This is a genomic window from Rhodopirellula europaea 6C (genome assembly GCF_000338295.1).
Classification (GTDB): Bacteria; Planctomycetota; Planctomycetia; order Pirellulales; family Pirellulaceae; genus Rhodopirellula; species Rhodopirellula europaea.
This window is the reverse complement of the sequence record NZ_ANMO01000111.1, coordinates 1-57,671: the sequence shown is the minus strand read 5'-3', so window position 1 is coordinate 57,671 and position 57,671 is coordinate 1. Positions and strand designations below refer to the sequence as shown.

Annotated in this window: 42 protein-coding genes and 1 tRNA gene (1 of these 43 running past the window's edge); 23 read left to right on the top strand and 20 right to left on the bottom strand. The window is 55.2% G+C overall.

Annotated features, from left to right (window positions below; translation table 11 throughout):
- The 8 genes from RE6C_RS10745 to RE6C_RS10710 form a co-directional block, all read left to right on the top strand.
- Window positions 1-1,521 carry the 3' portion of a DUF1549 domain-containing protein gene (locus RE6C_RS10745; protein WP_008656500.1) on the top strand. 975 nt of this gene lie to the left of the window's left edge, so 1,521 of the gene's 2,496 nt are visible here — the last part of the coding sequence; its start codon lies off the left edge, out of view; its stop codon occupies window positions 1,519-1,521.
- A gap of 29 nt (window positions 1,522-1,550) precedes the next feature.
- A complete protein-coding gene (locus RE6C_RS10740; protein WP_008656498.1) occupies window positions 1,551-3,602 on the top strand; it encodes a c-type cytochrome domain-containing protein in 2,052 nt (683 codons plus the stop codon).
- Window positions 3,599-4,357 (top strand): biotin--[acetyl-CoA-carboxylase] ligase, encoded by a 759-nt coding sequence (locus RE6C_RS10735; RefSeq protein ID WP_008656496.1) that lies wholly within the window; start codon window positions 3,599-3,601, stop codon window positions 4,355-4,357. The genes RE6C_RS10740 and RE6C_RS10735 overlap by 4 nt, the downstream gene beginning before the upstream one ends.
- Before the next feature lie 178 nt (window positions 4,358-4,535).
- On the top strand, window positions 4,536-4,868 hold the full coding sequence (locus tag RE6C_RS10730) for a prepilin-type N-terminal cleavage/methylation domain-containing protein (RefSeq protein ID WP_008656494.1): 333 nt from the start codon (window positions 4,536-4,538) through the stop codon (window positions 4,866-4,868).
- 145 nt (window positions 4,869-5,013) lie between these two features.
- A complete protein-coding gene (locus tag RE6C_RS10725) occupies window positions 5,014-5,568 on the top strand; it encodes a GspH/FimT family pseudopilin (RefSeq protein ID WP_144054727.1) in 555 nt (184 codons plus the stop codon).
- Window positions 5,565-6,014 carry a hypothetical protein gene (locus RE6C_RS10720; RefSeq protein ID WP_008656489.1) on the top strand — a complete coding sequence of 150 codons (450 nt, stop codon included), beginning with the start codon at window positions 5,565-5,567 and terminating at the stop codon, window positions 6,012-6,014. Before RE6C_RS10725 ends, RE6C_RS10720 begins: the two co-directional genes overlap by 4 nt.
- A complete protein-coding gene (locus RE6C_RS10715) occupies window positions 6,011-6,556 on the top strand; it encodes a hypothetical protein (RefSeq protein ID WP_052034945.1) in 546 nt (181 codons plus the stop codon). The genes RE6C_RS10720 and RE6C_RS10715 overlap by 4 nt, the downstream gene beginning before the upstream one ends.
- An 8-nt stretch (window positions 6,557-6,564) precedes the next feature.
- Window positions 6,565-7,092, top strand: coding sequence for a hypothetical protein (locus RE6C_RS10710; protein WP_039961775.1), 528 nt, complete (start codon window positions 6,565-6,567; stop codon window positions 7,090-7,092).
- Window positions 7,093-7,117: 25 nt separating this feature from the next.
- Here RE6C_RS10710 and RE6C_RS10705 read toward each other — a convergent pair whose 3' ends face one another.
- Window positions 7,118-7,795 carry a metallophosphoesterase family protein gene (locus tag RE6C_RS10705; RefSeq protein WP_008656484.1) on the bottom strand — a complete coding sequence of 226 codons (678 nt, stop codon included), beginning with the start codon at window positions 7,793-7,795 and terminating at the stop codon, window positions 7,118-7,120.
- A gap of 218 nt (window positions 7,796-8,013) precedes the next feature.
- Here RE6C_RS10705 and RE6C_RS10700 point away from each other — a divergent pair, with 218 nt between their 5' ends.
- The 4 genes from RE6C_RS10700 (at window position 8,014) to RE6C_RS10685 (ending at window position 14,247) form a co-directional block, all read left to right on the top strand.
- The gene (locus tag RE6C_RS10700; protein ID WP_008656481.1) at window positions 8,014-10,116 is read left to right on the top strand and encodes a vWA domain-containing protein; all 2,103 of its coding nucleotides are present in this window, start codon (window positions 8,014-8,016) and stop codon (window positions 10,114-10,116) included.
- Window positions 10,117-10,497: 381 nt separating this feature from the next.
- On the top strand, window positions 10,498-11,631 hold the full coding sequence (locus RE6C_RS10695; protein WP_008656479.1) for a thioredoxin fold domain-containing protein: 1,134 nt from the start codon (window positions 10,498-10,500) through the stop codon (window positions 11,629-11,631).
- Between the two features lie 261 nt (window positions 11,632-11,892).
- Window positions 11,893-14,019 (top strand): fused MFS/spermidine synthase, encoded by a 2,127-nt coding sequence (locus tag RE6C_RS10690; RefSeq protein WP_008656475.1) that lies wholly within the window; start codon window positions 11,893-11,895, stop codon window positions 14,017-14,019.
- Between the two features lie 155 nt (window positions 14,020-14,174).
- A tRNA-Ala gene (locus tag RE6C_RS10685) sits at window positions 14,175-14,247 on the top strand.
- A gap of 377 nt (window positions 14,248-14,624) precedes the next feature.
- Here RE6C_RS10685 and RE6C_RS10680 read toward each other — a convergent pair.
- From RE6C_RS10680 to RE6C_RS10665, 4 genes are all read right to left on the bottom strand, one after another.
- Window positions 14,625-15,410: a class I SAM-dependent methyltransferase gene (locus RE6C_RS10680; RefSeq protein WP_008656473.1), complete on the bottom strand. Its 786-nt coding sequence runs from the start codon at window positions 15,408-15,410 to the stop codon at window positions 14,625-14,627.
- Window positions 15,411-15,477: 67 nt separating this feature from the next.
- Window positions 15,478-16,170 carry a phosphonatase-like hydrolase gene (locus tag RE6C_RS10675; protein WP_039961774.1) on the bottom strand — a complete coding sequence of 231 codons (693 nt, stop codon included), beginning with the start codon at window positions 16,168-16,170 and terminating at the stop codon, window positions 15,478-15,480.
- Entirely contained in the window at window positions 16,163-17,344 is a 1,182-nt protein-coding gene (locus RE6C_RS10670) for a TIGR03364 family FAD-dependent oxidoreductase (RefSeq protein WP_008656469.1), read from the bottom strand. The genes RE6C_RS10675 and RE6C_RS10670 overlap by 8 nt, the downstream gene beginning before the upstream one ends.
- 33 nt (window positions 17,345-17,377) lie before the next feature.
- On the bottom strand, window positions 17,378-18,721 hold the full coding sequence (locus RE6C_RS10665) for a DUF5690 family protein (RefSeq protein WP_008656468.1): 1,344 nt from the start codon (window positions 18,719-18,721) through the stop codon (window positions 17,378-17,380).
- Between the two features lie 147 nt (window positions 18,722-18,868).
- Here RE6C_RS10665 and RE6C_RS10660 point away from each other — a divergent pair, with 147 nt between their 5' ends.
- Complete coding sequence (locus RE6C_RS10660) at window positions 18,869-19,438, top strand: helix-turn-helix domain-containing protein (RefSeq protein ID WP_261340115.1); 570 nt, start codon at window positions 18,869-18,871, stop codon at window positions 19,436-19,438.
- Window positions 19,411-20,571, top strand: coding sequence for a zinc-binding dehydrogenase (locus tag RE6C_RS10655; protein WP_039961772.1), 1,161 nt, complete (start codon window positions 19,411-19,413; stop codon window positions 20,569-20,571). The genes RE6C_RS10660 and RE6C_RS10655 overlap by 28 nt, the downstream gene beginning before the upstream one ends.
- 35 nt (window positions 20,572-20,606) lie before the next feature.
- On the opposite strand, the gene RE6C_RS10650 is transcribed toward RE6C_RS10655, so the two are convergent.
- Window positions 20,607-24,401 carry an FHA domain-containing protein gene (locus tag RE6C_RS10650; protein ID WP_008656460.1) on the bottom strand — a complete coding sequence of 1,265 codons (3,795 nt, stop codon included), beginning with the start codon at window positions 24,399-24,401 and terminating at the stop codon, window positions 20,607-20,609.
- Window positions 24,402-24,933: 532 nt separating this feature from the next.
- Between RE6C_RS10650 and RE6C_RS10645 the strand changes: the two genes are divergently transcribed.
- Window positions 24,934-25,356, top strand: coding sequence for a TraR/DksA family transcriptional regulator (locus RE6C_RS10645; protein WP_008656455.1), 423 nt, complete (start codon window positions 24,934-24,936; stop codon window positions 25,354-25,356).
- Between the two features lie 207 nt (window positions 25,357-25,563).
- Window positions 25,564-26,136 (top strand): adenine phosphoribosyltransferase, encoded by a 573-nt coding sequence (locus tag RE6C_RS10640; RefSeq protein WP_008656453.1) that lies wholly within the window; start codon window positions 25,564-25,566, stop codon window positions 26,134-26,136.
- Between the two features lie 60 nt (window positions 26,137-26,196).
- On the opposite strand, the gene RE6C_RS10635 is transcribed toward RE6C_RS10640, so the two are convergent.
- From RE6C_RS10635 to RE6C_RS10620, 4 genes are all read right to left on the bottom strand, one after another.
- Window positions 26,197-27,090 (bottom strand): glycosyltransferase family 2 protein, encoded by an 894-nt coding sequence (locus RE6C_RS10635; protein ID WP_008656452.1) that lies wholly within the window; start codon window positions 27,088-27,090, stop codon window positions 26,197-26,199.
- A gap of 227 nt (window positions 27,091-27,317) precedes the next feature.
- Entirely contained in the window at window positions 27,318-29,330 is a 2,013-nt protein-coding gene (locus tag RE6C_RS10630) for a LamG-like jellyroll fold domain-containing protein (RefSeq protein WP_008656449.1), read from the bottom strand.
- Between the two features lie 515 nt (window positions 29,331-29,845).
- Complete coding sequence (locus RE6C_RS10625) at window positions 29,846-31,405, bottom strand: glycoside hydrolase family protein (RefSeq protein ID WP_008656444.1); 1,560 nt, start codon at window positions 31,403-31,405, stop codon at window positions 29,846-29,848.
- Window positions 31,406-31,619: 214 nt separating this feature from the next.
- The gene (locus RE6C_RS10620; RefSeq protein ID WP_008656440.1) at window positions 31,620-33,005 is read right to left on the bottom strand and encodes a phospholipase D-like domain-containing protein; all 1,386 of its coding nucleotides are present in this window, start codon (window positions 33,003-33,005) and stop codon (window positions 31,620-31,622) included.
- Between the two features lie 309 nt (window positions 33,006-33,314).
- Here RE6C_RS10620 and RE6C_RS10615 point away from each other — a divergent pair, with 309 nt between their 5' ends.
- Together RE6C_RS10615 and RE6C_RS10610 are read left to right on the top strand one after the other, a co-directional pair.
- Window positions 33,315-34,511, top strand: coding sequence for an LptF/LptG family permease (locus RE6C_RS10615; protein ID WP_008656439.1), 1,197 nt, complete (start codon window positions 33,315-33,317; stop codon window positions 34,509-34,511).
- Between the two features lie 112 nt (window positions 34,512-34,623).
- Window positions 34,624-35,490: a dienelactone hydrolase family protein gene (locus RE6C_RS10610; protein WP_039961783.1), complete on the top strand. Its 867-nt coding sequence runs from the start codon at window positions 34,624-34,626 to the stop codon at window positions 35,488-35,490.
- 147 nt (window positions 35,491-35,637) lie between these two features.
- Here the strand turns inward: RE6C_RS10610 and ylqF are convergent, their stop codons facing one another.
- The 6 genes from ylqF to RE6C_RS10580 form a co-directional block, all read right to left on the bottom strand.
- Window positions 35,638-36,618 (bottom strand): ribosome biogenesis GTPase YlqF, encoded by a 981-nt coding sequence (gene ylqF, locus RE6C_RS10605; protein WP_039961782.1) that lies wholly within the window; start codon window positions 36,616-36,618, stop codon window positions 35,638-35,640.
- A 165-nt stretch (window positions 36,619-36,783) separates the two neighbouring features.
- Window positions 36,784-38,109: an L-fucose:H+ symporter permease gene (fucP, locus tag RE6C_RS10600; protein WP_008656431.1), complete on the bottom strand. Its 1,326-nt coding sequence runs from the start codon at window positions 38,107-38,109 to the stop codon at window positions 36,784-36,786.
- Between the two features lie 90 nt (window positions 38,110-38,199).
- Window positions 38,200-39,249: an aldo/keto reductase gene (locus tag RE6C_RS10595; RefSeq protein ID WP_236618098.1), complete on the bottom strand. Its 1,050-nt coding sequence runs from the start codon at window positions 39,247-39,249 to the stop codon at window positions 38,200-38,202.
- A 14-nt stretch (window positions 39,250-39,263) separates the two neighbouring features.
- Complete coding sequence (locus RE6C_RS10590) at window positions 39,264-40,883, bottom strand: alpha-L-fucosidase (protein WP_039961769.1); 1,620 nt, start codon at window positions 40,881-40,883, stop codon at window positions 39,264-39,266.
- 211 nt (window positions 40,884-41,094) lie between these two features.
- Window positions 41,095-42,510, bottom strand: coding sequence for an alkaline phosphatase D family protein (locus tag RE6C_RS10585; protein ID WP_008656426.1), 1,416 nt, complete (start codon window positions 42,508-42,510; stop codon window positions 41,095-41,097).
- Between the two features lie 50 nt (window positions 42,511-42,560).
- Window positions 42,561-43,430, bottom strand: a complete 870-nt coding sequence (locus RE6C_RS10580) for a ThuA domain-containing protein (protein WP_008656425.1) — start codon at window positions 43,428-43,430, stop codon at window positions 42,561-42,563.
- A gap of 121 nt (window positions 43,431-43,551) precedes the next feature.
- Here RE6C_RS10580 and RE6C_RS10575 point away from each other — a divergent pair, with 121 nt between their 5' ends.
- Window positions 43,552-46,908, top strand: a complete 3,357-nt coding sequence (locus RE6C_RS10575; RefSeq protein ID WP_008656423.1) for a PVC-type heme-binding CxxCH protein — start codon at window positions 43,552-43,554, stop codon at window positions 46,906-46,908.
- A gap of 132 nt (window positions 46,909-47,040) precedes the next feature.
- Here RE6C_RS10575 and pnp read toward each other — a convergent pair whose 3' ends face one another.
- The 3 genes from pnp to RE6C_RS10555 all read right to left on the bottom strand — a co-directional run bounded on the left by pnp (window position 47,041) and on the right by RE6C_RS10555 (window position 51,777).
- A complete protein-coding gene (pnp, locus tag RE6C_RS10570) occupies window positions 47,041-49,293 on the bottom strand; it encodes a polyribonucleotide nucleotidyltransferase (RefSeq protein WP_039961781.1) in 2,253 nt (750 codons plus the stop codon).
- A gap of 502 nt (window positions 49,294-49,795) precedes the next feature.
- The gene (gene rpsO / locus RE6C_RS10560; RefSeq protein ID WP_007329975.1) at window positions 49,796-50,065 is read right to left on the bottom strand and encodes a 30S ribosomal protein S15; all 270 of its coding nucleotides are present in this window, start codon (window positions 50,063-50,065) and stop codon (window positions 49,796-49,798) included.
- A gap of 119 nt (window positions 50,066-50,184) precedes the next feature.
- Window positions 50,185-51,777 carry a YML083C domain-containing protein gene (locus RE6C_RS10555; protein ID WP_008656416.1) on the bottom strand — a complete coding sequence of 531 codons (1,593 nt, stop codon included), beginning with the start codon at window positions 51,775-51,777 and terminating at the stop codon, window positions 50,185-50,187.
- Window positions 51,778-52,004: 227 nt separating this feature from the next.
- Between RE6C_RS10555 and RE6C_RS10550 the strand changes: the two genes are divergently transcribed.
- Together RE6C_RS10550 and RE6C_RS10545 are read left to right on the top strand one after the other, a co-directional pair.
- Window positions 52,005-52,712, top strand: a complete 708-nt coding sequence (locus RE6C_RS10550; protein WP_008656414.1) for a PTS sugar transporter subunit IIA — start codon at window positions 52,005-52,007, stop codon at window positions 52,710-52,712.
- A complete protein-coding gene (locus RE6C_RS10545) occupies window positions 52,693-53,538 on the top strand; it encodes a hypothetical protein (RefSeq protein WP_008656411.1) in 846 nt (281 codons plus the stop codon). Before RE6C_RS10550 ends, RE6C_RS10545 begins: the two co-directional genes overlap by 20 nt.
- Before the next feature lie 319 nt (window positions 53,539-53,857).
- Here the strand turns inward: RE6C_RS10545 and RE6C_RS10540 are convergent, their stop codons facing one another.
- Window positions 53,858-55,546 carry a ferredoxin gene (locus RE6C_RS10540; RefSeq protein WP_039961780.1) on the bottom strand — a complete coding sequence of 563 codons (1,689 nt, stop codon included), beginning with the start codon at window positions 55,544-55,546 and terminating at the stop codon, window positions 53,858-53,860.
- A gap of 617 nt (window positions 55,547-56,163) precedes the next feature.
- Between RE6C_RS10540 and RE6C_RS32810 the strand changes: the two genes are divergently transcribed.
- Window positions 56,164-56,679 (top strand): TPR repeat-containing protein, encoded by a 516-nt coding sequence (locus RE6C_RS32810; RefSeq protein ID WP_008656408.1) that lies wholly within the window; start codon window positions 56,164-56,166, stop codon window positions 56,677-56,679.
- The gene (locus tag RE6C_RS32805; RefSeq protein WP_236618103.1) at window positions 56,655-57,548 is read left to right on the top strand and encodes a tetratricopeptide repeat protein; all 894 of its coding nucleotides are present in this window, start codon (window positions 56,655-56,657) and stop codon (window positions 57,546-57,548) included. The genes RE6C_RS32810 and RE6C_RS32805 overlap by 25 nt, the downstream gene beginning before the upstream one ends.
- Window positions 57,549-57,671 lie beyond the last annotated feature (123 nt).

The following is a 57,671-nucleotide window of genomic DNA, read 5'->3' as shown; positions in this document are numbered from 1 at the left end:
ATTCTGACGCTGCCCACTGACCTGCAATACTCCGCACCGGAACCGCAACCTAGCAGTTATGTGGATGAATTGGTCGATAAGAAACTGCAACAGCTTCGTTTGGTACCAAGTGGTCAGTGCACAGACGCAGAATTCATCCGCAGAGCAACGATTGATATCACTGGTCTGTTGCCGACCGAAGAAGAGTTGAATCTCTTCGTCAATGATGTGGCTCCTGACAAACGCGAAGCATTGATCGATCGTCTTCTGGAACGAAAAGAGTTCAGCGAAATCTGGGCGATGAAGTTTGCTCAGCTGTTGATGATCAAAAGCACCAACCAGGTCAGCAAGAAGTCAGCCATGCTGTATGCGAGTTGGTTGACCGATCAGTTTGCTCGCAATGTGCCCGTCAATGAGATGGTGCACGATCTTTTGACCAGCACGGGCGGGACGTTTGGCCAACCAGCGACAAACTTTTACGAGATCGAACGTGACACACTGAAGACGGCGGAAAACGTTGCTCAGGTCTTTATGGGCATTCGCACTCAGTGTGCCCAATGTCACAACCATCCGTTCGATCGTTGGACCATGGACGATTACTACGGGTTCACTGCTTTCTTCAGCCAAGTCGGCCGAAAGCAAGCAGAGGACTACCGTGAAAAGATCGTTTACAACCGGTTCAGCGGTGAAACCAAGCATCCAGTGACAAACCAGAACGTGCCTCCCAAATTCTTGGGTGGTGAAGCACCAGAAACGAAGGGCAAAGACCGCCGGGAGGTGTTGGCGGATTGGTTGGTCGATGGAGAGAACCCGTTCTTTTCGACCAGCATTGCCAACCGGGTGTGGGCGCACTTCATGGGATCCGGTCTGGTCGATCCCGTCGACGACATTCGTGTCAGCAATCCGCCGAGCAACCCAGAGTTGTTTGACGAGCTGGGCGACAAATTAGTCGAGTACAACTACGATTTCCGCAAACTTGTTCGTGACATCTGCACCAGCCGTGCCTACGGACGCAGCACAGCGACCAACGAATCCAACGCCCACGATTCGCGAAACTATGCTCATGCAGCGATTCGTCGGGTCCCAGCGGAAAGCTTGTTGGATTGCATTTGCCAGGTCACCGAAAGTCCTGAGAAATTCAGTGGATTGCCGTTGGGCAGTCGCGCGGTGCAAATCGCCGATGGCGCAACGTCAAACTACTTCTTGACGACGTTTGGTCGTTCACCGCGAGCAACTGTGTGTGATTGCGAAGCAACAACGGATCCGTCGTTGTCACAAGCTTTGCACTTGCTAAACGGAAGTTCCGTGCACAGCAAAATCGTGCGTGGTGGATTGATCAAAAAGTGGTTGAACGATGAGAAGCTCGATCCCGAAGCGGTTCTCGTTCGCATTTATCGACGAGCGCTCAGTCGTGAGCCATCGACCGAGGAACGCGAATCGGTGAAGACATTGCTCGCCGAAGAAGGTGCCGAACCTCAAGCGGTCATGGAAGACGTTTTCTGGGCGGTCCTCAACGGCCGCGAATTCGTTTTCAACCACTGATCCCGTTTCATTCACTGATAGATAAACTCATGATGCTGCCTCTTTCAAAGATGCCGGTGCGTTCAACGCGACTTCGAAACGTTGCGTTGACGCTTGCAAGCGTTTTGATGGTGCAATCGCCTGCGGACGTTTTCGCTGCGGATGCCAAGTCAACCGATGAACCGGCGAAGGTGACCTTTGAGGATGATGTCAAACCCATCCTTCGCCAGCACTGCTTGAACTGCCACAGCCAAAGTGACAAGCGTGGCGGTTTGGCATTGGATTCATACGGCGCGATGATGGAAGGCGGCGGTAGCGGCGAGATTGTCTACGACGATGGCGACGCTGGAACCAGTCGGCTTTGGCAATTGGTCAATCATGACGACACACCGGTCATGCCACCCAACCAGCCCAAGCTTCCCGACGATCAACTTCAAGTGATTCGATCGTGGATCGAAGGCGGCATCCTGGAAAATTCGGGATCCAAAGCAAAAGCGAAAAGGAAGAACGCACTGGCGTTTGTCGCTTCAACAAGCGGACGACCGGAAGGTCCACCGCCGATGCCCGAAGCGTTGCCTCAACGAGTGCCCGTGGTAACGGAGCGTGCCGCGGCGACCACCGCAATCGGTGCCAGTCCTTGGGCACCTTTGGTTGCTCTGGCCGGTCAAAAGCAAATCTCGCTGTATCATACCGAAACCGCTGAGTTGCTCGGAGTGCTTCCTTTCGAAGAAGGCATTCCGCAGTCGCTTCGTTTCAGCCGTGACGGTCAGTACTTGATCGCCGGTGGTGGTGAACACAGCGTTAAAGGCATTGCAGCCGTCTACAGCATCAAGACCGGTGAACGAGTTGCTCAAGTTGGCGACGAGTTGGATACCGTCTTCGATGCGGACGTCAACGACAACATGTCTCGAATCGCTCTGGGTGGTCCTCAACGAATGTTGCGGATCTTCGATGCGACGGACGGCACGCAGTTGTTCGACATTAAGAAACACACGGATTGGATCTATTCAGTCGCCTACAGCCCCGACGGCGTCTTGGTCGCATCAGGTGACCGAAGCGGCGGGTTGTTTGTTTGGGAAGCCGAAACCGGTCGGTTGTACCTTGATCTCGCTGGTCACAAGGGTGCGATTCGGTCGATCGCTTGGCGAGACGATTCGAATGTCTTGGCCAGTGCGAGCGAAGATGGCACGGTGAAGCTATGGGATGTGAATTCCGGCAAGGCAATCCGATCGATCAATGCGGGAAGCGGTGGCGTTACGGCGGTCCAGTTCGACCACAAAGGGCAATTGGTCACTGCTGGCAAAGACCGGAAGGTGCGTCTTTGGGACGCGAACGGAAAGCAACTCACCGAAACTCCGGCTGCATCGGAGGCTGTTTTAGAAGTCGCGATCACGCACGACAGTTCGCAGATGATCTATGGCGACTGGACCGGTTCGGTGCGCATGTCGGCCGTCGCGGATCCGAAGAAGATTCAGGAATTGGCGGCTAATCCTCCTCCTGCAAAAGAACGTATCGGCGCGGTGGAGAAAACTTTGGCATCGATCAAAGTCAAGCTCACTCCGTTGCAAGAGAAACGCGACGCGACGTTGGAAGGTTTGAAGGCCGCGGAAAAAGCGGTTTCCGATATGGACGCCAAGATCAAGCAGCACAACGAAGCGATCGCGAAGAGTCAGACTGAAATCGCAGCGAAGAAGTCACTGCGAGAAAAAACGGTCGCCGCTCTGCCCACGCTCGTATCGAAGTCGCGTGATGCACACGATACGGTCATCGCATCTCGCATTGGATTGGGCGACTCGCCTGATGACGCAGCATTGGTCCAAGCTGCTGACTTGGAAGCTTCGCTGGCGGAGCAATTGTCCAACATCGCACAGCAACGCCGACTGATTGTGCAAACGAAAAAAGACGAAGCGGCTCTGGCTGGGGCATTAAAAGCTCAGCAGGAGACGCTCGTCGCAATGCAGGCACAACGAACCGAGATGGAAAAAACGGTTCAAGCGGCTCGCGTCGCTGCTGACCAAGCGGAACAGTCGTACGCTGCGGTCGCCGGCGAACTTAGCGAAGCGGAGAAGAAGAGACAGTTGTTGGCCGAAGCGATTCAGTGATCGTTTCGACTTTTCGCTTGCCATCGGTGGATTCCACAAACACGTGGGCACTGAATTGGCTGCGATCTGCGACGGAAGAAGAACTGGGGCGTGAACTTCCCAAGATGGTCGTTGCTGATCAGCAGACCGCCGGGCGTGGGCGTCATGGCAAGTCTTGGTTTGCTGCGGAAGATGGTTTGGCATGCACGCTGATTGCGAAGGCGTCGCCCGAGCTGTTGTCGATCGCGGTCGGCGTGGCTTTAGCGGAAACCATCGAAATGGTGGCTGGTCCCACGACCGTCCATTTGAAATGGCCCAACGACGTTTGGATGAATGGCAGCAAGGTTGCCGGCATTCTGATTGAACGTCACGGCGATGCATCATCAGATGGCGAGCCCGTTTTCGCGATTGGCATTGGTTGCAATCTGGGGAAGCATCCCGAGATGGATCAGATTGCTGGCGGCATTCCCCCGACTTCGATTTTGAATGCCACCGGTCGTTTGATTTCCAAAGACCAATTGCTTGATACGCTTGGCCCTCATTTGTTGGAAGTCATTGGCGAAGTCGATGAGCAACCGAAGGACGTGGTGCAACGGTTTGAGAATCGGAATGTTTTGCGAGGGCATACCGTCCGTTGCATGATTGGTGGGCAGGCCATCGAGGGAATCTGCGAGGGTTTACATGGGGACGGGAGCCTGATTCTACGAACCGCCAGCGGGTTGCAATTCTGCAGCAGCGGCGAAGTTCAGCAGGTTCGCACTCGGCCATTGGGGTGAAAGTGCCAACGTTGGGTGTGAATTTGGACCGGAAAAATTTTTCAGTAGATTTCCGTCCACCACCCAATTTCTGACCTACGTTTCAGTAGAGGTGATCGCGATTCTCGGATCATTTCTCGGGTTCTGTCCGAGAGGACGTCCGTCCCACAATTCCTCATTCAGACCAAGTATCTCGAAAATGAAACGTACAAAGAAATCAGGTTTTTCGCTGTTGGAAGTGATCGCTGCTGTCGTGATCCTCGCTGTTGTGGCTGCTGCGACGGTCGCTACCGTCGCTCCAATGCGTGCAAAGAGCGAAGATAAGTTGGCTGAACAAGACATCGCTTCGCTGAACGCGATGGCACAGACCTACTACCTCGAAAAGGGTGCTTATCCTCGTAACATCGCTTACTTGGTTCGCGAAAACTACATCAAAGCGGACGATACCGCATCGCGGACTCGCTACAACAAGTTGCGTCAATATCCTTACGACGCCGCAACTGGAACGTTCAGCAAACCAGTGACCAACTAGTCACCGGTTTTCTACCGGACGACTTGCAGACATGCGTCGACGAACCGTTCCAATCCATTTGGTGAGGAACGGTTCCTCGTATGTGCCTGCGGGTTTCGTCTGTCAATCGACGTCTCCGACGTTCTTGTTCTCATGAGTTTGTGATATGACCCCGCTCGCACCATGCCTCCGCAATACGGCAACGAAGCCTGGCGCTCGTCGTCGCGCTGGCGTGACATTGGTCGAAGCGTTGTTGGTCATCATGATCTTAACCGCTTCAATGGTCGCTGCGCCGAGCGTTGGGCATCTGTTTTCAAGTCGCACGTCCATCCGCCAAGATTCAGATTTGATCGTCCGGTCATTGCGACTCGCACGCGAAACTGCTGTGTCACGAAGCTGCGCTGTGACGGTCCGTTGGAAGAGTGTCAAAGATGACGACGGCGAGTACCGCATGGTCATCGACATGCTTGCGGCACCTGGAATCTACAGCGACGGCACCGATGCATTCGGTGCTCAAGCAAACCCTGGTTCGTCGACCTGGATGGTGGATCCCATTGCTTTGCATCCGGATGTCAACGTGAAGGCGAATGCATCTAGCATTCAGTTCACGCCGACCGGGACTGCTTCGCGAGACCTGCAAATGAAGGTTTCTCGCGACAGTGAGAGCGTCGAGGTTTTTGTTCAGGCATCGTCTGGGAATATCTACAAGGATGCCACATGATGAATTCCGCCCAAAGAATTTGCGGCGCTTGCAAAGCCAGTCGTCGTTCAATCCGGCACGGGGCGACGTTGATTGATGTCGCCGTAGGAGCCGCTCTGTTGTCTTTGGTTTTGATTCCAGCGTTGGGATTGATGGGCCAAACAAGCCAATTGCTGCAGAGGCTTGATGTGCAAGACCAATTGCTCTTTGAAACTGAACGAATCATCGAGCAAGCTAAAATTGACCTCTGTGATCCGGTTCAATTTGCGACCCGCCGTGGAACTTTCGATGCGGTCGTGGTTGGCAATGAAACGACATCCATGCGTTCACGTCTGACGATCGAAGATTCGTTGACCCCCAGTTTGCTGACCATGGACGCGTTGGTATGGGAAGACCGCAACAACAATGGTCAGCCGGACGAAGGTGAGTTGAGTCAACAGTTGCGTACGCAGTGGAGCCAGCTATGAACCGATCACGTACTTTAGCGTCGAAACGCAATGGTGTGAGCCTGATTGAAGCAATCGCCTGTGTCGCGATTGTGGGAACGTTGGCAACCAGCATGGTCGGAATGATGCGAGGTTCGGCTCGCGTGACAGCAATTTCACAGGGCAACGAGGGTGCCGCGGCGGAAGGTCGACAGGCATTGAGATTTCTCTCCGAACAGATCCGGCAGATGACCAGCAGCGGACTTTCAATCGTTTCGATTGGGAATCGCGATATTCAAGTCGACGATGGATTGAATCTGCGTCGGATCCGTTTCGAAATCCGTCGTGCATCCGATGGCGTCGACCGGTCTTTGGTGATGGTGGATCCTTTGCTGGGCGAGACGATTTGCTTGGGCAATTCCGTCCGAGATTTCGACATGAATGAAATCATCGTCGCGGGACGTCGAGTGGGGATCGAAATGACTCTGCAATTGCAAACGACGAGCGACCGTGCCGGTGAGCTTCGTCCTGATCAAGATTCCGCTGAGATGACCACCGTCGTCTGTCTATCGCCTCAACTGTGAACGCCGCTATGAACGCCGCAACCATCGCCGATCGATCCCATCGCAACAGCTTGCCAGCTGGTCGATGCATGGCGTGTACACGACCGATCCACACGGGACATCAAGGCAGATCGCGACGCGTCGGTTCCGCGGTGGTTTTGAGCTTCTTAGCCATGGCCGTGATGTCGTTGGCCGCGATCAGCATTGTTCGATCGCATCGCCGAGCAAACATTCGAGCATCAAACGTTCGGCAACAGGTGGAAGGACGTTTGGTCGCAGAAGGACTGATTCATCGCAACGTGGCACTCGCTCGAACGAACGGTGTTCTGCCGATCGCGAGCTTAGATGCCGAGCTCGGTGATTCGTCATTCCCGAACGCTTGGATGACGACGCCCGTGATCGACACGGTCAATCAAACGGTCTCGCTGCAAGTCTACATGTACCCGGGAGCAACTCAGCCGGCGGCAAGTGTCACGACGGCGATTCCGGCCACACCGCCTACTCCCACACCACCCGCTCCGTCGCCAACCGCACCGGTCGCACCGCCGGCATCTTAAACCGCCGGTTCGGCTTGATAGCCGACTACGAGAGGAGAACGCCGTCCGGGTTGGCCTGCCAAACCTGACGTGTTCGAACATCCATCGCGGTCAAGCAACCACCGCCGTAGCAGTGGGTGTCGAGACAGACCAAATGCCCGACATCGAGAATTTGACCTTCGTGGTTTGCCGTGTGTCCAACGAACGCGGTTTTGCCACTGTGATGTGGTTCGGGAACACCTTGTCGCAATGAGTGCCAGCGAAGCATCTCCACGGTTTGTTCCTCAAGAGGAACCGCCGGATCGTAGGCGGCGTGCGTGAAGAAGTAATCTTCGTAGACAAAGTAGTCGCCGAGAGATTCAAAGAAGACGCGATGCGATTCCGGAAGAAAATCCAAGCCACCGTCGAAGCCGTAGCTGTCAAGTGTTTCGACTCCGCCATATCGCAACCAACTGTGATGAGACTCGCTGCCACGTAGCACGTTGAGCATCATCTCTTCGTGATTGCCTTGCAGAGCCACCAACTGGGTTCTTTGGCCGCACTGCAGGAGGGTGTCCACCGCCCCTTTGGAATCCGGGCCACGGTCAACGACGTCACCGAGAGTCACCACGATATCGTTGGGTTGGGGATCAATTGCCGCCAGAATCGCTTGCAGAGCGACGTTACAGCCGTGGATGTCCCCAATCGCGATCAGGCGTCCAGTTGATTCGTTTGTTTGTTCCATCAAATCGGCCTGATCCTCAAGTCAACGAGGTTTTGAATCGAGCGGTTAAGACTGTGAATCGGACTTTCGATTACAATCAAAGGGTTCAAATCGTCGCAAAAAACGTTTGAGAGAGTGTCCCGGATCAATCTTGGATCGCAAATCTTCGCCCATGATCGCTGGTTTGCAATCCCCACGCCCCGGCTTTGTGAACGTAAATTAGCTGAAAATCGGATTTCATGAGCGACTCATCGTTTCTTTCATCGATCAAGAAAGCATTGACCTCGGGCTCGCCGTCTGAAGACAGCGTGACGCCGGAAGCCAATGCCGTTCATCCGTACGAAAACGGAGAGTCGAGCGAACTGTGGGAAGACGAATCGTTTTGGGATGCCGATGAAACGGTTGCGATGGTCGGCAGCATGATGGTGCACCTGATCGTCATTCTGTCGCTCGCACTGGTGCAGTTGCAGAACCCGGTCGACGACGAAGCCGTGGTGATGATCGCACCGCCGCCTGAATACGAAGAGACCGTGGATCTGATTGAGGAGATCGTTGTTAGCGATCAACCTCAGGTCGAGATCGGTTCCGACGCTTTGGCTGAGTTCGACATGGCGGAAGCTTCCGCTGCGACGTTCGCTGAAATCGCCAACATGGTCAGCCCGGTGGACCTCGAGCCAACCGACCTGGGCGACATCATGGTCAACAAGATGTTCAGCCAACCGGTCGCACCGCAAGACCGATTGGTCGATCAGAAAGGTCGCGTTGGACAAGGAACCGCTGGCGCCTCAGGGGCGGTCGACCAGATCACGTTTGAGGTCATGCAAGCGGCAGAGGAACGTCCGACGTTGATCGTGTGGTTGTTTGACCAAAGCGGTTCGCTGACTCGGCAACGCCAGGATATTCGCGATCGGTTCGATCGCATTTACGAAGAACTGGGGATGCTTCGCGAACAATTGGACTCAAAGACTGCCGGCGAGGATCCAAACGACCCTTCCGAAGCACGAGTGCTGACATCGATCATCGGGTTCGGCGAAAAAGTGCAACTGTTCACCGAAGAGCCCACGGCGGACTTGGATTTGATCAAGCAGACCGTTGCTGACATTCCCGTCGACAACTCCGGTACCGAAAGAGTCTTCACGGCGATTGAATCGGCCGCCAAGCAATACAACTCTTTGCGTCGCAGCAATGGACCTCGAGGTCCAAAACGCAATGTGATGTTCGTCGTCGTGACGGATGAACGCGGTGATGACGCTCACTTGTTGGAATCATCCATCGGATCTTGCCGCAAATGGGGCATTCCGGTTTACGTCGTCGGCGTTCCCGCTCCGTTCGGTCGCGAGCACACGCTGGTCAAGTATGTGGATCCGGACCCTGAATACGATCAAACGCCCCAGTGGGCTCAAGTCGACCAGGGGCCTGAAACGTTCTTGCCTGAACGTGTGCAACTGAGCTTCACTGGAAACTTTGAACAAGAACCCGTGATCGATAGCGGTTTCGGACCGTATGGGCTGACGCGTTTGTGTTACGAAACGGGAGGAATCTATTTCACGGTTCACCCGAACCGCAACGTTTCACGAGAGGTTCGGCGAGGCGAGATCGATGCATTCACCGCCGATTTGCGTGCGTTCTTTGATCCGACTGCGATGGCTCGCTATCGGCCGGATTATCTATCGCCTCAAGACTACGTCAAAGCAGTCAAGCGTAGCCCGCTTCGCCAAGCGTTGATCGCGGCCGCGCAAATTAAAAATGTGAATGGGATCCAACGCCCTCAAACTCGATTCGTGAAACGCAACGAAGCTGGGTTGGCTCAAGCGTTGACCACAGCTCAACAAGATGCCGCGAAATTGGAACCGGTTTTGATCCAGTTGGCGGCTACTTTGGAACAAGGTTTGAAAAATCGCGACGAAGAAGAGAGCCTTCGTTGGTTGGCCGGTTTCGATTTAGCCTACGGCCGTGTGCTGGCTCAGAAGGTTCGTACCGAGACGTACAACGCGATCCTCGCCAAAGCGAAACGCGGGATGCCCTTTGAAAACGAAAAGAACAACACTTGGGTGTTGAAGCCTGCCGACGAGATCACGGTGGGCAGCAAGTGGCAACGTGAAGCCGACACAGCTCGCGAGTTCCTTGAGCGTGTTGTTGCTGAGCACAAAGGCACTCCCTGGGCGATGTTGGCCGAGAAGGAACTGGAAGTTCCAATCGGTTGGGTTTGGACCGAGACCTTCACGGACTTGTCCCCGCCGCAAACCAATCGAGGTAACAACGGAAACAACAACCGTCCTCCGCGTGACGATCAGAAACGGATGATCAAACGAGCTCCCAAGCGTCCTGTGCCAAAGCTGTAAGCTGGCTTTGAGACTCACACGCAAGCTTGCATCGATGCGTGGTGGTTGCTCGATCGCTGAAATGGCTTTTCTGAGATCTCGCTGACGGTTGGCGGATCTTGGTTCGTCTTCGTCATTCATTCACGCTGGCGAACACGTGCGTGTTGCCGGGCTGACGATCTTTGCTGAGATGACTCAGGGTCCGTCGGTTGTATCCGTGAAACTGCCGACAAATCGATTGGTGGGCTCAATCCGAAACACCCTCCATTGGTGTGGCGGCCACAGCCGGAAACTTCGTAGGTTCCGCTCAAGCGTCAAGGTCGACGCTTCCGATACCACCGATACCGGCACACCTGAGCCGATTTTGGCTCCCTATGAGAAAGACAAAAAGGATTTTGTCCGATGCGTTTGTCCTCCAAACCACCGCGAATTGATTCTTCCACTGCGTCCTCGCAATGGTCGCGAGTGATGCCGGCAACGGTCTTGCTCGGTTTGACAACGATTTTCACCAGTGTCGCTCAAGCTGACATTCAGTGGCGAAAAGATCTCACCGCGGCCCAAGCGGAAGCACAGCAGAACGGAAAAGGCTTGCTTTTGCACTTCACCAGTGACAATTGCGTCTGGTGCGATCGCTTGGAAGCCGGTGCTTTCAAAAGTCCCGAAGTGGGATCCGCTGTTGAGCAAAAGTTCGTGCCTGTCAAAGTCCACGCTGGCAAATCGCCCGAGTTGGCCAAGATGTTTGGTGTCACGAAATTTCCAACCGATGTGATGATCACGCCGACCGGGAAACCTTTGGGCACCTCGGTCAGTCCTCAAGATCCAAAGCGATACGTTGCGATGCTGGCAATCGCGGCAAAGAAAATGCCGTCGATGATGACCACACCTGCACCAGGTGCAACGCAAACAATGATGGCATCCAACGGTCAATCGCCGACCGGTCCGCCAGTGACCACTACTGCCGCGACCATGCCACCTCGCACCCAACAAAACCCGCACGTTGCAGGCGGCAACTTGCCTTCGCCTGACAGTCAATTCGCGGGCGGAGCAACCGGTCGTTTGGCTGGAGCCCGCACTGATGGAATGACTCTGGGGATGCCAGCTCAATCCGCACCGAAACCTGAAGCGAAGACTCCGGCCTTTGGCACTGACCAACCGAAACTTGCGATGGAAGGTTTCTGTTCCGTCACTGTGATCAACGAAGATCAATGGGTCGAAGGCAATCCAAAGTTTGGAGTGGTTCACCTCGGTAAGCTGTATCTGTTCCAAAGCGAAGCCAAGATGAAGACGTTTCTGGCTGACCCGACTCCATACACACCTGTGTTGAATGAAATCGACGTGGTTCGTTTCTTCGAAGAGCGTGTGATCGTTCCTGGCAAACGTCAATTCGGAATGAAGGACCCTGTTCATCAACGCATGTTCTTCTTCGCCGATGAAGCTGCGATGGATCACTTTTGGAATGAGTACGAACGCTACACCGACGCCGCGATCGAAGTCATGGACCACGCCGTCCGGGATGCGAATCCAGGGGTGAACTGATCCATCGATCGGCACAAACGCATTTTTGATATTCACACACGCCTCGTTGGTTTGGCCAGCGAGGCGTGTTGCGTTTGTGGGAGCGGTTTGCGTGTTGTTCGGGATGTAGGGAAATTTCGGAGTGAACCGCTCAGGGAATCCTGGAAGGGGGCACCGATTGCGGTCTGGTTAAGGCGCGGTCGCGCACCATGGTGTAACCTTTCGGGCGGAACCACGTCGCGGGGGCGAGGCCGCATTGCGCGTAATTGTTGAGATGAACGCATGCCGTCGTGCACCTCGGATGTTTCCGGTTCCACTGCTACTTCAAACATCGCTACCAAGCAAACCACCTCATGGTTTGTCTTTGCCGGAGCGACGTTGCTGGGGGCCTTCTTGGTGTTCCAAGTTCAGCCCGTAATCAGCAAATGTGTGCTGCCTTGGTTTGGTGGAACGCCAGCGGTTTGGACGACTTGTTTGCTGTTCTTCCAAGTTCTCTTGTTCGCTGGGTATCTCTACGCTCACTGCATCAGGCGTTTCTTGCCACCTGCCTTGCAAGGCATCGTGCACTTGGTGTTGCTGTGTGCGGCAGCTTGGTCATTGCCAATCGCGCCTTCGGACGCATGGAAGCCCGTTGGAACCGAAGATCCAACCTGGGCACTGCTCTGGTTGCTGACCGCGCATGTCGCGTTGCCGTACTTCGTGCTTTCCAGCACCGGACCATTGGTGCAGGCTTGGTTGAGCTACGAAAATCAATCCGAATCAGTCTATCGACTTTATGCACTTTCCAACGTCGGTTCGCTGGTCGCCTTGCTGAGCTATCCATTCGTCGTCGAACCATTGTTGTCGATTGAACAGCAGTCGGTTTTTTGGTCGTTGGCGTTTTATGCTTTTGTCGTCGTGGATGGTTGGCTCGCGATCTGTTTGCTGCGTCGGCGAAAAGGAAACTCGACAACCAACAACGAAGAATCAGCGGAAGGCCAATCCGTTCTGGCCAAGCTGGGGGTGGCGGACTGGAGTGTATGGATCGGTCTGCCTGCCTTGGCTTCGGTCATGTTGTTGGTGGTGACCAGTCATGTCTGCCAAGACATCGCTGTGATGCCGTTTCTTTGGGTGCTGCCGCTCAGCCTGTACTTGCTCAGCTTCATCATCAGCTTTGATTCACCAAATTGGTATCGCCCCAAACTCATCGCTACGTTCACCGGACTGGCGTTCGTCGTCATTCAGTTGAAAGGCTGGTTTCCCGGCAATTGGCAAATGCCGATGGAAGCGTTGTCATATTTGGTCGTTTTGCTCGGCGTGTGTTTGCTGTGTCACGGTGAAACCGCCGCCCGTAAACCAGCGACCCAACGATTGACTTTGTACTACGCACTGATCTCATTTGGTGGTGCGATGGGCGGAATCTTGGTCGCACTGATCTGCCCGCTCGTTTTCCAAGACTATCGCGAACTTCCCATCGCGATGTCGTTGTCGATTGGTGTCGTTGCGATCACGTTCTTGGCTTCTCGATCCTGGATGACAACCACATGTGATTGGAAGCTTTCCAAACGCATCAACGGGTTGATCGTGGCGATCATTGGATTTACCGCGGTCGTTACCACGCTGACCAATCGCACCGACACGATCGATCAGCGTCGGAATTTCTTCGGTGTGCTTCGTGTCGAGAACGATGCGGAGCGAGTGCAGCTGGTGCACGGCAATACGATTCATGGAATTCAGTTGCATGGTCCAGAACGCATGACACCAACGTCTTACTTCGGGCACAGCAGCGGTGTTGGACGATTGATTCACACGATGCAAGCCGAGTCTCCCGAGATGCGGATTGGTGTCATCGGTTTGGGGTGCGGCGTGCTGGCTGCTTATGGACGAGACGGCGACACGATGGACATGTACGAAATCAATCCGGATGTGTTGGCAATCGCGGAAGAGCACTTCACGTTCCTCAGCGATTGTCCGGCCGCGATCGAGCATCACTTGGGTGACGGCCGTTTATTGTTAGAACGTCATACGGACAAAAGATTTGATCTGCTGATCCTGGATGCCTTCAGCAGCGACGCCATTCCAGCTCACCTTTTGACGCTCGAAGCGATGCAGCTCTATCGGGAGCGATTGGGCGACAACGGCGTGTTGGCCGTGCACGTCTCAAACAACCACCTCGATTTGGTTCCGCTCACCCACCGATTGACCCTGGCCATCGGGATGCCCAGCCGGTTGATTCAGAACAACCGCCGCGATCAGGTTTACACCCGTCCATCGCGTTGGGTCATCGCCACGGATCGCGACGACGCATTTTGGGAATCGGAACATTTGAGTGTCGCGCAAAAACCGGATGCGTCTGTTGTCGAGTCCGCACCTCTGTGGACGGACCAGCATCACAATCTGGCGAGCGTACTGATTTGGCCTTCTCTGTAACGCGAATTGCCCGGCAATTTGAGTTTTCCGGCGGCAATCGCCATCGTGCAAACTCGAATTCGCCGCAGCTGCGAAGAAGTGCAAAGAATCGTCGAAACCAGGTTCCGACGGGCTTGACGCACAGCGAATCAAGCCGATAATCTGCCACTTCACCCGGGGGATTAGCTCAGTTGGGAGAGCGACGCGCTGGCAGCGCGTAGGTCATCGGTTCAAGTCCGTTATCCTCCACTCAAAAGGCCGCTTGCATTTTCGCAAGCGGCTTTTTTCGTGCGCCGATCTTGTTCTCCACGAACGATTGATGGCATTTCGCGATTCGAGGCCAAAGGTGGTCGTGGATTGCCATGTTCGATTGGGGGCGTGTAGGTCTTCACGAAAGAAGAGTCCTTGAATCCGAAAACCCTTTCTCCAGGCTGCGGTGATCTCGCACGGAGACCGGGCGGACGTCGCGACCGTTGTCGCGAAATTGCCCTGAATTTTTCGGTTTAGAATTTAGGTCGCTCTTTATGTCATCAAAGAGCGATCTGGATGTACGGTCGAGAGACGAGATGCCATCGCGAAGTCGCTGTTCAGCAATGCCTCGCGTCATTGGCTGAGATGTTGGATGCTTATGGCTTGATTGCACGGGTAGCGATGAAAGTATCCAGGAAGTTCGACAATGGATCCTTCGCGTCCGAAGCGTAGCGATCTTCGTAGAACCCGGAAAGCAAAAAGCCCGCCTTCAATTGGCCGCCCATTTGATCTTCGAGCGTGTGACCAAATTCCAATGCGAATCCGTCCTGGATTGATCGTTGAATGTGCGATTGGTCGAGATGTTCCAGGTCCGAATAGGGGAGACTGTATCGAACCTCGAGATTGCCATTCTCTTTACGTTCATCATCGAAGATGTATCGAAGAGGATTCGTAAAGCCGGCCAGTAGGGTGCCCCCACTGCGAAGCACCCGATAACACTCTCGCCAAACTGGGAGGATGTTGGGCACGAAAACATTCGAGCAAGGATGGAAGACGAGGTTGAAGGTGTCATCGGGAAAGGTCGACAGGTCGGCCATGTCGCCCTCGACGAAATTCATCTTGAGACCGTCTCGCTCCGCGACAAAACGGTCTTGCTTCAATTGCTTCGGGGAATTGTCAAACACCGTGACCTTCGCACCGGCGGCTGCGAGTAACGGAGCTTGTTGACCGCCGGCGGATGCCAGGCACAACGTTTCTGTTCCTTCGAGTGGCGGAAACCAATCGCTGGGGACCGGCTTGGTGGGAGTGAGCACGATGGAGAAGTCACCGGACTTGGCGCATTGGATGGTTTCCTGGTCAACAGGTTTTGTCCAGCGATTGTTTTGTTCGACTTGTTTGTCCCAAGCGTCCTTGTTGAATTCGCGAACATCGGACTCATCCATATTGAAACCTATCGATGGGACATGCGATTCGCGAGTCAACCAATTTACAACTCATCATCGCCAAGTATTAGACCGCCGCGTTACTGGTTTGGTCCACCAGCTGAAGCAAATCCCTGAGGTGATGAATGACAGCGGTCGGATTGGATTGCAGCAATTCGGATTCTGGCTGTGCACCCGTTGTAATGCCAAGAGCCATTCCACAATTTGCGTTTTGGCCCTCTTCGATATCGATTCGGGAATCGCCGATCTTCGCGACCGAAGCTGCGTTGGTGACTTGGGTCAGCGCCATGGCCAAGTAGATCATGTCAGGCGCGGGACGTCCCGTTTCGACATCGCTGGCGGTTACCAACGCATCGACGTCTTCACCGATGGTCCAACCAATCTTGTGGACCAATTTTTCAGCGGTCGGACGATCGTAGCCAGTGTTGAGGACAACCTTGATGCCTCGCGAATGAAGCTCGCGAAAAATGTCGGAGGCACCTGGCTGTTCGACGACATCGAGCGAGTTGTAGGCTACGGCGAGGCGATTGCGAAAATCAGCGAAGATCGCTTGGACTTCATCTTCGGAATGGTCCGCGCCGTCCAACGCGAGAACGTCGCGAATGGCTTGAGATTTTTCTTTGCCAGCCCCGGCGGACTGGACCTGTTCCAGGGTGAAGTTGTACCCAGCGGCGTTGATGGCTTGTCGAACGGTTTTGTAGACGACGTTGTCTTCGTCGACGGTGGTTCCTGCCATGTCTAAGACGACGAGTTCAATCATTGTAAAGCTCGGTGAGGTGATGCTGTGTGAAGCCGGCACTGCTGGTCATTCCCTTTCCTCCGATTCCCGTCGTGACATGCACGTTGGGAAAGATCGTTTCAAGGTGGATGCCGGACGGATGAGAGGTTTGGCTGTAAATGCCATGCCAGAAAGCTTCGACGTCCCAGGACGGAAGGTCCATGATACGCTTCGCTTCCATCAAGATGGCGTTGTTGACGTCGGAACGAATGTCAAAATCGAGTTCGTTGGGCCGGTCGGCGGAGGTGTACTCATGCGAATCACCCAAAATAATTCCGCCATCGGATTCTTGTTTGAACAGAATGTGCAGCCCCCATACGTGAGCAAACGTGTCTGTTGGTTCGTTGGCTTTGATCGCGTTCCAAGAGGGGCATTCCGAGAAGCTTTCGTAACGGCGGATCGAAAGGCCGGTCAGCAAATTTCCTGGAAGCACCGATTGCGGTTGAGGTGAAAGCCGAAGCATTTGCAATTTGCAAAGCTTCATCTGGCTTGTGCGAAAGTTTTCTGGAAACAGTGTCTGGAACTCTGCGCCGCAGCAGACGATGACCTTGTTTGCAGACAGAGTTTCGCCTTTGGATGTCTGCAGGTGAATCAGATTGGAGCGAACCGGATCGATGTGCTGGATCAGCGTCTCGAAGCGTGATTCGAAATTGGCCTGGGTTCGAAGAAAGTCATGCAGATGGTGAATCATCCTGCGAGGGTTCACCGAAACTTCCTGCGGGAAAGACAGGCCGCCGCGGCAGTATTCCGTTCGGAGATTTGGGTATTTGATTCGGCATTGTTCGGGCGTCAACAATTCCGATTCGTATTCTGCATCTTGATTGATCTGATGCAGTTCCTCGATCAACGTGCATTCCTCTTCGTCTGAGGCAATGTACACGCTTCCGTTTTGGCGAACCGACAGTTCGGTTTGAGCTTGGAGTTCTTTGTATATCCGGAGACTCTCACGCCCGTGAACTTGCCAGTCGCGATCCAGACCCGAGGGAACGACTTGACCGAAGTTGCGAACCGTCGCGTCCATCGGTTTCGAATTTTTTTCTATCAGCGTGACCTTCAGTCCTCGTCGCAACGCGTGGTAGGCGTAAAAGGTTCCGAGGACACCCCCGCCGACGACGATCAGGTCAGAGTGATGCGCGGCGGTGGTGTGAGACGTCATGGATGAATTCGAAGTGGACAATGAAATTTGTGTTTAAACGTGCTCGTCGACGGGCGATTCGTGACGAGGAATCTTGGTTGTGTAGTGGATGAAGAGAAGGATTGCGATGAGGCTGGCCAAAACGGCGACCACGACGGAGGTTCGATTCATCAGCGACAGGAAGTTGCGATCGGAGGTGACCGAATTGCGATAGAACATCACGCCGACATACCCGAGATAACCAAGGGCATCGGCGAGATACATTAGGTAGCCGATCGTTCCCGTTTCTCGGAGGGCCGCGATCATGCGTTCGAACACGGTGGTGTGAAAAGCAACATAGGGGATATACATCCCGAATCCCAGCAGCACCATGAAGGTCATTGGTGAAAGTTGGCCATAAGTCTGGCCCGCAACAGCGCCCACAACAATCGCGAAGCCGGTCGTCAATAACGCGATGGACGACAGGAATGCGATGCGATTGTTTCGGATCAAACTGGTCAACCCCGAGACTGTGACTACGCCGATCATCACCCAGAATTCGGAGCGTGCGAACACGGTCGGTTCGTTTTCGACACCGAGTTCACTCCAGATCTCAATTGCGAAATCGTCTCGAAGGCTTCGGATCAGCGTGAGCAAAACATAGATCGAGAGCAAGCCGGTCAGTCCCAACGCATGGCGACGCCAGAACGCACGGCGTTGTTCACCGTTCATCGGCGAACGTTTGGATCGCAAGCGTTCATCGTTTGCCGATGGTGCCGGGATTTGAGAGAGCATCCAGACGAAGATCAACAGGGGACCAACGAAAAGTAGGCCTGTGATCACTGGCATCCAAAACGTTCCAACTTCATGCACTTCGATCAAAGTTCGGCCGACGGACTTTACGAAGCCAGACGACAGAATGAAGCTCGCGCAAAGACCGGCGGATAGCGTCTCGGTCACGGCGCGTCCTTCTAAAAACCCGAGGACCAGTCCGAAGACCATTCCAAGTGGTAATCCATTGACGAACAAGCAAACGAAATTCCAAGGAACTGGAGTGACCGCAAACAACAGCAGCGAGACTTCAGCGATGCCGATCAATGCAACAATCGAGATCGCCCGGTACCGCGCCGGCATCTCGGAGACAACCTTGATGCCGATAAACTTTGAGAGCGTGTAGCCGGCGACTTGCGAGGTGATGAGAATCGTTTTGTAGCCAACCCCAAAGGCGACCATCCCATCATAGGTGGCGGCGGTGAATGGCTTTCGAAACGCGTACATGCAAAAGTAGGTGCCGAAGGCAGCGACAATGCAGTAGATCGAAAATGCCGTTGGATTAGTGTCCGTCAACCATCGAGTAACAATACTGTCCCGCGTGATCGTTGCGTTCCCGTTCAGGGAAGCATCCGTGGTCGTTGCCATGAGGTCACGCGAGGAGTGTTGTTTGTGATGAAGGAAAATCGCGAGGTTGCCGGGCGAAGCCTGGACGCGAATTCGCGATGGTGCAACAATGTTTCTTTACAGTCAACATGCACAGAGGATTCTTCATCCGATCCTCATAATGTTGCGATGCGGGGTCAGGCAATGAATTTGGTGGAGTTAGCACAGCGTCTTCGGCAGCTGCGATTGGATCGCGGGATGACCTTGGATGAGGTGGCACAAAAGAGCGGCCAAACGAAGAGCTGGCTCTCCCGCGTGGAGAACTTTCGCATCACGCCGTCGCTTCCCGCACTTGCTGATTTGGCGACGAGCTTGGGTGTTTCGACGTCGAGTTTGTTAGAAGGATTGGACGATCGGCCGCAGATCGTTTGTGTCCGGCACGACGAACGGAAGAGGATTCAACGCGATCCGGATTCTCTGATCGAGTATTACTCGCTCGCCAGTGAGCGGACGCATCGAACGATGGATCCGTTCCTGCTGAAGATTCCCAGCGGCGAAGAGCGTGAACCGCGAACGCACGAGGGCGAGGAGTTTCTAACCGTGTTGAAAGGGCGAGTTCGGTTTTTTTACGGCGAGCAAGAGTTCACCTTATCAAAAGGTGACAGCCTCTACTTTGATAGTGAAGTGGAGCATTGCTTGGCCAATCCATTTGCAAATGAAGCGGAAGTGATATGTCTATTTCGGTTGGGACGTCAGTGATTCCAAACGATCGTGAGCCGGATTTGTTATCTGAGATCGAAAACGTCGCGATGGAATTTGATTCCACCGAACGACGGTTCGTTTCATCAAGAAGCAAGCTTGATCCGTTGGATGAGGGCCAAGTGCTCGTTCGAGTCCTTTGTTGCACTTTGTGTGGCAGTGACTTGCACACCGTCTCGGGCCGACGAAAGGGCCACGATCATGGTGTGCTTGGACATGAAATCGTCGGAGAAGTCATCGGATGGTGCGGCGAATTCACGCCGTCTGACTACCACGGTGTGCCGTTGCAAATCGGACAGCGAGTCACGTGGGCGATGTCGGTTGGTTGTGAGCACTGTTTCTATTGCAGCAACGATCTGAATCAGAAGTGTGACTCCCTATTCAAATACGGCCACGAAGCCAGTCATGGGCATCCGACCGGAGGCCTGAGCGAACACTGCGTGCTCGTCGCTGGGACACCGATTTTTCCGGTGCCAGATGAGTTGACCAACGAAGTGGTTGCACCAGTCAACTGCGCGACGGCCACGGTTTCGGCTGCGCTTCGTTTGGTCAATCAGACTCACCGAGTCAAACACGCAACGGTTCTGGTCGTCGGAGCGGGTATGCTCGGTTTGACGGCCGCGGCACAGTTGAACGAAGCCGGTGCGGCACGAATCGTTGTTGCTGATCCAAACGCGGGTCGAGCAGAGTTGGCTCAATCTTTTGGAGCAACTGATTTGATCGTTGGTGAGACCGCGGACGAACGGCAATCGATGCTACAGGAAATGACCAACGGTCGAGGCGCGGACATTGCGATCGATTTCGCGGGAATGACGACGGCCGTGAATGCCTGCTTGGATTCGGTTCGGATGGGTGGATGCGTGGTTTTGGTTGGATCCGTGTTCCCATCGGATCCAATCGCACTCTATCCCGAACAAGCCATTCGCCGGATGCTGACCATTCGCGGTCTGCACAACTACTTGCCTCGCGATTTAGATGATGGGTTGCGATTCTTGGAACGCAACCACCAACGATTCCCATTCGACACGTTGGTCGGGAAAGGGTTTCCACTTCGGGAAGTCGAGCAAGCGTTTGAGTATGCGATGGAGCAACGGCCCGTTCGCGTGGCCGTGTATCCGTCCTCGGACGCTTGATTGAGCGACGTGACTTGGTTGGTCACGCCATTGAATCACTCGACGACTTCTGCGGTCTGAACCTCGTTTTGGAGTTCAGCAGCGGCTTGTTTAGGCGAGCGACTGCGAGTGGATGACAACAGCGTCAGACCCTCTTTCACGCAAATCACCGCGATCAACAAAGCGGCAACGGCGGCGACAATTTTCAGCATGCCGTGGGCAACAAACGCGACTGCTGCGATTCCGCAGATGACCGCCACGACAGCTTGCATGAACTTCACCATCGCCTGAACACGCGAGCTGTGCGATTGCGATTTGGCACTACGTTCAACGGCACTGCGAGCAGATTCGTTTGCTAGCTCTCGCATCGCAGACAGGTTGCTGTTGCGTTCGGGGGCTTGCGAACGTGGGATCAACGGAGCGTTTGGATCGACAGGTTCAACGACCTCTGGTTCAATGTCGTATTCAACGCTTTCAGCTTGTACCGGCGTTTCCGCAGGTTTGGGCGTTTCCGCTTTTGGTTTCGGGGCCGCGGGTGCGGTTTCGTCACCTGATTGTTGTTGGACGCGTTGCAACAAACGATTCATGTAGGCTTCGATCGAGTCGTCGTCGGGCTCTTCCGATTCGCCAGCGACGACGGTTTCAGCAGCTACTTCTTCGGTGCTTGGCAATTCAGCCGCAGCAGGTTCTTCTTGGATGTCGGCGAGAGACGATTCGAATTCTTCAGCGACTTCGAATGAGTCTTCCGAATCCTGCTGGTCCCACGAGTGAGGTTGGGTGGCGGAAATGTCGCTGGTGTCGACGAAGGTTTCCGACTCGGCGTCACGTGGTCCGACTTCTGCTTCCATTTGGGCGGAGTAGTCCGTTTCACCGTCCCACATTTGGGTGCCGGTTTCGGACGAGATCTCTTCGTGTGCGGTCGAGTGATCGTCTACCTCGGAGGTGTTCTCATTGTTGAGGTCGCGAATCAGTTGGTCAGCGAGGCTGAGCGGTGACTCGGAATCGCTAGCGTCGAAAGACTGCTGTTCATCGTACGACGGTTGTTCTTCTGGAAAAGATTGATCCAGGTCAGCGGTTGCCCATGGGTTGGCCTCGTCGAGTGAAGCTGCTTCTTCGTGAGTGGCAACATGGTCGACAGAACCTTCGACAGTGGATTCCGTCGAGTGTTCTTCCGTGTTCCATTCTTGCGAAAGGCGAGCTTCGCGAATTTGCTCGGCTTCTTCTTGTGCGGCGGCGGTGAACTCGGCAGCAAATTGTTGAGCGTTGAGGTCGTCGACGGATTCCTCTTCGTCGGCTTCGGCTACAGTGGACCAGGCGTTATGGTTGGCAGTTTCGCTGGGCAGTTCAGCGGAAACTTCGTCGCTGCTGACATCGTTGAGAGGCTGGACGTCTTGGTCGTTGCCGAGATCGGTTGGCTCATTGATCGCTTCGGCGAGCGAGTCGCTTGCCAGACGTTCTTGAGGCAGCAACAACGATTCGGATTCTTCTGGCCAAGCGGGCGCAGGTGAATCGTTGACGTCGACTTCCGAAATTTCTGGGCTGATCGCGTCAGGGCCCAATGACACGTTGGCACCCATGGCGTTTGGATCGACCGAGCTTTCGTCAATGTCGCTCTTTGCCGCTTCAGCACTTTCGTAAGTCGGCCACGCGTCATCGTCGTCGTCTTGTTCGACGGTCTCTTCCGCGATTGGAGTGCTCCAACTGGCCGCTTTTTCTTCTGCTTCTTGAAGCAAACGATCGGTTTCGGAATCGTGGACCAAGCTCATCGCTTCGTCGATCACTTCTCCAGAAGCATGCGCGTCGGTCGATGTCACTTCCGATGATTCATCAACGGGCTCGCTGGCAACGTGCAGCCCTGGTCCATCGATCGCGGATTCAGGAGTGTCCAATTCTGCGATCGAGGCTTGAGAAGGGGCCTGAGTTGCCGCTTCTTCTTCAATGAATTCCTCATCCGACGTTCCGGTTTCGGTGGCGGAAAGAATGCCCAGGCGGATTTCAGGATCCGCGGGTTTCGATTCGGCGTCGCCTTTGCCACTGATCAGTTGACGAGTTTCTTCCTCGAGTCGTTCGATTTGATCGAGCGTGTCATCGTGGTCGCGGTTGGACCGATCGAACAGTTGGCGTGTTTCGGAAACTTCGCGTTCGGCGCGAATGCGTTGTTTTTCCGAAGTCTTGTACTTGTTCTTGAACTCATCGCGTTGTTCTTCGGTCACCGACAAGGTCTCGCGAAGTTTCTCGTTGTCTTCACGAAGTTGAGCCAGTTGTTGTTCGGCCTGCGCGAGGCTGAGTGTCAACTCGTCGACGCCGGTCCGGAGGGCGTCCATTTCGTCGCTCCACGACGTTCGGTCGGTGTCGTGTCGGTTTTCTGATTCACGAACTCGTTCTTCGAGTTCACCGATCGTCGTGCGTGCGTGTTGACAATCGCGACGCAGTGCTTCTGCTTCTTTGCGAGCGTCGGAGATTTCGATCTGTAGGCTTTCGATCTCTTGCCGAAGTGATTCTTCGGTCTTGAGCAACGCGTCGTACTTTTCCTGGGTCTCATAAAGCTTGGCATCGCTGCTGGCTTTTTGATCCAAGAGATCATCGCGTTCACGATTGGCCGTTTCACGTTGCGCAATGGCTTCGTCGCGAGCGGCTGACAATTCTTTGCATTGACGAGCGTGCTCTTCGACTCGTTCCAGTCCCATCGACTGCAATGATTCTTGTTGCTCACCGAGAGCCAGCAATTGTTCGTTGAGCGAAGCGAATTTGGCGCGCATCTGCGTCACCGCTTCGGCGGCGGCATCGGCTTGGCTTTGCGACTGCTTGAGTTGCTGACGCGTTTCGTTCAGGCGTCGTTCGCTGTCACGTTCACGCTCGGACAGGTTTTCTTTTTCGAGAAGCAGCTCTTCGATTTGAGTTCGATAGTGGACGTCGCGGCCTTGCAGACGTTCCTGTTGAGCTTTCCAGTCTTCGCGTTGTTGTTCCAGTTCGCTCTGTTGTGCCGCCAGTTGATTTTGGCGTTCGGTGAGGTCGCGATGACGAACTTGGAATTCAGCGTGCAGTTCGACCGCAGCGGTTTCTTGCGAACGGATTTCGTCTTCGCGTTCACGGAGTGCCTTGAACTGAGCCTCGATTTGGTCGGCTTGTTGTTTCAGTTCGTCTTGTCGTTCACGGACCCAGCGATCGTGTTTCTCGGCTTCTTCTTTGAGCTTGTGCCAACGTGATGCTTCCTTTTGGAACTCAACGTCGGAATCGAACATCGATTCCGGGTTACCGGAAGCAAGGCGCGGGACGGATTCAGCGAAACGGTGCGCGGTTGGTTTGGGTTGCTTCGCTTCGCCAAACTTGGCTTGAATCAATTCAAATTCGTAGTTGCCCAACCGAAGGGTGTCGCCTTGTTGCAACGTTCCTTCAGTGACGCGGATGTTGTTGATCAACAGCGGGATCGAGTACGCACGAATGAGGATTCGGTGCGCGTCGCGGATCAGAACCGCGTGAAGCGGACGCAGCGTTGGATCGTCCAGGCGGATCGAGCATCCGACACCGTTGCCCAGTGTGTAGCGAGCTCCGGCCAGACGCAGTCGACGCGTGGGATGGTTTTCGCACCGAACTCGGAATTCGATGGCACCTTCTTGGTTCCACATCGTCCCGTGGTCGCCGATCGGTTTGCTGGCCGCAGCTGCCGGCGAATTGGTCGTCGCGGTTTGAGGCTCGGCCGCGGTCGCATAGCGTGGCTGATTCAACCAACTGGTCGCGGACCCTGCTGCACCGGAACGGGTTGGCGACTCCGATCGGGATGGAGCCGCGAACGCGGTTGCGGAGTTGGAGTCGGTGTGTGTTGGTGTGTTCGAGGAGTCAGTTGCCACCACGGAGTTCCTTCTCACGGGAATGCTTTCTTGAGAACGGTGAAACGCGTCTGAAATGACCGCGACGGACCTGTATGGGGAGGATCTGTCTGGGTTTCGAGTCGTTTTCTGTGCCGTTCAAGCGGTTCGGAGTCACCACTTGGTTCTGTTTATTCGGTTGATCCGATCAGGGGCATGAAGGCATTTGTTCCGTTTTGGCAAACTTTGCGGATTTTGGACGACTTTGCAGGGGGGAAAGTATCTGGTTGACTGCTCGTGGTTCCTCGGAGGGGTTTTGGCTGTTTTGTGGTTTGTCGTCGAAGTGATTTTCGATTCAACCGGAAATTTCTTCGCAGCGGCGCCCCGTAAACGCTGGAAAGGTCCCTTTGTTGGGAGGGGAAGGCTTTTCCTCGATCTACCCTAATGAAACCAGGGTTTTACTCGGTGTGCAGCTAGGAACGCTCCAATTGAGTGAACTTGAATGGCTCGGCGTGCGTCACAGTCAGTGCCGTTGTTGGGTCGGTTTCGGTCACTTTGCCAGCCAGAGAGGTGAATTATGTCTCGCGATGACACACTGAAGACGCTTCGGGTAACGCTGCTCCGTCGTCGAGACGCGCTTCGAAAGGCGTTGGAGGGCGATCTGAGCCTTCTACAAGAACTTCACAATCAGAAAACCGGCGATGCGCTCGACGCCGCCGCAGATACGGTCCAAGACGAACTGAACAGTCAGTTGGTCGAGGTCGAGAGCCGTGAATTGCTGGCGATTGAAGAAGCGATCGCGCGATTCGAGGAAGGCCGTTTCGGAGATTGCGAAGATTGCGGGAAACCCATTCCGCTCAACCGTTTGAAAGCGATTCCATACGCGGTGGACTGCATCAATTGCCGTCGTGCTGCGGAACGAGAGTCATCGTCTGGTGTGGTCGCGCCGACGGAATGGAATCGCATTTTCGACGCTCCCAAAGTTGATCCCGCGGTTTGATCGGTGGGGATCGGTTTGCAAATCTCCGTTGCTATGACGCAACGGTGATTTGGACATGCTGATTCCAAGAAACTTCTTTTTGACCGGGTTCTGAACAGTGTGCCCGGTGTGAGACGCCCGTGTTGATTCGTTAGGATGCGGCAATCAGGTTGATCTGTCTTGTGTGATCAACTGGCCTTCGCATCTCAACGAAAACCGTATCAGCACATGGATTTGCGTCATCACGTTCGTGACATTCCGGATTATCCCAAACCCGGCATTCTGTTTCGAGACATCACTCCCTTGCTCGCCCATCCCGAAGCGTTGACCGCTTCGGTCGAAGAAATGGCAAAGCCGTTTCTGGATCAGAAGATTGATGTGGTCGCCGCCGCGGAAGCTCGCGGGTTTATCTTTGGAACCCCGCTGGCAATGCGACTGAACGCTGGCTTTGTGCCGATTCGAAAACCGGGCAAGCTCCCGTTCGATTTGCACTCGTTCGCGTACGAGTTGGAATACGGAAGCGATGAGCTACAAGTCCATGTTGACGGCATTAAACCTGGCCAGCGTGTGCTGATCGTCGATGACTTGCTGGCGACCGGTGGCACCGTGGAAGCCTGTTTGCGATTGCTGGAGAAGTGCGACGCAGAGGTTGTGGGCTGCTCGTTCTTGATCCACTTGGTCGCACTGGGCGGCGAAGCCCGTTTGTCGCCTTACCATGTCCACAGCGTGCTGGAATACGGCGGGGATGATGCGGAGGACGAGCTCAGCATTCAGAACCGTCCGCCGGGACCTAGTGTTTGATGGAAGTAGAAAGGGCCGCAGAGGCTCAGAGTTCTTAGACGCCAGGTACGCCGCGGTGGATCAATTTCCGTTGCGGTGTGCGATCAGGCTGCGAAGAGTCGTCATCGCCGTTCTCGCGTTGCGAGCGTACTCGGGAGCACGCAGATCGGCGGAGTAATGCGTTGGCACTTCCATGACGGTGTTTGCCGCGCGAGCGACTTTGGCCGTGATTTCGGCATCAATACCGGATCCGGTTTCTGTCAGCGGCAACGAACGAATGAGATCGCCGAGGAAGACTTTGTGACCGGTCTCGAGATCCGACAGATGCAAACCCGTTGTCAGGTTGCTGCATGTGGTCAGGCAACGATTGACGATGCGACGCATCCGGTTGCTCAACCCGCCTCGCAAGTTGTTGCTGTGTGAGCCGCCTCGACGCATGGATCGGGACCCATAAACGACTTCGGCTTGTTCTTCCAGAATCGGCCAAATCGCACCGAGAAGGTCGGCGGGATCGTAGGCCATGTCAGCGTCCTGAATCGCGACCACATGTCCACGTGTGTGACGCAGTGCCATGCGGATGGCAGAACCACGACCGTGATGACGTCGGCGGTGAAGAATGGTTCGGTTGGAACGTTCCGGCAACCCTCGAAGGTAGTGCCAGCTTCCGTCGACACTGCCATCGTCGACCAGAATCGTTTCCGTTGCCGGTGGCATGACCTCGTCGATCCGGTCGATCACTTCGGGGATGTATTCCCGGCAATTGTGGATCGGAACAATGACGGAAACGTCAATTTGTTTGACTGGCGATGCACCACATGCGATCTGGTTCGCTTCCGCGATGAGGCCGAGCGTGTCGTCGATCCGCTGAAGAATCTCGTCTGGATTGACTGCGTCGTCCGAGGTGGTCAACGCTTGATCGAGTTCTTCAGGTGCCGCTAGAAACTTCTCGACACTCGGTTGGAAAGTGGTCGTCATAGGGGTCGTCGCTTTGAAGTTGCCGTGTGGATCGCAAGTGATAGCGATCGGGGCACATCGCCACGGAAACTATGGGCAACGATTCTCAGTCGAGCGGACTCGACCGAGATTTTCGAATGACAGGACCTTGCCTTTGGAGGGTTGCGTTGAGGGTTGCAACGGTTGCAGCAGTCGAGGTCAGCTGGCGACGTCAAGTGACGTCGCCAGGACAATCGTGATGGGCCAGATCAGCGGGCGATGAACGTCGAATTTGGACCCAGGGTCCCCATTCCCGCCGCGGGGCTGTGATCGAGCACGTATGGGCCGAGGGTGCGGTCCAGGTGCAGCAACAGCCGTGTCTTCTCGGTCGGAACCAAGCGTCGGGCGGGTTCGAAATCTCCGGTGTAGATCGCTTCCGCCGTGATTCGAACTTCGTCGATCTTGCCGAGGAACGATCGTGCGGGTTGTCCGGCATTGTCAGGATCGGCTCCCACGAAGAGCGGGTACGGGTTGGTCTTGCGAGTTCCCTTGGCGGCGACGGAAGAGATCTGCTTGCCATCGACATAGATCCGAACGCTTTCGCCGTCGAAGACCCCGGCCACGTGAGTCCACTCGTCGACGGTGAGTTTGTCCTTCGCCTTGGCGGAGTAGTACTTGCCATCCAAGTTGACATCGAACTGGGGCACGCCCTCATCAGAGAAGATCGCGAATTCGCTGCTTTGCGTTTTGGCAATTGCACCACGCATGCCTTCGGTTTGGCTTGGGTTCAGCCAGGCTTCCACGGTGAAGGGGCCGCTAGGAAGAGCGAGAGTATCCGAATCGACGCGAATTGCGGAACGTTCGCCTTTCACTTCCAAGCACTGGTTGTTTTCGCCGCTGAAGTAATCCGCTGGCACGGCTGCCAGTTGAAGTTTGACGGGGGTCGAAACGCTGGGCAGTTCAATGCGAGTGTTTTCGCCGATGTAGACGCGATCCAATTCAACGCGAGGAATGGTCCAAGTCGCCGTGTCATCGGCGATGCGACGTAGTTTCACCGTGAATGTTTCGGTGGCACCCGCGGCCAGAGTCATGTGATCGTGGTCCAGCGAGCTGAGCCAATCGCGTGACGCGGAACCGATTGATGCGGTGATGTCCATGTCGCGTGGTGATGGGTTGTTGATCGACACGACGACTTGGCCGGCCGCTGATCCATCGGTGTTCAAGAGCAATTCGCTTTTGGTGATTACCGGACGAACTTTCCGAGCTTCATTGACCTCATCAACGAATTCAGGTGTGAACTCGGTCGGATCCATCACCGCGCCGACTGGCAACGATGCGACGGAGATGTCATCGGGGCGAACAGTGACCACATTCAAGTGATGCAAGTAACCAGCGCCAGGAATCTCCGCGGACAAGTGGCCGCCGGTCGTTGCTAGCGTGTAGTACTCGATGCCATCTTTGGGGCCGTCATATCGCATGTGGTGAATGTGACCGGCGAAGACAGCCGAAACATTCCCGGCTTGCTTCATCATGTCGTGAACGGTGTCCCAGTTCGAACCCGTGTAGCCGCCACCGATCCAGCGAGGATGGTGCAGGAACACGAACACGTGATCGAGTTCTTGATGCTGTTTCAATGCCTCAGACAGAAACTCGAGTTGTTTGTCGCTCATGCGTTGAAGCTTGCCAACATTGAACGCCTTTTGGTTCGTGACTGGATCGCCTTCATCGCTGTAGAGAACGACGAAGCCCGCGTTCTTGTGACGAAAGGTGTACCAGAGAGGGCCGAAGTGTTCTTCGTAGTTTGAGTCGTGTTGGCCTTGCGGTGCCTCACCTTTGCCGCGCCAGTAAACGTCGTGGTTGCCGGCGACTGGGAACCAACGCACATCGAGTTCGTTCATGATCTCTTTGTACTCCGCCATCTGACGCATCCATTCGGGTTTTTCGTTGTACCCTTGGATCAAATCGCCGACCGTCATCACCAGATCGGGAGACAGCAGGTTGGTGTCTTTGACGGCTTGTTCCAGCACTTTCAATCCGGCGGGCACGCCACCGGTCCGGTCGCCATAGACGACGAAGTGAAAAGCGTCTTCTTCGTTGGCGAGCGGCAGAACCTGCGTGCTCTCGCGAGTTGTGTAGAAGCTGTCGTTCGTTGGATGCTCGTGCGAGTGGCTTTCATCGCCGTCGTGAGCAAAAGAAATGGTTGGCAGACCAGCGACAGAAGCAAGGCAAAAGAGCCCTGCCGTGATGGACTTTTTCAGGCGGGCGGAGAGGTGGGTGGGCATGTTGCAATTCGCGGAAGGAGGTGGCGTAAGTTTCGAAGTAAACCTAGACAATCCCGAGTTTAGCCCAAGTGGCCGACCTGTGAATTTTGAGCGAAGAACTGGCGTCTAAGACTACGCCTTCGCCCCGCCAAGGGACTGGTCCGGTGAAGCGGTGCCGAGCCGCACACAACGGTCGCATCTTTCCAGACTGAGCGTACTGGTTTCACGGACGACGGTTCATCTCCGAGAACTGCCGCAAATGGATCAGAGTTATATCTCGCCGTTTGGTGTCCTTATCAAATCAGTGATTCCGCTGTTTAGGTTTTACAGGACCGCGTGTTCATGGAATCGAACACCCATGGCTGGTTGCGAGCGATGGGTCTAATCGTGAACGGTGGTGTCGATGTCGGTATTCCACCCAAGTCCGTCGTCAATGGTTTGGCTTCGATCAGCGAGTGACCTTGGCCTGCAGTCCATTCCTGGTGACGTTTGATTGGGAACCACCACGATCATCATGCCTTTGCGTGGAGGCTCGTTTAGCCGTTGGCGAGGTGTTCGTCCGATTGGACGGGTGGAATGAAGCGTTCGACTTGAACGTTGGTGACCCGCAAGTTGCCGCTTTCCAAGTTGAAACCGAGTGCGCCGTGATTGAACGTTTGGTCCGCGAGAGAAAGTAGCACGTGCCCACCGACGGACACTTCGATGTAGCTGCCGTATGCGATCAGTTGCAGTTCGACTTCGCCGCGAACTTCACGTTCCCAGTATCCGGCCTGCAGGCTTTGGAACTGCATCGTTTCTTCACCCGACCCGTCTGGACCGCTGCCCCAAGCACGTAGCTGGGCAACACCTTTGAACAAATCCAGCGACAAGTAGTATCCGTCGTGAGATTCGCGATCGAGTCGAAATGCGACGCCGCATTTGCCCTCGACCATCATCTTCATATGGCATCGCAACCGGAAGCAACTGAGGTCTTCTTCCAACGCGAAACACTGAAAGCCGGATTCACAATCCAAGTCGAACGAGTTGTCGTTTGATGTGCGAGCGGACTGGCATTCGACTGGTTTGATCGGCGAGAGCTTTTCAACTGGGACCTCACTTTCAACTAAAGAATCGAAGCCCTCAAACGTCCGGACTTCCAGTTGGCCGTTTGGCAAACGACAAATACGTTTGGGCGGTGGCATCAAATTACCGGTTTGTCGGTCTGCACCGCCCGGCGTGAAGAAGCTCCACAGCAGAATCCCTTTGTCATCGGTCGTGATTCGACCGGCATAGTTTCCGCTGGCGAGCAACACGTTGTCCGCGTAGGTCCGCCAGGGTTTGCCGATCTTCTCGGTATGCCAATACCGAATTTTCGCGTCTTCACGCATGCTGCCGACCAGGTAATAGTCGCCGTTGATCTTGAACAGGTTCGGGACTTCGATGTCGTCATACAGTCCCGGATGATGAAGCGGCGGACGTTGCTCGAATTTATTCGGTTGGACTTCTTCCATCACCGCGACGCAGCCTCGACGAACGATTGGGCCGTGGTTGACTCGTCCGGCGGCCAGCAACCAACCGCGACCGTTTTCGTGGTAGTAGTACGGGTCGCGCCATGACACCCAGTTGCGAGCCTCGTCGATTTCAGACTCGTAGTGTTCACGGCCGGGGCTGAGAGGAAAGCAGCTCTTCATATCTTGCTTGAACGGCGGTTGCGGCGGCCGACCAGGCAAATCGTATGGCAATGCCGATCGGCGATCTTCCCACGCGACGGGAGCTTTGGTCCAACAATAGAGATCATCGCTCTCGGCCATACCTAGTCTCTGTTTGGCACCGTGGTCTCGGCGAGACAGCCCGGTGTAGAACATCCGCCACGATCCAGGCCGGTGCGGGTTGGGGCTGACGTGCATGGTCCACAGCATCGAGTCATCCCAGCTGCCGGGATCACCGATGAACAACGCGTTTTCGACTCGTCGCCAAGAAAAGCAATTGTCGCTAACCGCGTGTGCGATGAAATCGTGATTCGGAAGAACGAGGTGAAACAGATGGTAGATGCCATCGTGATAAAGAATATCGACGTCACCGAGAGTCTTTCGGGTGCCGGCTGTTTCTGAATACATGCAGATCGAAAGTTTTGAGAGTAAACGGTTTTGCCCGACGAAGATCCGTTTCGCCTGAGCAGGATCGGTTTGGATGAGTGCTGAGTGGATGAACCAGATTGTGGCTAAGTTGGTGAATTCAATCGATCTGATTCTTGCAACCGAGTTCGGCCCAGTGGGGCGACTCAGTGTAGATCGCGGCAAATTCACTTCGCGTCGTTAGGGTCGGTAAAAGCTACAATTCCGATGCGAACAGTCTCGCACATAGGCCCAACGTTGAACGCCAAGCGGTGTGCTCGGGAAGTCCGAGTTCGCAGTTTGGCAAGAGTGACTCGTACCAGTCACTGAACTTTTGGATGGTCGGTTGATCGTGGATGACTACGGACAGTTCATAGTTGAGAAAGAACGATCGGACGTCAAAGTTGGCGGAACCAATCACGACGGTGAAGTCGTCCACGATGCCAAGTTTCGCGTGCACCATGCTGTCCTGGTATCGGTACAGCCTGGCACCGAGGTATTGCAGGTCGTCCATGTAATCGATGCGAGCGTAATCGACCGGAGCAAGGTCGCTGTCCTCCGGCACAAGGATGCGGACATCGATACCGCGGCGACATGCGGATTCCAAACACCTCATCGACTGTGCGGTTGGAACGAAGTAGGGCGTGCAGATCCAAACGCGTTCTTCGGCACGATTGATGGCGTAGTTCCAAAAGTCTTCCAGGATTTCCTCGGGGCCGTCGGGACCAATTGGCATCACCGTCATGCGAGTATCCTCGGGATGCGTCGGTGGATGAGGGCATTCATAGTCGACCGGCGGCAACTTCTCCTCGGCGACGAAGTTCCAATCGCTGCAAAAGACCGCTTGCAACTGTGCCGCCGCGGGGCCTTCGATGAGAACGCTCATGTCGACCCAGCGTTCATCGTCCTCGTTGATGTCAAGTTCTTCTTCGACCAAGTTAGCTCCGCCCAAGATCGCACGACGACCATCGGCCACGGCAAGTTTGCGGTGGTTGCGGAAATTCAGGTAGGCGAGCCGGCTGAGTTGAGACATCGGCTTGAAACGCATCGCGCGACCGCCCGCTTCGCGAATTTGTTCGAGTTGTTCGTCGGACATCAGGAACGAACCGAAACCGTCACATAGCAATCGCACCTGGACCCCTTCGCGAGCCCGGGCACAGAGCCGTTCCACAATCCGCTGGGTGCTTTTTCGTTCATCCATGATGAAGGTCATCACGTACAACACATCTTGAGCTTGATCGATCAATTCCAGATAGGCGTCGAGAACATCGTTGGTACGGTGGAGCAAGCGGACTTGGTTTCCAATTGTCGGGGAACGCAACCCTCGTTTTTCAAGCATTCGTTCCAAGCCGGACCGTGAGCAATCGCTGCCATCCGCCGCTGCGGGCAAATCGACCAGTTTGCGCTGTGAGTGTTCAGCGGAGATTTTTCGGCCTCCCAGCCATAGGAATAGGACCAGCCCAATCGGCGGTGAGAGCAGGACAAGTCCGAGCCAGCCGAGTCGACCCACATTGTGCCGTTCTTCGTGGCGAATCACCGTCATTGCAACGATCGTTAAAAACGCTCCCAGCACGCTGCTGATGTAGGCGACAATCCAAATCATTCGGAACCTTGGTCGAGAGGGCAAATTAGGAAGGTAAGAGGTGTCCGATCCGCAGCCAAAGAGGCAGGATTCGTGCCAACCAAGTCAGGCAAACTGAGATGTGCTCAATAACTGACGCCGATGGAGGAAGATAATCGAGTTTGCACGTTGGTGTTTGCCTCGTGACCCGTGGCGATTTCTCAAGTTCTACAGCGAGAACAACGTGGCGACCGCCTTCAGAAGTGGCTGAGCTGATCTGTCGCCGATCGGGTGATTTTTGTTAATTCCCAGCCTGAAAGTGTTCGCTTCCGCTGTTTTGATACAGACCCAGTGATTCCAACCCGTCTGACACGCACGATTCTCTTCGAAATCCTTCGGATCTTCGTCGTTGCGCTCGTCGTGTTGACGCTGCTGATCCTGCTGATCGCGGTGGGGCGTGAGCTGTTCCGCAAGGGATTGGGAGCGATGGCTGTTCTGCAGTTGTTGCCGTTCGCGATTCCGATTTCCTTGCAGCACGCGGTTCCTGCAACGGCGTTATTTTCCGTCTGCTGCGTCTACGGCCGAATGGCGGCTGATGGTGAGATTTCGACGGTCAAGGCATCAGGCATCTCGCCGCTCAGATTGCTGCAGCCGGCGATCGTCTTTGCCGCTTTGCTCAGTCCAGTCGCGGTGTATTGCAGCGACATGGCGGTTTCCTGGGGAAAACCTGGCGTCAAACGTGTCGTGTTGCTCTCGATCGAAGACATCGCTTACCGGTTGCTGGAACGCGATCACTCATACACATCCGATCATGGATTCTCGATCCACGTTCGCGAAATTGACGGTCGCCGAATGATTTCGCCTCGGGTGACCGTTCGCGGCAAAGGCGACGATGCTTTCACCGTGACCGCCAGCGAAGGCCAATTGATGATGGATGAGGAGACTCAATCTCTCGTTCTCAAGCTGGTCGATAGCCAAGTCATTCGCGGGAAGGGATTGCAAGGCGATTTCCCCGGCGAACATCAGTTTGAAATTCCGATCGGAAACGCGCTGGAAGAAGACGACATCTCCACGCGAAGCCCGAGTGAGTTGCCGCTGCGACTGATTCGAAATGAACGACTTCGCCAGCGAGAACGCACTCACGCGAAAATTGGCGAGTTGGCGGCGTTCACCGGATTCTCTTTGCTGACATCCCGACCGGCGGAGATTGGCGGAGAGAAATCTTCGGCGATTCAATCGAGTTTGAAATCGAGTCGGCATCGTCTGACTCGTTTGCAGACCGAACCTTGGCGTCGTTGGGCGGAAGGTTTCACGTGTTTCTTCTTTGTGCTCGTTGGTGCACCGCTGGCGATCGTCGCGAAGACCAGTGACTACTGGACGACGTTCGGGATGTGCTTTCTACCGACGATCTTGGTTTATTACCCGCTTTACTTGCTCGGGTTGGACCAGGCGAAAGCGGGTGACATGCCGCCGTATGGCGTTTGGATCGGCAACGTGGTTCTGTCCGGCGTTGGCATGATGTTGATCGCTCGGGTTCGGCGGTACTAAGAACCGGTGCGCAGAAAAGCGTTTCCTGCGAGTTCTTTCCGTCGGGGTGGTTTTGCTTTTACAATCGCAGCATCGTTTGTATTCGATGCCCGTGCCCGCCCGAGGATCTTTCATGTTGTGCTGCTGTCTTGATGTCCGTCGCTTCGTTTCTTCGAAGTTGCCGGCGTTGTTCGCCATTGGATTGTTTGCTGGTTTGATTGGGACAGCTTCGGTTGCCCAAGCCGAAGTGCAGACACAAACCATTGTCTACAACGATGGCGACGTGGTGCTGGAAGGGTTCTTGGCGTTCGATACCAGTGTGCGACCCGCCGGCACGAAAGCTGATTCAGGCAAGCCAGGGGTTTTGGTCGTTCATCAATGGATGGGCCTGACCGATTACGAGCGTCGCCGGTGCCGTCAATTGGCTGAACTGGGGTACATCGCGTTCGCTCTGGATATCTATGGTCGTGGGGTTCGTCCCGCTGACACCGGTGAAGCGGCTGAGTTCTCAGGGAAGTACAAGAGCGATCGAGAACTCTATCGTCGCCGATTGAACCTGGGTTTGGAGCAACTTCGCAAGGCAGACAATTTGGCCTCGGATCAGGTGGCAGCGATCGGATACTGCTTTGGCGGAACCGGGGTGATTGAGCTGGCACGCAGCGGAGCGGACGTCAACGGCATCGTTAGCTTCCACGGTGGTTTGGATTCGCCAACACCGGAAGACGGAGCCAATATCAAAGCCCAGATCTTGATCTGCCACGGTGCCGATGACCCTTACGTGCCAAAGGAAGACATCGAAGCAACGATCGCTGAGTTCGATGCGAACGATGTCGATTGGCAAATGAATGTTTACGCCAACGCGGTTCACTCATTCACGCAGCCGATGGCGGGCAACGACAACAGTAAAGGCGCGGCGTACAACGAGAAGGCCGACCATCGATCGTGGGACGCGATGCGAGTCTTCTTCCATGAATTGTTCGCTGCCAAGCAGGCTGAGTGAGCGTCGCGGATCTGCCGCGATGTGCGTGCATGTGGAGCAAACAACAAAGTGTTGTTCGCCTCACCGTTTGGATGCTTCGCCAATGCGTGAGACCGTTCCGGCAACACTTGCGAGAAGCGAGTTGCCGGGTGCCTTTTGAGAATCAGCCTACTGGCGACGGTCGCGACGCGAAGCATCCATTTCGCGAGATTTGCGTTGGGCTTTTTGCTTGTTCTTGAATCGCTTCTTGCGTTTCTCGTCTTTCAAACGAGCGGCTTCTTCCGCTTCGACCATCGCCTTTTGCGTGAGGATGCGTTCTCGTTGCATCGTTGCGGGGGTCTCGAGCGTAAGCCGGCCCAGGCCGCCCGTGCGATATTCCTGAATCAGGATTCGAGAGGCTCGTTCCAGATCGACTCGGTTGTTGCGGCCAAGGCAACCTCGCCGGCGCCCGATGTCTTCGATGACCGCCATTTCGGTGTCGGCAACCGACTCGAGGTCAAAGCGGGCGGCCAACCGATCGGGGTACTGTTCCATGAAATACCGGGCGGCGAAAAAGCCGACGTCGGTGTAGTCCATCGCGGTGTCTTTGATGGATCCGATCAACGCCAGTCGATAACCGCTGCTGACGTTGTGAACCTTTGGCCAGAGCATTCCAGGCGTGTCCCACAGGATCACTCCATCGCCGATATCGACACGCTGTTGATGCTGGGTCACCGCGGGCGTGTTGCCCGTTTTTGCGACCTTGCGACCAGCCAGGAAATTGATGATCGTTGATTTGCCGACGTTGGGAATTCCCATCACCATCGCATTGATGGATCGACCCTTTCGATGAGGGCACATGCCGATCAACGCGGATTTCAATCGGCGGATGGTTGGCACGTCATCTGTCGTGACCGAGCGAGCTCGCGTGGAGCTCGAATTATTCAAGGCATCCAACCACTCTTCGGTCAAGTGTGGATCGGCCAAATCGGATTTGGTCAGGACTTTCAAACAGGCTTTGTCACCGCGAATGTCGGCCAGCATCGGGTTTTCGCTCGAATAGGGAATCCGAGCGTCGATGATCTCCATCACCACATCCACTTTTGGCAATGCGGCCTGGATTTCCAGCCGAGCTTTGTGCATGTGGCCGGGGAACCATTGAATCGACATGGTCAGGGCGTTTCGTGTGGAGCGGGGGCGACCGGCTGAGTCGGTCAATCGAATGGTTCGATCATTCCCGACGGCACGAGTCCGATTTGGAAGCCCGCCCAGTGTCACACACCGGGATGGATTTTTCTAACCCTGTTTCGAATTCTGGCGTCCGCCGTTTCGCAATCAAGCAGCCGGAGCGGCCAGAGGGGCCTGCGGCTTGGCGGTGAGCAAGCCGTAGATCGCGATCACCACGAAACAAATCAGCGGCAAAACGAAGGACATGTTGAGCGACCACGTGTCGATCATATAGCCCTGCAGCGGCGGCATGATGGATCCACCGGCGATCGCCATCACCAACCCTGCGGCACCCAACTTGGCGTCGTCGCCCACTCGATCCAGGGCGATGCCATAGATCGTTGGGAACATCAACGACATGCAGCCCGAGACACCGACGAGAGACCACAGGCCGACTTTCCCACCGACGAAAATGACCGGAAACAGCAAGGCAATCGCGCCTAGGGCCAACACCATTAGCAACGCCCCCGGACGAACGTATTTCAGCAGGAATGTGCATACGAATCGGGCCACTGCAAACAAGACCATCGAATACAGCGTGAACGACGATGCGGCAGTGGCGGCGTCTCCGGCGGACATCCCGTCGGCCATGAAAACCCCTTTGCCGTACTGGGCAGTGAAGGTCCAGCACATGATTTGCGCACCGACATAAAACGCTTGAGCGATCACACCGCCGACATATCGCGAATTCGCCATCAGACGCCCGATTGTTCCGCCGATATCGAGCGATCCATCCGAGTCTTGGTTGCGTGGCATCTTCTTGACCAAAATCAGCACAAACATGGTCACAATCACCAATCCAATTGCCACGTACGGTCCGCGAACGATGGCTAGGTCGGAGAACTTCATCGCTTCGAATTCTTCAACCGGCAGCTTTGCTCTTTCGGGGCCGTCCAAAGAGTTGATGTTTGAAAGGATGGCGTATTTGGCCGTGAGGATGCCAACGATCGATCCAAGTGGATTGAACGACTGAGCCAGGTTCAGACGCTGGGTCGCGGTTGAGGCTGGCCCCATAGAAAGGATGTAAGGGTTGGCACTGGTTTCCAAGAAACTCAGGCCGCAGGTCATCACAAAGAATGCGATGAGGAACGGCATGAACTCGCCAACGCTGGCGGCGGGAATGAATGCCAAACCGCCCAGTGCGTATAGCGCCAGCCCGACCAGCAAGCCGGTTTTGTACGAGAACCTTTTGATGAACAAAGCGGCGGGCAACGCCATGAAGCAGTAACCGCCGTAGAAGGCGAACTGCACGAAGGAGCTGGCAAAGTTGCTTTGGTTGAAAATCCGTCCAAACGCTTCCACCAAAGGGTTGGTGATGTCGTTGGCAAATCCCCACAGGGCAAAACAGAACGTCGTCAAAACAAACGCGACCAAGTAACTCTTGGGAACCACTTCAGCCTCGGTTTGTGGTTCAGCGACGATTGGTTCAGCCATGAGTTTCCGGGGGAGAGGTTGGAGGAATGAAGAAAGAGAAGTCCACGCCAATGGTTGGGGCGTGGATCAAGCAAATCATAACGGCTCGAATCAGACGTATGGGTACGACGCGTCGATCAAACCGTCGCGTTTCATCGATGTCCAAAACTCAGCCGGAGGCTCGGCCGAAACCAATTGAACATTTTGAGCGATGCGATCGGGTTTGCTGCTGTTCAAGGCGGTTGCTACGACACCGGGTGGTGACATGCCGAAGGCAACGCAAGCTTCGGATGGACGAACACCATGTTGCTCGCAGTGACCATGGAATCGTTGACGCCAAGAAATCAGTTCCTGGTCTTCGACGCTTTCGCCGGTGACTTTTCGATAGTCGTAGTAGTCACCTCCGGTCAAAAAGCCCGCGTGGAAAATCGCTGAGTTGATCACGCTGACACCTTGAAGACGCATCGTTTCAACGAAGTCCAGCAACGATTGCGGATGAGTCCGAATGGTCAGACTGGTTGCAAGCATGACCCAGTCCAAGGGAAAGGCTCGAGCGAGTTCTTCCGAGACACGCCAGTCTTTCGAGCCAACGCCGATCGCCAAAACATCACCGCGGTCACGCAGTTCGCTTAACGCTTGGTAGGCACCCAGGATGTCGTCCCAGCGTCTTTGACGATCGTTTTTGTCGGTTGCTGCGGCCAAGTACTCGTCCGGGTCGTGGACAGATACCAGCTGAGGTCGGTAGGGAGCGAGTAGCTCGCATCCCTGTTCCCAACAACGCAGGATACCGTCGTAGCTGATGTCTTGGACCGCATCATGTTCGAGCCCAACCCATGCACCGGGTTCAAACGTTGGTTCCGGCGTCGTCAAAGCCACTCGCCGCCAACCGAGTTTGTTGCTGATCAAAATTTGTTCGGGAGCAACGTTCAGCGAACGCAGTGCATCCGCCATGCTTTCCAACGCCAAACCCGCGCCGTACTTGCCGGCTGAGTCTGCGGCGACGACGCCGTTGCAATGTTCAAACCATTTCGAAACGATGGACCGCTTGGTATCGCGGTCGACCGCTTGGTAGAGATTGCCCAGTGCGCTGGTGCCAAAGATGATTGGCGGCAGCATGTTGCCTATGGTTGGCACGGCGGCCTTCTCAACTCGTCGAGACACGGTGGACTCTGGCATTACTGGGTGACCTTCAGGACGTAAGCAAACTTGGACGCTTTGTCCTTTGGAAGTGAAACGGTCACGCCCGATGCGTTTCGTTCCCAATTCAGTTCTTTGTCGAATCCGAGCAGTTGGATGGTGTTGATCTCTTCCGGATACAGATCGCTTCCCTGAGCCAGGGTTTTGATCGTGATCTGGTTGTCCTCAGGCCACTTCAATCCATGCACGTACAAGACGTTGTCGCGGGTGGTGAATCTCAGGTCTTCCGATGTGAAGGGTTTGTCCTTGGATTCGGAAACGTGACCTGTCGAAACCGATGTCGGTCCTTCACCAAAGGTCTTCCAGTAGGTCGTTTCGTAGATGGCCTCACCGTTGATCTTTAGCCAATCGCCGATTGCCTTCAGGATCGCCTGGTCTTCTTCGGGGATGGTTCCATCGGCACGAGGTCCCACGTTCAACAACAGGCAGCCGTTTTTGCTAACAATGTCGACCAAGTCGTTCACCAAACGCTCGGGAGATTTGTAGCGTTGGTTTTGCGTGTATCCCCATGAGCTAGAGCTCACCGCCGTATCGGTTTGCCAGAAAGGCTTGCGGATCTCTGCCATCTTGGAGCGTTCTTTGTCCAAGACCGCCGCGGATTCGGGAAACGCGTTGAACTTGTAGTTGATGATGCCGAGGTCGGAATCTTTCGCAGTCGTTTTGTTGTAGTAGTAGGCTGCGAATTTTTGCAGGTGCTCGGCGTACGTGTTGTTGAGGTAAGTCGAGTCGCCGTGTTTCGGGGTGATACCAAAGTCGAACCAGAACACATCCGGTTTGTACTTGTCCACCAGTTCGCACGACCGAGCCAACCAATCGTCTTTGAATTGTTCGTCTTGAGGCGTGAAGTTGTGTTGATAGTCCCATGCATTCTCTTCAAACAAGAAAGGCATTGGACGACCATAGAGGTCAGCGTACTGTGGGTCAGCGTTGTCGAACGATTCGTCACGCACGTAGAACATCCAGTTGAATGCCCGGTGACTGCTGACGCCGAACTTCATGCCCTCTGAACGAACCGCTTCGGACAGTTCCTGAATCACGTCGCGTTTGGGGCCCATTTCGGATGCGTCCCAGCGAGTGAACGCACAGTCGTACATCGGGAATCCGTCGTGATGCTCGGCAACTGGGATGACGTATCGAGCTCCGGTGTCTTTGAAGAGCTGGGCCCAAGCTTCCGCGTCAAACTTTTCTGCTTTGAATTGCGGAATGAAGTCTTTGTAGCCAAACGTTTTGTGAGGGCCGTAGGTATCGATGTGATGCTGGAAGAAATTGTCACCACGGCGGTCACGATTGATGTACATCTGCCGTGGGTACCATTCGCTACCGTACGCGGGAACGCTGTAGGCTCCCCAGTGAATGAAGATGCCGAATTTTGCATCCTTGTACCACTGCGGAATCTCGTACTTCTCAAGCGAATTCCAGTCGGCTTCGAAGGGACCTTCGGCGATGGTCGCGTGGATGTCCTTGAGTGCTGGCTCAACTTCTGGGTGAGGCAGAGTCGCCGGGTGCGGCTTCGTTTGGTCTTGCGCCACGGCGGTTTGGAGTGTGATACACGCCAACATGGACATCACTGTCGTCCGAAATTTCATGCTGCAGCTCATCGAAAGGCGGGGCAACGCGGGGATTAGTGGGGGAGGAAACGTCTTCAGGGAGCGTTTCAGTCGGATTAGTTTCCACTGAGCCCGCCGGAATCCCATAGCCGAGTTTGAATTTTCCATGCGGATTTTTAAACTGGCGAAAGCAACGGGCAATCAATTCTCGTTCGGCGCAGCAGGCACCGCCAATTCGCGGTTGGAAATCGCCAGATCGCGATCAGGGGCGGGCTTCGTAGAGAAGCTTGCCTTCGTCGTTGTAGAACTTGATCAGCAAATTCTCGCCCGCAGTGACGGAGAGAAAACCTCCGCTGGGTTCCGGTGAGATGAATGGTTGCCGGATCAAAGCATCGGGGTCGGTACCTCTTCGGGATCCCGGCAACACGCCCATGCGAGAGTTTTCGTCATTCAAGGCACCACAGGCAAACTCTTGAATGCCTGACGGATGAATGCTGTGGTACTGCCAGTGTCGGTCGCCGCACATCGTCATGAAGTGATCGATTTTGTTGGATTCCAACCACTCGAAAAATTCATTCGCCTCGTGTCGAAAGCCTTTTAAGTTGGCGTGGTTGTCTTTCTTGTAGGCATCGTCGGGGCCGACCAAAGGCGTGGGCGAAATCAGCAATTTCCATTTCGCGTCGCTCGCTTTCAACGTGCTCTGCAGCCATTGCTTTTGCTCGCTGCCCCACAATGTCTTCTCTGGGCCATCCTTCATGCGATTGGGCGATCGGTAGTCGCGACCTTCGGTCAACCAAATTTGAAGGTGTTTGTTGACGCGAAAAGTTCGATAGGTCGGTGAGTCTTGATCGCCAGCGGGAACGATCGGCAATTGTTCTCGAAAGACATCGATTCCGGTTTGCGGAAGCGGCAGGCGGTCTTTGTCGTGGTCCGAATCGTTGAAACGGAAGTCATGGTCGTCTTTGGACCAATACCCTGGAGCTTCTTTCAAAAAATCGATCAGACGTGGGAAGCGAAATTGTTCGTGCCAGCATTTTCGGAGTTGCGATAGCGTCTCTGCATTTCGATAGGGATTGTCGTAGTAGACGATGTCACCGGTACCAACGAAGAACGCTGGCGAGAGTTCTTTCATGTGGACCAACGACGGGTAACCCAATCGCTTGTCCTCTTCCGTGGCGGTCAGTGGACCGGATGATTTGGCTTTCTTGCCGTGCAAGAACTTGTTGTAGTTCATGCAACTGAAAACCAGGAACTCAACGTCAGCCTCGGAATCTTCACCCGGAAGAGTTTGGAACTGACCGGTTGGTTCGAGCGGACGTTCTTCGGTCGCGATGGAAACCAAAGCTCGATAGTAGTAACGCGTTCCTGGCGTGAGTGACGACACTTGGTGCCGCACGATGAAGTCGTTGCCAGGTTCCGCGGTCAAAAGATCGCTTGTTTGCGACGACTTAAAATCTGGGCTGGCGGACCATTCGAAACGGACTCTTCCCGCACGTCCGGGCAGGTCTCCGGATTCGTCCAGCCCTTCTCTCGCGGTCAGTCGCGTCTGCAGCAACACGCTGGTCGAAGTGACTTCGCCAGACATCACGCCTTGGCCTAGGAAATGCTGTTGTGCTTGAACCAGAGATGGGCAAACAAGCAACGCGAGAAAGACCAAAGCAAGACGTGATCGCATCATTTCAACTCAAGCAAGGAGCACTGGGAAGTTACGCAGGAACAACTCGGAATTCACTCGGCTGAGGCGGTGGTTTCGTCGAGTTGTCCAGCGGCCCAGAGCACACCACGCGAAACGAGATCCATGTAGCGAGCGTCGGCGACGGTTTCGTTTTGGTGACCGAGCGAAGTGCTAAAGATTCGCGTTTTATTTGGGCCGTATTCGTTGGTCCAAGCAACGACGGCGGTGGCTTCTTTTGCTTGCGCGTTTGGGTTTTGCTTCAATTGTCTCTTGTTTGGCGGCGTCTCTTGGATGCCCTGGATCAAAGCCGAGGCACCATCAAACACACGAACGTTGTTGTAGAGCTCTTCGTTGATGGTCGTCCAATCTTCCATGCCAGCGGTGATGGGGTGTTTGTCCAAGTGTTTGATGTCGATTGGGAACTTGGGACCGTGGCCGGTCGATTGCAATCCGAGCATTTCGTACCAGCCCGCATTGTCGGCACCGTCTTGAACCGGTTTGCGGAAGTCGTCCCAACGATAGCTGTGCATGGCGCAGTGAAGGTTCACGGCTGGCACGCCATCGAGGTGCTGTTTCAAAATTCGATTCACGTAGGGCTTTTCGATGACGTCAGCTGAACACTCGTCGTGAATCACAACGTCATAACCATCTGCCCAATCGTCGGACTCGTAAATGTCGAATCGTGCTCGGGTGGTCGTGTTGTCGCTCAACACAACCGTGACCTTCGCATTGATTCGCTCCTCCAATCCCTCCTTCAAAATCTTTGTTTGGCTGGTGTAGTCGTGGCAGCAACCGCCGGCGACGAGCAGCACTTGAAGCGGCTTCTTTTCGGATGAAGCAGCGGCGTCTTCCCCGTGAGTCGCACTCGCAACGAAGAGGGGAGACAGAAGGGCGGCAATCGCGAGAAGGATGAACTTTTGCATCGTGATGTGAACTTGAGGTGGGTCGAAAGATCGGAAGGTTGCGTATTGTAAACGACCAGTCAGGTATTTGGTTGGGGTAAGGTGTTTTCTGCTGAAATCAAACCCCACAGGAATGCGTTCCATGAAGCGTCTTCGATTCAATCACCTCCGCAGCGATACCCATGCGGATTTTCGTTCTTCAGCAGTTTTCTGCTGTTCGCTATTGGTCTTTTCTCTGAGCGGAGGGACTGCCGCGATCGGCCAGGAAGCGAATCCATTGGAAATCGCAACGGTGAAGAAGCCGGTGGGGGCTGCCGAACCGGTGACAGCCGCGGAGATTTACGGTGAAGGGGTCCGATCGACGGAGCACCTAACACCCGCCGAGGAGATGGCTGGGTTCCACCTGCCGCCCGACTTCGAGGTACGGCTCTTTGCATCGGAGCCCGAAATTGCCAAGCCGTTGAATATGGCGATGGATTCAGAGGGAAGTCTCTGGGTGACCAACAGTGTTGCTTATCCATATCCGGTGGCATCGAACGAGAAAGGCCCCGATTCAGTCAAGGTCTTAAAAGACACTGATGGAGATGGGGACGCCGATTCAATCAGGACATTCGCGGATGGATTGAACATCCCAATGGGAGTGCTGCCCTACGGAGATGGGTGTTTGTGCTTCAGCATTCCAAACATTTGGTACCTCCGTGACACTGACGGCGATGGAACGTGTGACAAACGAGAGGTCGTCTTGGGGCCGTTCGACACGACCCGAGACACGCACGGCATGATCAATTCCATGCGAGATGGTGGTGATGGTTGGATCTATGCTTGTCATGGATTCAACAATCAAAGCCGAGTTGCCGGAACGGATGGGCACGTTGTCACGATGCACTCAGGCAACACGTTCCGTTTCCGGCCCGATGGGAGTCGGGTGGAGTTGCATACACGCGGACAAGTCAATCCGTTTGGAATGACCAGGGACGAATGGGGGTATTGGTATTCGGCGGACTGTCACAGTAAACCGATCACCCAACTGGTCGCCGGTGCGTGCTACCCGAGTTTTGGTCGGCCACATGATGGGCTGGGGTTTCTGCCGCCGATGATGGATCATTTGCATGGCAGCACGGCAATTTCTGGCATTCAATTCTTCCCACCGAACTCGCCTGTCGTTCCACTTCGGAACTGTTTTATCAGCGGCAACGTGATGACGTCGCGTTTGAATTGGAACCATCGTGAGTTCGTTGGGGCGACGGCGAAGGGGCGTGCGCTGCCGGATTTTCTGACCAGCGATGACCCTTGGTTTCGGCCCGTGGATATTCAGGTTGATGAACAAGGAAACATCTACGTCGCGGATTTCTACAACAAGATCATTGGCCACTACGAAGTGCCGTTGGAACATCCGGAGCGAGATCGAACGAGTGGTCGCATCTGGCAGATTCGGTACACGGGGGCTGGGCACGATGATAGTGAATCGACAGGTGAAGAGCAGCGGTTGGTATCAGAACTTCGAATGGCTTCAGAAGGCAATGCGGACGCTATGGCATTGACGCGGGTTCGTGAGTTCTTAACGCACGAAAGTGCCCATGTTGTGCGAATGGCGGCGGAGTGTATCGGACGACGCGGCGACACCACTGATGTGGCTGGATTGCTTGCAACGCTATCTCAAGTTGATGACGCGGACGTTGTGCTGCGGCAAACGATCCGTATCGCCATTCGCGATTTGTTGCAGCGAACGCCAGGTGACGATCCGTTTTGGAAATCGGTGCCTGACGCGGAAGCCGTCTCGGTCATGCTGGGGCTGAAGCGAACCGAAGTGGTCGATCCGATCTTGGCATATTTGGGAACAGCGACGCAGGACGATGGCGAGCGAACGTCGAACCAAGCCTTGTTCAGCCACGCGGTGTCTTTGGCTCAACCAGACCAAGTGGATGCTTGTGTAGAGCTAGCCAAGCAAATGGCAGGTGGCGATACGGAGCAGGCATTCGATTGGTTGCATTTGATCAGTGACGCGGTCGGCTCCCACTCGACGAGTGTCCCAGCGTCGATTCGAGCTTGGGCACTGGAATTGATTGAATCCCAATGGAACGCATTGACCGCTGACGGCGAAGCTTCGGTCGGTTGGTTTGGTTCCGGCGGTCGCGATTGGGGTACCGAGCGGCGTTTGACATCCGTCGCACCGTCGCTGGCGGAACGCGATGAGTTTGCTGAATTGATGAGTAGCTTTCCGCTTGGTGAGACGTACACCGGAATGTTCGCAAGCGATTGGTTTGAGGCACCCGAACGAATTCAATTTCGAATCGCTGGGCACAATGCTCGACCAGGGCAAGCCAATCCGGAGCAGAACTTCGTTCGTCTTCGTTCAGCAAAAACAGGCGAGGTGCTGGGGCAGGTGATGCCTCCTCGTTCTGATGTCGCGGAGCTGGTCGTTTGGGACACCCGCGATGTGATTGGACAGTTGGTGCGAATCGAAGCGGTCGACGGTGACTCTGGCACAGCCTACGCATGGTTGGCGATCGGTGACTTCACGCCGAAAAGACTTGGTCCTTCGGGATCGTCTCGTCGTTGGGCGAGAGTGTTCGACTGGGTTGAACGACTCGAACTTTCCGAATTTGAGCGTCATCTAAAAGAACTGCTGGTTGATGAACGGCATGGTGTGCTGACACGGTTGAATGCCGCAGGCACTGTAGCGAATCTGAAAGGCAAACCTGGAATGTCGACGCTCGCACAGTTCGTGTCGGGGGAAATTGGGCGTGTGGATTTGGCGGAGTCGATTGTTGTCGCGATTGAGGATGAGCGGTGGGACACGATTGATCTGCTAAAGCAATTGGGACCACATCTGAGTGCTTCGCAACAACGCAAACTGGTGCTGAACTGGATTGCAAGCGGTGCCGAGTTGGCGGGATTGTTTTCAGTGATTGAGTCGGGGGTGTATGCCGCCGAAGTCTTAGTCGATGCGGATGTGCATCAAGCGATGGAGCCAAAGCTGAACGAAGCTTTGCGTGAGCGAATGAAAGAGTTGACGGAAGGGATCGTCGTTGACTCGGGACGGATGGAGAAGTTGAGCCAGTTGCTCGCGTCGGTTCGAAGCATGGATAGCGACGCGGTGAAGGGCAAAGCTGTGTTCACAAAGCACTGCCAAACCTGTCACCAGCTTCGCGGAGAAGGAAGTTTGGTCGGACCGCAGTTGGACGGAGCCATTACGCGAAGTGTGGAGCGGTTGCTCGAGGATGTGGTGCTTCCGGATCGCAACATTGACCAAGCATTTCGAACGCAGAGTTTGCTGCTGGATGATGGCCGTGTACTGGTTGGTTTGGTTGCCAGCCAGGACGACGAGTTGATTCGTTTGACCACGTCGGATGGGAAGACTCAGGAGGTTCGCGTCGACAGCGTGGAAGCTCAGCAAGCGTCTCAGCGTTCATTGATGCCCAACAATCTTGCTGAGTTGATGACTGAGCGTGAATTGGTGGATTTGATGGCCTACCTGAAGTCTTCGCCCGCGCATTAAACGAAGGTTGTGGGAATGCTTGGGTTTGCCGGAAAGCAATTGGTAGCTGCCCAGCGGCGCATGAAAAACCCCGGCATCGAATCAGATGCCGGGGTTAAATGATCAATCAGTGTTGCTTCGGTTCAGAAGCGATCAGTCGCGATCGCGTCCGCCGCCGCTACGACGTGGGCCGCGTCCGCGACCTCCGCCGCCTCCACCGCCACGTCGACGACGTGGACGATCTTCACCGTCGCCACCGCCTTCTCCGTCGCCGCCACCTTCGCCTTCAACGGCCAAAGGATCTTCTTCGCCGAGCTCTTCAAGAGCTTTGCGACGGCTGAGCTTGACGCGATCGTGCTCGTCAACATCGATGACCAAGACCTTCATGGCGTCGCCGACGGCGATCACTTGGTCAAGGCTGCTGATGTATCCGCCACTCATTTCGCTGATGTGAACCAGTCCATCGCGACCGGGAAGGATTTCAACGAAGGCACCAAACTCTTTGATGCTGCTGACGGTGCCGTCGTAGATCTTGCCGATCTGAACGGTGGCCGTGCAGGCTTCGACCTGACGCATGGCTTCTTGAGCCGACTCTTTGTTGCTGCTGGCAACCAAGACGGTGCCTTCATCATCGACTTCGATGACCGCACCGGTCGTTTCTTGAATTCCACGGATGTTCTTTCCGCCAGGTCCGATCAGGGCACCGATCTTATCGGGCGAGATCTTCGTGCGAAGCAAACGAGGAGCGGTCGGCGAGATTTCGCGGCGAGGACGTGGGATCGCCGTCAGCATTTTCTTCAGGATTTCGATCCGAGCTTCACGAGATTGTTTCAGCGTGGCGCGGATGATGTCGTTGGTGACACCGGTGACTTTCAAGTCCAACTGGATACCGGTAATACCGTTTTGGGTACCAGCGATCTTGAAGTCCATGTCGCCGAAGTGATCTTCGGTTCCGAGGATGTCGGTGATCAAGCACCAGTTGTCAGGACCGTCTTGGACGAGGCCGACCGAGATACCAGCGACTGGGTTGCTGATTGGAACGCCCGATGCCATCAGGCCGAGGGTCGCACCACAAACGGAAGCCATCGAGGAGCTACCGTTCGATTCGGTGATGTCGCTGATCACGCGAATCGTGTAGGGGAAGTCGTCGGCGGAAGGAAGCACGGGAGCGACACTTCGCTCGGCCAAGCAACCGTGTCCGATTTCACGACGTCCAGGCCCACGAATCGGACGGCATTCGCCAACCGAGTACGAAGGGAAGTTGTAGTCCAGCATGAACTTCTTGCTGTACTCGTCTTGCAGACCGTCGACGCGTTGTTCGTCGCGGCTGGTTCCCAATGCAATCGTGATCAGGGCTTGGGTTTCGCCACGTTGGAACAGAGCCGAACCGTGAACGCGTGGCAACAAGTCGGTTTCGCAGTGGATGGCGCGAAGCGAGTTGTGGTCGCGACCGTCGGGGCGGGTGCCGGCGAGGATCAGATCGCGAACGACCTTTTCTTCCAAGTCGTGCCAGACGGTTTTGAAGCGGTTGACGCAAACAGCGTCGGCTGCGTTGGGGTCAGGAATGACGTCAGCCATGGCACGATCGCGAACGGCACGAACGGCTTCCGCACGAGCTTGTTTGCCCGAAGTTTGCTGAGCGGCTTTGAAGTCGCTGTAGTAAGCGTCGGTCAAACGCTCGAGCAATCCGTCGTCTTCAGGAGACTGATAAGGAGTCTTCTCTGGATTGACCTTTTTGTAGAACTCTTCTTGCAGGTCGATGACTTCGCGGATGGCGTCATGGGCGAAGCCAATCGCTTCCATCATTTCGTCTTCAGGCATTTCGTTGGCGAAGCCTTCGATCATGGCAACCATGTCACGGCTGCCGCTGACGATCATGTCCAGCTCGCTTTGTTCGAGTTGATCAGCGGTTGGGAAGGCAACCAATTTGCCGTCGACCTTACCGACTCGAACGCTACCCAGAGGGCCTTTGAATGGCAGTGGGCTGATGTGCAACGCGGTGGCTCCACCGATCATTGCCAACACGTCGCCATCGTTTTGCAAGTCACTTGCGATTACGCAAGCTTGGACCTGGACTTCGTCTTTGTAACCAGCTGGCCAAAGTGGGCGGATCGGGCGATCCATCAAACGCGAGCTGAGGATTTCTTTTGTGCTGGGACGACCTTCGCGTTTCAGGAAGCCACCAGGGAACTTACCAGCCGCAGCCAATCGCTCGCGGTAATCACACATCAAGGGGAAGAAATCGATTCCCGGACGTGGCGTACCCGATGCGGCCGCGACCAGCACAACGGTTTCGCCGTATTGAACCAGCACACTGCCGGCTGCTTGTTTAGCGATGTGTCCTGTCTCGAACGACAGCACCGAATCACCAATTTTTCGCTCCACGCGAACTTTTTGAACACTCACAACAACCTCTTTTCCTGCATCTACACAACAAACAACAATTTGAACGGCTTTTCCGAAGCCGGCCCGATTTTCATCCCTGGCCAACAAGGCCTGCTCAGCCACAACGGCTGATGGGAAAGAGTGGCGAACTGGGTCGCCACGCAACAACGTGAAGAATCGCGAAGATCGCCAAGCGACATTCCCGATTCGTGACAATCAAACGTGGGCTTGTTTTGATTGGATCGCGATGGGCACCGAAAGGTGCCACAAACGAACTGCTCTGACGAGGCGACAAGACGCAACCGGACCGGCTGCAGTACATGGACAAGGCAAAGTAGAGCCAGCGAAACGGCGATCACGCTCGCTGAGATGGATGGGAAGGATTTGAGTCCAGAGAAGGACATTCCCGATAGCGATGCTGAGCCGCAGTCAAGCTGCGACTCCACCCCGCCCCGGGACCAAAGAGCCCGGGGGGACATACGCCACGTGGCCGCGGCCACGCCGTCGACCACCCGGTCACAAACTATTTGCGGATACCAAGCTTACCGATGATATCCAAGTAACGTTGTGGGTCTTGCCCACGAACGTAATCCAGCAGACGGCGACGGCGACTCACCAAACCCAACAAACCGCGACGCGAGGCATAATCCTTGCGGTGGGTTCGCATGTGTTCGGTCAATCCGTTGATTCGTTCCGTCAAAATTGCGATCTGCACTTCAGGAGAACCGGTGTCTCCAGCTGCGGCGCCGTGCTCGCTGATTACTTCTTCTTTCCGTTCTTTCGAAATCGTCATACCGACTGATGCTTTCCTGATCGTTTGTGATCGCGGTGGACCAATGTTTCTGAATCGCAGAAGTTTAGCGTGCCCCCCTGCGAACGCAACGTCAAATTCGCTGCGGTACGAAAATCGGCTCAGTAGCCAATTCCCGCTCTTAGAATAAACGCTTCTTCTAGGCTTGTGTTGCCTGCGACCGATTGTTCGTAGAGCAATTCTCGGTCAAACGAGATGCCGGCTTCGATGAATCCGGAACGTTGACCGGTTCGCAAAAGTTGCGAGTTGCCCCATTCGAATCCAAACATCGCGTTGATCTGGTTGATATCGACCCGTTCGCCGTCCGAAGCGAGCGCAGTATCGCTGAGCGTCCAAGAATCGCCGCCGTATTCGCCGGCCAGGTACCACCAAACGTCACGGGTACCGATCGTTCGCCAATATTTTGCCAGTTTTGGCTCAGGGAAGTAGATGTCGAAGCGGGTGTACGGGTTTGGTTGCCACAACAATCCCCCCGCAGGAAGGAGCTTCGTGTCGAGCCGATCCAGGTAATAGACGCCACCTTTCAGAGTCGACGTTGGCGTCAGCCGAAAGGAAACGAGTCCTTTGCCGAGAACGCGAATGCTGTCGCTGTTGAAGGTGTCAAAATCGGTGTACGCCCCGACTCGGACGCCGAGTTCCGCACCGACAATTTGATTGGGATCGGTTTGCCAGCCGAAGTCGAGCGACGCCGCGTAAGCATTGCTGGGTAGCATTCGAGTCGGGGCCGCGGCGGGCGTGGCAGGTCCATCGAACAAATACAGCGAAAACGACGGGACGACGAACAAAGGCCGAGTGCTGAACAGAAAGTTGGGGAACGCGAATCCGATCGAGGCGTCGGTTTGGTTGTAGCCAACGTCGGTCGCTCCATCGCCGCCACCGATGAATGTGTGGCGAATCCTCGGTCCGTTGAGCATTCGGTAAGCACTGACGGCCTCCGGTGAACTGAAACCGCCCGGGAACAAGCTCGACGGGGAACCTGAAAAACCACCGGGGAACAGCGTGGACGGAGATCCGGATGGGTAGGCGGATGACGGATAGGGATCCATCCCCGGCGGAGGAATCGCGGTGCCCGGATAGCCGGTTCCGCCTTGGTAAGGCATGCCCGTTCCGGGATAAGTCGGTGGGGCGCCGGTGTAGATAGATCCTGCGTCGTAGGGGACCGCGGTTCCGCCACCGAACCCGGTTGCGAATCCGTTTCCTTGATAAGTGGCACCTTGATATGGCGCCGAGGTTGAACCTTGCGTGAACATACTGCCGGAGAAAAGTCCGTTCAGCAAACCGCCGTTGGGATAGGCGGCGTTTCCTGTCGCGGGAGGGTATGCTCCGGCGGCGGAATTCGCAGGAACGGGTGCCCCAAGCGGTGACGGCGTGTACTGGGGAACCGCGAAAGAATTGGGAGCCGCTGCCGCCGATGCGTAGGGATCAAACAGCGATCCCGATACGGGCGCGGTGTTGGGACGCGGCGGAGTGGCGAAGTTTGGGCCGGCGTAAATCGAGCTTCCGTAACTGCCATTTGGCGCACCATTCGCAACACCAGGGGGAGGGGCAATCGACGATTGTCCGTACGGTGAGGCGCCAGTGGCGGGCGATTGGATCGGAGCAAGATTTGTTTGTGGAGTTTCGCCGTAATTCGACTGCGCGACTAAAGGAGCCGGATTCATCACAACCACGACGCAGCCCAATGAAGCCGCCATCAAGGTGAGGACGATTCGGAAGAATCCACCTATGATGGCGCTCGACTGCGGAGCGACGAAGTGATGAAAATGGTGAGGCAAAAGATTGCACTTTGGAGTCGGCGGGCGCGGTCGAGACAACAACTTGAGTCGATTTAGCGATTTTCATGAACTTTCGTCAAGATAAATCTGAACGGCGATTGGCTCGTGATCACCACAATTCATTGAAAACTAGGCAAGCTTGAGCGATGGAAGACTTAGATATCCCGCAGTTGGCTGAATACCTGCACATTACTCCTGACCAAGTTCGGAAAATGGTTTCGCGAGGAAACTTGCCGGGCCGGCGTGTCGGAGGTGACTGGAAATTCAACGAGGCCGAGATTCATCACTGGCTCGAAGAACGAATCGGATTGAGCGACCAAGGTGAACTCGATCAGGTTCGTGCGGTTTTGCATCGTCGATCGGAGGCTCCACCACACACTTTGGCAGAGATCTGCCCCGTCGAGTTGGTTTCCAATCCGTTCGTGGCGAGGACCCGCGGCAGCGTGATTCGCAACATGTGCGAACTTGCCAGTCGAACGGGCATGCTCTGGGATGCACCCGCGATGGCCGAAGCGGTCGCGACTCGCGAAAAACTGCATCCGACGGCGTTGGACTGCGGTGTGGCTTTGCTTCACCCGCGCCGTCCGCAAACATCCATTTTGGCGGAGTCCGTGTTGGCGATGGGGGTTTGCCCGACGCCGGTCGCTTTCTCAGATACCGGGCAGTTGACCGACATTTTCTTTCTGATCTGCTCTTATGACGACAGTTCGCACTTGCGTATTTTGGCGAAACTGAGCCGGATCGTCTCCGATGAAGCCTTCTTAGAAGGCGTGCGTGCAAGTGACACGCCGGCAGACGCTTGGGCGATCTTGAACGAAGCCGAGATGTCGCTGGATGAGAATCACGCTTTCTAAGTCGAACCAATTCACCAGAGACAATGTCTCCGCTCAGGCCGTTGAGAATCCGGCCGCGGAGAATTCCGAATCCGGCATTGGTCCACCATGCATTTTGGCTTGGGTGGGCGAATCTTCCGATCCATTGGCATTGCATGCAAAGGCTGTGTGCGAGCAGAACGCGGACGCGGTCGCGACTTATTCCAGTGTTGCGTCGCTGCTTGCTTCGCCGCCGCGACTTCCGTTGTCGCATGTGCTGCTCGCTCAATCCGATCGTTCGCACTTCATCGATGCGGGGCAAATTCGTGATCTGAAAAGTGTCGCTCCAAACGCGAAAGTGTTGCGATGGTTGGGGCCCTTGGTTGCTCCTTCGGTCGGATTGCCAGGACAAGAAGGCTGGATTGAGTCGATCGGTTGGCGTGACAGTTCACAAACGTTGCCGCTTTGGTTGGGCGGAATGGACGGTTCAGCCGACTTGGCTGAACCGACTCAGGGTTTGATCGTCGTTTCGCAATCTTGGGCAACGGCGGACGCCTTGTTTGAAACCATCGAAGCGATTGCAGGCGAATTGAATCAACCGGTCCCGGTGATGACATGGCGTCGAGATGGATTGACTCGCGCGGATCGATTCACTTCCGCTCACGTGGTTTGGGACGATTCGGTTTGGCGTTGTTCAGACGCGAAACCGTGCAAGTTGGCGTCCGCTGTGGAAGGTCGGCGGTACCGGCACATTTGGATGACCGGAATGGCATCTCCATCGCAAATTGATGACGCCTATCGATCCGGCGTTGGCGCGGTTTGGAACAAGCCAACTCGTCGCGAATCGATCGAAGCACTCTGGCACTGAAGCACCTGGCGTTGAAATGCATTGTGCCAACAGGAGTGTCTGAGATCGCCTAATCACGCGTGCGACTGCGCATAGAAAAACCCGCCCGCGAAAAATCGCGGACGGGTTCGTTGCAGGCCGAGTGGAGTATCTCGGCCTAGCGTTTTGGAGTCGTTTTGCCCACTCAACAGTGGGCGAAGATTCAAACTACGCACTAAGCACGTGAGCGGGAGTCATTGGGCTCTATCACGTAGCAGCGTCTCTCCGAGACGCTGTCATTTGCGAGTCTCAGAGAGACTCGCCTACGTGAGGTTCTACCCGATCATTCCTGCCGAACTGCTTAGCAACCGGTGCAAGGCGATGCACTGACCGTTGCGCCACAGCTTCCGCAACCACTGCCGATCGACGGAGCCGATTGGTAATGGATTGGAGTGCTGCATCCGCTTGCTCCGCTGCCACCCATGATGACCGATGGTCCCACGTTGATGGCTGGTGCTGATTGGTAGCCGCCGATGGCAGCTGGTTCAGCACAAGGCGTGAAGGATTCTTCGACCAAGGTCGGAACCATCTTGCAAACTTGGACCTTCTTTTCCTTCGTCACGGTGACAGGAACACTGACGGTGTACTCCTCAACCACTTGCTCAGCGACTTGGTCGTAGCGAGTGGTTGTGTAAGGTTCGACGGTGTATTCAGGAACGTTGTAAGTGAAGCTGACTTCCTTGGTACGTTCTTCAGTTTTGTACGTGACGTAGGGGATCGTTTCCGTTTTGGTGACCGAGGTGTAGGTCAATTGTTTGCGGATACGAGTCCGAGTTTCTTCGTTGTACTGGACTTCTTTGCGAGTACGGGTGCGAGTTTCGTCCACGTACTGAACAACTTGCTTTGATCCGGTGCGAGTTTCAGGTTGATAGACGATGGTCGTGCACTCGTAAGGGACCTGAGTCGCTTGTTGTTCGTAAACGGTGTAGTTGACGACTTGCGACTCGGTGGTGCTGGTCGTGACAGGCACTTCTTCGGTCACAACGTTGGGGACCCAAACGCGTTTGGTGATGGTGCTGGTTGTCGATCCGCAAGCGGTCGATGCTGGAGCTGAGTACGAGACTCCGCCACCGCAACCGGCGTAGGTTTGGCCATAGCCGTTGCCGCAGCCACCGCACTTGGAAACGCAACCGCCACACGAGCCACATCCGCAAGAGCGACGTCCGCACGATCCGCCACATGCAGATGAAACCGAGGACGCTGATCCGCATCCGCCGACATAAGCGACCGTGCTAGCAACAGGTGCCGCGGCGACTTTAACGACTTGTTCTTCCCAATGACCGTAGTCTTTGGTGACCGTTTGCATGGTGGTCTTTGGAACAGCCACTTCGATGGTGCGGCTCTTGGTGACTGGAACAGCGTTGACGACCGTTCGAGTCTTTTGAGTCGTCACGGCTTGTGGCACGTTGACGGTGTAGGTGAACGTTTCGTCGACCAACTTTGGCACCTTCACGGTGTACGTTTCAGGAACGTCGACCAAGGTTGGAACGCGAACGGTGTACTCTTCTGGAATCTCGGACCATTGTGGCACCGACTCGGTCACTTCGACTTGCTTCTCTTCCTTCACGGGAACCAAGACCGAGTAAGTGATTGTCTTGGTGTCCGTCTTCGGCACGTTGACCACTTTGGTGCGGTACTTTTCTTCCGTCACTGGAACCGTCTTGTAGACAGTCTTCGTGCGGAAGCGAGTTTCCGGTTGGCTTTCGGTCACGTTGACCATGCGGGATTCGGTTACATAGGTCGGCTTCATGACGACGCGATAGCCGACGACGGGTTCGCAAATGGTTTCGCGAGCAGGAACTGACGACGTGACAACTGATCCGCCCATCACCGACGGGCCACTGCTGTAAACCACGCCAGTCGAATAGGTCTGGCTGGGAACGACGTAACCCTGGCCGCAACCAATTGCACCGCCGCAACCGCTGCTGACAACCGGTGCCGAGACGCCGCACGGATCGGAGCATCCGCCGCACGGGACGCATTGTGCCATGGCAGTCGCCACCATGGAGGCGAAGCATGCCGCAGCAATGCCCGCGAGAGTTGGTCCAAACTTCACTGGTGAAATCCTCAAAGAGTCATAAACAACGATGGAAACGGATGCCAATCGAAGTCCGACGGCACACGTGAAGGGTGTGAATCATTGGGTGCGAGCATTGCCGACCGGGCGTTTGTCGTTCAAAAGGCGTCGTTCAGAAAACACTGCTCGGAGCATTCTCGCAGCACCCCAGGGGGGGCGAGGCTGCTACTCTGTCGCACCAGATTAGATCGGGTCTAGAAGGTTACAATCGTTCAGGTAAGAAAAAATCGCCTATTTGTTGCAATGGGCACAATCGTTGCAATCCGCACAGATATCCTACAGCACGCAGGTTTTTGCCGGTCAACCACCCGAAGCGTCCAATTCGCCCGAACGAAACAAACCCGCTTCGGAAATCTCGGGAAGATTCCCATTTCCCGTGCGGCGTCCCTCGTGAGGGGAGTTTCTGGTTGATAAATTTCTTCTTCGCACGCCCGATCCTCCACCGAGCCAATCCGTGGAGGCTTCCGTTTTGAGACCGATGGCATTGAGGCCTCGTTCTCAACCGATCTCAGCACCTTCCGAAGAAATCTATGAACGCCGTGATTGAATCTCGCCCTTGGGCCGTCCAAGTTGGAATTTCCATCTTTGCCGCGTTTTGCTGGGTCAACGCCTCAGCCAGCTTCGCGGCGAAGCCTGGGCAACCCGTGGTCGCTCGCGTCGAAATGCAATTCGCGAAGGAAGACAAAGTCGTGGACGTCATCGCGAAAGGTGATTTGTTGACGGTGGTCGAAGATCGCGGTGAGGACTACGTGATCGTGACCCACGATGGGACTCGTGGTGCCGTCGACAAGGTCAACGCGGTCGAGTTGGCGGAATCGACGGGCATCTACACGGATTTGATCGAGGAGTATCCTGAAGAAGGGCGATATCACACGCTTCGCGCGTCGGCGTGGTGGGCGTTGGGAGAACAGGAGAAGGCGATGGCGGACTTCAACGAAGCCATCGAAAAGGGCTACGAAGAAGCTCACGCCTACAGCAGCCGAGGACTTTTCATGCGGCTCGCGGAGAACATGACGCAGCAATCAAAGACTACGAGCGGGCATTGAAGCTCGATCCAGAAGACATCACTCCGATCATCAACCGGGCGGCCGTTCGAATGGCTCAGCGTGAGTTCGAGGCGGCGATCGGCGACTACACCGAGGCACTGGAAGTTCGCGAGGGCAACGCCGGGCTGCTTCGTCAGCGGGCTTTGGCTTACAAGTCCGCAGGTGAAATGGAAAAAGCGATCCAGGATTACGATGCGATCGTGGACGACAATCCCGAGGACGTCGCGGCGATCATGGGCCGCGGTTACATCCGTTTCCAACAACACGAATACGCTGCCGCAGCAGCCGATTTCTCGGCTGCTCTCGAGTTGAACGAGAAAGATCCGGTCGCTTGGAACAATCGTGGATACAACCGTTATCAGCTCGGCAAAGCCAAGGAAGCGTTGTCAGATTACGAAAAGGCGATTGAGTTGGCACCTGAGTACGGTTTAGCTCACCAAAACCGAGCTTGGTTGTTGGCGACCACCGACGATGAATCGTTGAGTGACGCGGATGCGGCCGTGGAAGCAGCCAAAAAGGCTTGCGAACTGAACGGCTACGGAAATGTGAGTGATCTGTCGGCTCTCGCCGCCGCGTTGGCCGCTCAGGGTGAATTCAAGGAAGCGGTTGGCTGGCAAGAGAAAGTCGTCGAGTCGGCTCCCGAGGATGCGAAAGAATTTGCTGGCAAAATCCTCGATCGTTACCGAGCCGGGAAACCTTACATCGCTGATCCCGCCGCGGCGGAGAAAGCCGAGCAGGCAGCGGCAGAACGTGAGGCTAAGAAGAAGGCTGAGAAAGAAAACGTAGCTGCGAAGAAGGCTGCGGCCAAGCAACTGGCCGAGGAAGCTGAAAAGGACGCCAAAGCAACCGGACTGGAAAAGGCTGAGTAGAAGCCGGTCTCATGCCCTGAGCTCTCCCGCAGGGAGGGCGTGCAGTTTTTTGATTCCGCTTTTCGGCAGATTTCCACATGGCGTACCTCTCCCGAAACGAAGTTTCGGGAGAGGTACGCCATG

Bases quoted from the DNA above. Each gene is read 5' to 3' on its own strand.
- RE6C_RS10675 (WP_039961774.1), bottom strand. From the start codon at position 16,170: ATGATTGAACTCGTCGTCTTAGACATGGCAGGAACCACCGTCGACGAA.
- RE6C_RS10715 (WP_052034945.1), top strand. From the start codon at position 6,011: ATGAACCGATCACGTACTTTAGCGTCGAAACGCAATGGTGTGAGCCTG.
- RE6C_RS10590 (WP_039961769.1), bottom strand. From the start codon at position 40,883: ATGAGCTGCAGCATGAAATTTCGGACGACAGTGATGTCCATGTTGGCG.
- RE6C_RS10695 (WP_008656479.1), top strand. From the start codon at position 10,498: ATGCGTTTGTCCTCCAAACCACCGCGAATTGATTCTTCCACTGCGTCC.
- RE6C_RS10710 (WP_039961775.1), top strand. From the start codon at position 6,565: ATGAACGCCGCAACCATCGCCGATCGATCCCATCGCAACAGCTTGCCA.
- RE6C_RS10555 (WP_008656416.1), bottom strand. From the start codon at position 51,777: ATGGCGGCTTCATTGGGCTGCGTCGTGGTTGTGATGAATCCGGCTCCT.
- RE6C_RS10725 (WP_144054727.1), top strand. From the start codon at position 5,014: ATGACCCCGCTCGCACCATGCCTCCGCAATACGGCAACGAAGCCTGGC.
- RE6C_RS32810 (WP_008656408.1), top strand. From the start codon at position 56,164: ATGAACGCCGTGATTGAATCTCGCCCTTGGGCCGTCCAAGTTGGAATT.
- RE6C_RS10680 (WP_008656473.1), bottom strand. From the start codon at position 15,410: ATGGATGAGTCCGATGTTCGCGAATTCAACAAGGACGCTTGGGACAAA.
- RE6C_RS10670 (WP_008656469.1), bottom strand. From the start codon at position 17,344: ATGACGTCTCACACCACCGCCGCGCATCACTCTGACCTGATCGTCGTC.
- fucP (WP_008656431.1), bottom strand. From the start codon at position 38,109: ATGGCTGAACCAATCGTCGCTGAACCACAAACCGAGGCTGAAGTGGTT.
- RE6C_RS10585 (WP_008656426.1), bottom strand. From the start codon at position 42,510: ATGATGCGATCACGTCTTGCTTTGGTCTTTCTCGCGTTGCTTGTTTGC.
- RE6C_RS10645 (WP_008656455.1), top strand. From the start codon at position 24,934: ATGTCTCGCGATGACACACTGAAGACGCTTCGGGTAACGCTGCTCCGT.
- RE6C_RS10665 (WP_008656468.1), bottom strand. From the start codon at position 18,721: ATGGCAACGACCACGGATGCTTCCCTGAACGGGAACGCAACGATCACG.
- RE6C_RS10575 (WP_008656423.1), top strand. From the start codon at position 43,552: ATGAAGCGTCTTCGATTCAATCACCTCCGCAGCGATACCCATGCGGAT.
- RE6C_RS10625 (WP_008656444.1), bottom strand. From the start codon at position 31,405: ATGTATTCAGAAACAGCCGGCACCCGAAAGACTCTCGGTGACGTCGAT.
- RE6C_RS10540 (WP_039961780.1), bottom strand. From the start codon at position 55,546: ATGGCACAATGCGTCCCGTGCGGCGGATGCTCCGATCCGTGCGGCGTC.
- RE6C_RS10740 (WP_008656498.1), top strand. From the start codon at position 1,551: ATGATGCTGCCTCTTTCAAAGATGCCGGTGCGTTCAACGCGACTTCGA.
- RE6C_RS10550 (WP_008656414.1), top strand. From the start codon at position 52,005: ATGGAAGACTTAGATATCCCGCAGTTGGCTGAATACCTGCACATTACT.
- RE6C_RS10700 (WP_008656481.1), top strand. From the start codon at position 8,014: ATGAGCGACTCATCGTTTCTTTCATCGATCAAGAAAGCATTGACCTCG.
- RE6C_RS10630 (WP_008656449.1), bottom strand. From the start codon at position 29,330: ATGCCCACCCACCTCTCCGCCCGCCTGAAAAAGTCCATCACGGCAGGG.
- RE6C_RS10610 (WP_039961783.1), top strand. From the start codon at position 34,624: ATGTTGTGCTGCTGTCTTGATGTCCGTCGCTTCGTTTCTTCGAAGTTG.
- rpsO (WP_007329975.1), bottom strand. From the start codon at position 50,065: ATGACGATTTCGAAAGAACGGAAAGAAGAAGTAATCAGCGAGCACGGC.
- RE6C_RS10580 (WP_008656425.1), bottom strand. From the start codon at position 43,430: ATGCAAAAGTTCATCCTTCTCGCGATTGCCGCCCTTCTGTCTCCCCTC.
- RE6C_RS10720 (WP_008656489.1), top strand. From the start codon at position 5,565: ATGATGAATTCCGCCCAAAGAATTTGCGGCGCTTGCAAAGCCAGTCGT.
- RE6C_RS10635 (WP_008656452.1), bottom strand. From the start codon at position 27,090: ATGACGACCACTTTCCAACCGAGTGTCGAGAAGTTTCTAGCGGCACCT.
- RE6C_RS10620 (WP_008656440.1), bottom strand. From the start codon at position 33,005: ATGATTTGGATTGTCGCCTACATCAGCAGCGTGCTGGGAGCGTTTTTA.
- RE6C_RS10660 (WP_261340115.1), top strand. From the start codon at position 18,869: ATGCGGGGTCAGGCAATGAATTTGGTGGAGTTAGCACAGCGTCTTCGG.
- RE6C_RS10545 (WP_008656411.1), top strand. From the start codon at position 52,693: ATGAGAATCACGCTTTCTAAGTCGAACCAATTCACCAGAGACAATGTC.
- RE6C_RS10655 (WP_039961772.1), top strand. From the start codon at position 19,411: ATGTCTATTTCGGTTGGGACGTCAGTGATTCCAAACGATCGTGAGCCG.
- RE6C_RS10640 (WP_008656453.1), top strand. From the start codon at position 25,564: ATGGATTTGCGTCATCACGTTCGTGACATTCCGGATTATCCCAAACCC.
- RE6C_RS10705 (WP_008656484.1), bottom strand. From the start codon at position 7,795: ATGGAACAAACAAACGAATCAACTGGACGCCTGATCGCGATTGGGGAC.
- RE6C_RS10730 (WP_008656494.1), top strand. From the start codon at position 4,536: ATGAAACGTACAAAGAAATCAGGTTTTTCGCTGTTGGAAGTGATCGCT.
- RE6C_RS10690 (WP_008656475.1), top strand. From the start codon at position 11,893: ATGCCGTCGTGCACCTCGGATGTTTCCGGTTCCACTGCTACTTCAAAC.
- ylqF (WP_039961782.1), bottom strand. From the start codon at position 36,618: ATGTCGATTCAATGGTTCCCCGGCCACATGCACAAAGCTCGGCTGGAA.